Origin of the sequence: Tsukamurella pseudospumae (assembly GCF_001575195.1) — a bacterium.
GTDB lineage: Bacteria > Actinomycetota > Actinomycetes > Mycobacteriales > Mycobacteriaceae > Tsukamurella > Tsukamurella pseudospumae.
In genome coordinates, this window is record NZ_LSRF01000056.1 from 223,249 (window position 1) to 280,384 (window position 57,136).

The following is a 57,136-nucleotide window of genomic DNA, read 5'->3' on the forward strand; positions in this document are numbered from 1 at the left end:
AGCCCCGAGCACCTGCGGGAGCCGATCCTCGTGCTCATGGAACTCGACAACGGTGTGCTCGTGGACGTCGAGATGAACGTCTCGATCCAGTTCGGCTACCAGGTGGAGACCGAGGCCGTGTTCGAGCAGGGCGTGGCCCGCATCGGCGAGCCGGCGGGCCTGCAGATGTGGCAGCAGGGTCGGTTCTCGGTGGCCGACCACGCGGACTTCACCACCCGCTTCCGGGACGCGTACGACCGCCAGGTGCAGGCCTGGGTCGACGCTGCGCGGCGGGGAACGATCGCCGGGCCGTCGGCGTTCGACGGTTACAAGGTTGCCGTGTGCTGCGCCGCGGGCGTCCGGGCCCTGGAGACGACCGGCCCGGTGCCGGTGGAACTCCCCGAGATGCCGGCGTTCTACGCCGAGCGCGCGTAGGGGGCTGCCATGGTCCGGATCGCCCTCGACCCCACGCCGTACCACTCCACGCATGAGCACGAGGACTTCTTCGACGCGGCCGCGAAGGCCGGCTACGAGTGGATCCAACTGACCCCGCACGCCGACTTCATCCCGTTCTTCGCGCACCCGCGGGTGGATCGGGCGCAACTGGCACGGGTGCGTAAGCGCGCCGCGGACGCGGGCGTCGGGATCACCTCGCTGCTTCCCGTGCAGCGCATCTCGTGGCCCGACGAGCCGCAGCGGCAGACGGCGGTGAGAAACTTCCGGCGCATCATCGCGGTCGCCGCCGAGCTCGAGGTCTCGGTGATCAACACCGAGTTCAGTGGCAGGCCGGAGCGGGCGGAGGAGTCCGAGGCCGCGTTCTACCGGTCGATGGAGGAGCTCGTTCCGGTCCTCGAGCGCGAGGGGATCGTGCTCAACATCGACCCGCACCCCGACGACTTCGTCGAGGACGGGCTGGAGGCGTGGCGCATCATCCGTGGGCTCGACAGCCCCGCGGTGGGCTTCGTCTACGTCGCGAGCCACACCTTCCACTACGGCGACCGCGCTGCATCGCTGATCCCGCAGCTGGGGGGCCGGCTCGGCGCCGTGTACGCCGCCGACACCTTCGACCACCACCGGTCGCACGGCCTCCGCTACATCACCAATCCGCCGGGCAACGCGGTGCGGGTGCACCAGCACCTCACGATCGGCGACGGTGACGTGGACTGGGACGAGCTCTTCGCGCAGCTCGGCGCCTCCGGCTTCCTCGCGCGCGAGGAATCGATCATCTGCTCCAACGTCTTCGCCGAGGACGAGCGCGCCGACGAGGTGTCGGCGTTCCAGCTCGCGCGGATCCGGGAGCTGATCGCGGCGCACTCGTGAGCGGGCGCGCCGGGCGCGGCGACTACCCTGGACGCCGTGACTGAGTCTTCCGCCGCACCGTCGAACACCCCCGCGCCCGGAGCGGTGCGCGTGCGCTTCTGCCCGTCGCCCACCGGCACACCGCACGTGGGCATGGTGCGCACCGCGTTGTTCAACTTCGCCCACGCGCGACACACGGGCGGCACGTTCGTCTTCCGCATCGAGGACACCGACGCCGCGCGCGACAGCGAGGAGAGCTACGCCGCGATCCTCGAGTCGTTGCGCTGGCTCGGCCTGGACTGGGACGAGGGTCCCGAGGTGGGCGGGCCGTACGGGCCGTACCGTCAGTCGGAGCGCAAGGACCTGCACCTCGACGTCGTGCGGCGCCTCGTCGAGGGCGGGTACGCCTACGAGGCCTTCTCGACCCCCGAGGAGGTGGAGGCGCGGCACGTCGCCGCCGGCCGGAACCCGAAGCTGGGCTACGACAACTTCGACCGCGATCTGACGGCGGAGCAGAAGGCGGCGTACGCGGCCGAGGGACGCAGCCCCGTCGTGCGCCTGCGCATGCCGGATCACGACTTCACCTGGAACGACATGGTGCGCGGTGAGACCACGTTCGCCGCCGGCAGCGTCCCCGACTTCGCGCTGACCCGTGCCAACGGCGACCCGCTCTACACCCTGGTCAATCCCGTCGACGACGCGATGATGAAGATCACGCACGTGCTGCGCGGGGAGGACCTGCTCAGCTCCACGCCGCGGCAGATCGCGCTGTACGAGGCGCTGGCGGCAATCGGCGTCGCGGAGCGCACCCCCGAGTTCGGGCACCTGCCCTTCGTGATGGGGGAGGGGAACAAGAAGCTCTCCAAGCGCGACCCCGAGTCCAACCTCTTCCACCACCGCGACCGCGGCTTCCTCCCCGAGGGCCTGCTCAACTACCTCGCGCTGCTCGGCTGGGGCATCTCGCCGGACAACGACGTCTTCAGCCTCGACGAGATGATCGCCGCGTTCGACGTGCACCGGGTGAACTCCAACCCGGCCCGGTTCGATCAGAAGAAGGCCGATGCGATCAACGCCGAGCACATCCGGCTGCTCACGCCGGACGACTTCGAGGCCCGCCTGCGGGCCTTCCTCGTCGAGCGGGGCCACGTCGACGGTGCGCGCCTCGGCTCGGAGTTCGCCACTGCCGCGGAGCTCGTCCAGACCCGCATCGTCGTGCTCTCGGACGCGTGGGACCTGCTGAAGTTCCTCTACGTCGACGAGGCGGGGTTCGTCGTGGATCCCGCCGCCGCGGCGAAGAACATCAAGGCCGACGCCGGGCAGGTGCTGGACGCCGCCTCGGAGGCGCTCGCCGGCGTCGGGGACTGGACCACCGAGTCGATCGAGAACGCCCTCAAGACCCGGCTGATCGACGAACTGGAGCTCAAGCCCCGCAAGGCCTACGCACCGATCCGCGTCGGCGTGACGGGCTCTCACATCAGCCCGCCGCTGTTCGAGTCGCTGGAGCTGCTCGGGCGGGAGCGGACCCTCGGTCGCCTGGCCTCGGCGCGCACCCTCGTGCCGGCCGACGGTGCCGCGCCCCAGTAGGGGATGACCTGGCGATTTGGCGTTCCCTGTGCGGCTGGGTAAGCTTGATCGCGGCTCAAAACGAGGTCGGAGTCGGCCTCGAGAAGAGTCAATGGCCTATGGTGTAATTGGCAACACGGCTGATTCTGGTTCAGTTGTTCTAGGTTCGAGTCCTGGTAGGCCAGCGTGACAACGCCCCCGCGCGAGTGGGGGCGTGTCCTAGCCCCCGTCGTCTAGCGGCCTAGGACGCCGCCCTCTCACGGCGGTAGCGTGGGTTCGAATCCCATCGGGGGTACGTTTCGGTGCAGGTGCTGTGTTACCTTCATCGAACTGCTGCGGCGCCTCGGCGCGGCAGCACCAGTTCTGGCCCCCGTCGTCTAGCGGCCTAGGACGCCGCCCTCTCACGGCGGTAGCGTGGGTTCGAATCCCATCGGGGGTACGTAGGACGAAGGCCCGGATCTCACGATCCGGGCCTTCGTCGTTTTCCGGGCCGTCCCCGTCGTCGGCGCGCGGTGCGCCCCGGCCCGGCGCCTGGTCCCGATCGCCCGGCGTCACGCGGTGCCGACGACGGTCAGCCGGGTCGGGGGCGCGACGACCGGCTCAGCGGCGGGCGGTGCGGCGGCCTCGGCGGTGAGGCCCGACGGCGTGAACGCAGCGGCCAGCCCGATGCCCAGCAGGGCGACGACGAGGCCCGAGACCGACGCCCAGACCGCATCGGTGCCGATCCCGTAGCCCTGCAGCAGGGCCTGTAGGGTCCCGGTCAGGACGTACACGGCGTTCCGCCAGCCGGCCTCTCCGTTGACGACGGCGATCACCAGCGTGACGATCGCGAGGACGAGGGAGGTCCACGCCGCGGCGTGGCTCGTGGAGATGATCCCGCCCGCGGCGAGAATCGTGATGAGCGGGCCGGCGACGGTGTACACGGCTCGCCGGGCCGACTCGGGGATCCGGCGCCGGAAGATCCGGCTTCTGATGTCGTTCATGTTGTCCACCTGGTGTTCTGGAGGGGTTCGGAGGACCGCGGGTCGGTGACCGGCGGTGTCAGGCGATCGCCGCGGCGTCCGCCGCGCCGACGACGGTGGTGCCGGTCGGGGACCAGTACATCCGCCCGTGCTGGAAGTCCTGGTGCACGCTCCCGTCGGCGGCCGCCGCCTGCGCGGAGACGGGCCAGCCGAGTGGTCCCTTCTCGTACCCGTCGCGGGCCCACCGGTCGCCGATCCGGCCGGTGACGAAGAAGCCCTCCGCGGCGTCGGTGCGGCGGTACAGCACGCCCCGTTCGAAGGCCTCGACCTGGCCGTCCGGGAGGTTCGTGTGGTCGACCACCGGGTAGCCGAGCGGCCCGGCCTCCCGCTCGTAGGCGGTGTAGGACTCGAGCAGTCGCGTGGGGATCGGGTGGGCACCGGTGGCCGCGGTCCAGTAGACGCGGCCGTGGTCGTACATCGCGAACCGGCCGCGGCCGTCGGGGCAGGCGATGATCGCGGGATCGGTCCGCTCGCCGATCCACCCGTCGGCCCGGGACGCGGCCCCCGCGATCGCCGACTCGGCCTGAGACTCGGCCGGATCGCCCTGGACGCGAGGCGCTCCCACGGGCGCGGTGCCGGTCGTGAACTCCGCCACGGCGGCTGCGAAGAAGTCCCACGGGAAGCCGTCGCCCACGTCGGTGTGCGAGCCGATGCCGAGCGCCCGCGTCACGTAGCAGTGATCGCTGATGCCGTCCGCGACGCGGTAGGGCGGTGTGATCACGTCGGTCGCGAAGCCGTACTTGCGTGCGTCGGCGACCGCGAGCCAGGCGGCGATGCGGATGTCGTCGCCGCGGTCGAGCCAGTCGGAACGGGTCCACCCGGCGCTGCTCCCGGCGAAGCACAGATTGATCGTGTACGGGTTCGCGCTGAGCACGCTCCACGAGGCGAAGTCGGTGTCCACCAGATCGCAGACGACGCCGTCGCGCACCGTGTAGTGGTAGCTGGCGCTGTGCGTCGCGTCGTTGCAGTAGGCGGCGAGTCGTTCCGCGGTGCTCGTGCCCTCCTCGGTGTGCAGGAGGAAGTTGCGGATGCGGGCGCCTTTGCGGCCGGACCGGGAGTCGCCCATGCGGTCGAGTTCGGTGTAGGTGGGTGCGGTGGTCATGGCGGATCCGTTCTGCGGGGAGGGGGACGGTGCGGAGGCGGCGGCCACGGAGATGGTAGGGGCGAGGCGGTCGTAGATCGCCTGCGCCTCGGTGATGCGCCGGTCGTAGCGGTCCGGGAAGGCCGACCGTTGCACCTGCTGGGCGTACCAGCCGGGGGAGTGCGCGGGCGAGTCGTAGGGCAGCGCGCGCAGGGCCCGGTAGAACAGCCTCGAGCTCAGCGTGGGGTTCATGCGCTCCCGCGCGCTGGATCCCCACCACGGCGCCCGCTGCTGCAGCGGGCCGACGCTGTTGGCGTCCGACCCCACGGCGTCGTGGGGTTCGGCGAGCGACTCCGGGTCCGCGGGGTTGGCGTAGACGGTGAGGTTCGATTCGACCAGTCCGGTCGCGAGGCAGATGACGATGCCGCGTTCCGAGACACCGGAGCGGAGACCCTCCACGATGAACGCGGCGGCGACCTGGTCGGGCGTGTAGGCGCTCATACCGGCATCACCGACTGCTTCCAACTGCACACGCGGGCCAGCAGATCGATCCCGGAGACGGGCCGGTTCGCGCTGTCGCGCCACATGGGCAGGCCGTACGCGGTGGTGTGCGCTCCGCTCGCGAAGCCGGCGAGGTCCGCCGGCCAGGACCACCAGCCCGGCTCGAACCAGTGCCCGACGTTCGCGAGATCGGAGACCACGTCCTCGATCCCGTCGTCCACCAGCTGTGCGATGAGCGCGTTCGGGTCGGTCAGCGTGAAGGCCATCACCGGCCCCGCGAAGGCGTGCAGGGGTGAGACCGCAGGGCAGGAGGTCATCACGTCGCCGGGACTGGCGATCTCGATGAGCGGCACCGGTGAACGCTGGTCATGGGGGACCGTGCCGGTGCCGCTCGTCGAGTAGATGCCGCTGCGGTCCGTTGCGATCGGCATGCCGTAGGACACGCCGCCGCGCCGACTGGGATCGGCGATGGTGCCGACCATGAGGCACCCTCGGGTGTCGGGGCTCGTCTTCAGCCACCGGATCACGCCGACGGCCCCGAGCGAGTAGCCCAGCACGATGTCCCGGTCCCCGGGGTGGAGGGCCGCGATCCGGGTGCGGAGCCAGTTCACGATCTGGGTCGCGCTGTTGTCGCCCGACGGTGCCAGCGGGTCCCGGGCGGCGTTGTCCAGGCTGATCGAGGCGCTGTGCACGACCTGCTCCACGGTCACGTCCCGCAGCCGGCCGACGACGTTGTCGAGCATGTTCCCCGCGTACGGTTCGCCGGTGCCGCGGGCGCAGAAGACGAAATCGGACATGGAACGCTCCTTCGAGGTGGGAGGTCGCCGAGCCGGTGGTGTTCGCCGGGCGGATACGGTGACTCGAGGAGAAGTCTCATCGTCGCCGTCCCCGGGATCACGAGTAGCGCGCTACCCGATTCCGCGCTGCGGGCGGCGTGCACGGCACGTGCCGGCACCGTGCGATGACGAAGATCGAGTTTCCGACCCTTAGTACGCGAATGAACTTCTCCGCCAGGAAATCCGGACGCCTCTCGACGGAGCCTTCGAGGCCCGTTCGGTACTAGAATGTGAGTTCATGCGGGAGCGGTTCCGGATCGTCGAGCGTGGGCGTGAGTTCGGGGACGTGCGCGCCGCGCTCGAAGCGGATTCGGCGGGCTGCGGAGTGATCCTGACGGGCGCCGCCGGGGTCGGGAAGACGACGCTGGCGCGGTCGGTCGCCGCCGAATCGCATCTGCGGGTGCGGTGGGTCGCCGGGACGGAGTCCGCGCGGAGCATCCCCCTCGGGGTGTTCGCCCACCTCGTCGGCCCGGCCACCGCGACCGATCCCGTCACCTACCTGTCCGCGGCCCGCGAATCGCTGCTGGCGGACGGGCACATGGTGGTCGGCATCGACGACGCGCATCTGCTGGACGAGCTGTCCGCGACCCTGCTGCACCAGCTCGCTATCGATCGCGCGGTCCACCTCATCGCGACCGTGCGCAGCGGGGAATCGGTGCCGGACGCCATCACGAGCCTGTGGAAGGACGGGCACGTCGTCCGGATCACGCTCGAGCCCTTCACCCTCGAGCAGAGCGTCGAGTTGGTCGAGGCCGCCGTCGGCGGCCGGTTGGAGGGTCTCTCCGCGCGCCTGATGTGGGAGGCGTCCGGCGGGAACGCCCTGTACCTCAAACACCTCGTGCAGGGCGCCCTCGAATCCGGCGCGCTGCGGGAGGTCGACGGGGTCTGGCAGATGCGCGGGCGGGCGGCGATCACCTCGGAGCTGGCGTCGCTGCTCGAGGGGCGGGTCGACCATCTCGACGACGACGTCCTCCACGTCCTCAAACTGCTGACGCTGTGCGAGCCGATCGACCTCGACGTGCTGGCCGACCTCGGCGGCGACGACGCCGTGGAGAAGGCGGAGGCGGAGGGGCTGATCCGGATCGGCCGGGAGGGCCGCACGCTGTCCGTGCACTACGCGCATCCGTTGTTCTCGGAGGTGATCCGCCGCCGCCTCGGGTTCGCCTCCTCCCGGCGTCTCCGCGGTCACCTGGTCAAGGCCCTCGGGGACCGTGCGATCACGTCGGCGTCGGACCGGATCCGCCTGGCGGAGCTGGCACTCGACAGCGACGAGGACCTCGACGCCGGCCTGTTGTGCGACGCCGCCCGCGACGCGTTGATGCTGGGAGACGTCCCGATGGGGGAGCGGTTCGCGCGAGCGGCGCTGGACGGCGGTGCCGGTCTGCCTGCGGCCTGCCTGCTCGCCCGCGCGCTGATGTGGCGGGGCGAGGCGGTCGAATCCGATCGCGTACTCCGGGCCTTCGACCCCGACAGGCTGGACCAGGTCCAACTCGTGCTCTGGGGAGCGCAGCGGATCGGGAACCTGTTCTGGGCCGTGGGCGACGTGCCCGCGGCGGATCGGGTCCTCGGCCTCCTTCGCGAGCGCATCGACACGCCGATGCTCGCGCTGATCGTGGACGGGATCGGAGCGGCGTGCGCGGCCTTCGCGGACGATCTGCCGCGCGCCCTCGAGTTGTCCGATCGGGTGATGGGGTCGCCCGACGCCACGCCATGGGCGGTCGAATGGGCCGTCTTCGCAGGAGGATTCGCGCGCGCCCTGTCCGGGCGCGGTGACGAGGTCGCCACCCTCGCGGCTCGCGGCCGCGAGGCCGAGAGGCACACCGACGGCGTGCTCCGCTTCCCCGCCGGGTACGGCGAGATCCTCGCGCTCACCCTCACGGGCGCCTTCGAGCGGGCGAACGAGGCCGCGCAGCGGTACGTCGAGTTCCGTTCCGCGGGCCAATTCCTGGCGTGGGCGCTCGCCGGCATCCACGTCAGCGCGGTCGAACTCGCCCGGGGTGGCTTCGCCGGGGTGGTGCAGCAGTCCGAGCAGACGCTCGCGACGGTACGTGACCGGCCGGACGTGTCCTGGGTGTTCCCGGCGCGTTTCCAGCTGGCGCAGGCCCGTGCCGCGCTCGGGGACGCCGCTGCGGCCGCGGCCGCGATGGCCGACGCCCGCAGTCACTTCGGCGACAACGTAGCGGTGTTCGACCACCAGCTCGCGATCGCCCGGGCGTGGCAGCAGGCCGCGGCGGGCACCGTCTCCCTCGCGATCGCGACGTGCCGCGAGGCCGCGACGCGGGCGGCCGCCCACGGTCAGTTCGCCATCGAGGCCGAGGCGCTGCACACCGTGACCCGGCTCGGGGACGCGGAGCCCGACATCGCCGAACGGCTCGAGCAGCTGGCCGATCGGATCGACGGTGTCCTCATCCCGGTGTACGCCCGCTGCGCCCGCGCGATGACGCAGCGGGACGGTGCCGAGCTCGATGCCTGCGCCGCCGAGTTCGAGCGGATCGGCGTCCTACCCTCCGCGGCGGACGCCGCGGCCGCGGCCGCGGGGGCGCACGACCGGGCGGGGGAGCGCGGCGCAGTGCACGCCTCGGCGGCGACGGCGGACCGTCTGGCCGCGGCCTGCGGCGGCCTACGGACCCCCGCACTCGCGGAGGCGTCGCACCCGCTGCCGCTGACCTCCCGGGAGCGGGAGATCGCCAACCTGATCGCCGCGGGCCTCTCGAACAAGCAGATCGCGGACCGCCTGTTCCTGTCCGTACGGACGGTGGAGGGCCACATCTACCGCGCGTGCGCGAAGGTCGATGCGACTGATCGCGCGGGCCTCGCCGACGCCCTCACCGGCGCCCGCCGCAGTCCGGGCCGACTCGAGTAGCGCGGTACTCGTGACCTCGCCGCGAGCCCTTCGTACGGTCGGACCATGAACACCGCCCGAGGCCCGAGGACGCTCGTGATCTGTTGCGACGGCACGTGGCAGCGGTCCGACAGCCGGTACGTGTCCAACGTGGAGAAGATCGCCCGCTCGGTCGCGCCCGTCGGGCACGACGGTGCACCGCAGATCGTCTTCTACCAACGCGGAGTCGGGTCCGCGGGGAGCCGGATGGAGCGGCTGCTGGCGGGGGCCGTCGGCATCGGACTCGATGACAACATCCTCGACTGCTACTACTTCCTGGCACTCAACTACGCGCCGGGCGACCGGATCTCGGTGTTCGGATTCAGCAGGGGCGCCTACACCGCTCGTAGCCTGGTCGGGATGATCGACTACGCCGGGCTCCTGCGCCCGGACGGCCTGGCGAAGGACCGCCTGCCCGCGGCGATGGCGCTCTACCGCAGCCGACCCGCGCCGAACACCGCCGCGCCGCCCGGACATCGGGCCGCCCTCGACGAGCAGCGCGGGTACTGCCACGATCCCGGCACCGTCGTGATCGACACGCTCGGCGTGTTCGACACGGTCGGCGCGCTCGGTGTCCCGGGTATCGGCCGGGCGAAGTACCGGTTCCACAACGTCGACCTCACCCCGAAGGTGTGCCGTGCGCGGCAGGCGCTGGCGCTCGCCGAGCGGCGGCGGATCTTCACGCCCTGTCTGTGGGGCGGGGAGCACAGGGACATCCGGCAGGTGTGGTTCGACGGGGTCCACCTCGACGTGGGCGGGGGCTACGAGAACAGCTACTACTCCGATCGTGCCCTGTTCTGGATGATCGGCGAGGCGGCGCAGCGGGGGCGGCTGCGCGAGTCGGTGCGGCCGGGGCTCCCGATCCGGCCGGAGGACTACGACGACTACCCCGGCCTCCGGTTCGACTGGTCCCGGCTCGAGCCGGGGATCTGCAGCACCGGCCCGGTCGAACACGACTCTCTGGGGCCCGGATACCGGATCATCAACGCGCTTGCGATCATCCGCGGCGTGTGGTCGCGGCGGCGTCCCGGGACCGAGCCGGTCTTCGTGGGCGGATGGCGGACCATGGCCCCGACCGTCGATGCGAGATCGGGCCGCGCGTACGACGTGCGGATCGAGCGGGGAGCGGCGCAGCGGGCGATCAACCCGAACGAGCGGCGTTGGGTCGACCAGGTGCGCCGGATACTGCGACTCCCCGGTGATGCGCGGGGCACCGTCGACCCTCCCGTTCTGGAGAATCTCTACGCGACCGCACCGGACTTCGCGGAGCTCAGCACTGCCCGACGGAGCTGACGGGGTGCCGCGCTCGTCAGAGTTGATCGATCACGTCGAAGTCGCAGCCCTCGGCCTGCGCCAGGTACATGGTCTGCCGGGTGTGGCCGTTACGGAGCCCCATGGTGCCCCGGGCACCGTCGTAGCGCACGCGCTCGACACCGGCCATGATGTCGCGCACGTCGGTGCTGCGCGCGGTGGTGAGCAGCGACTCCAAGAGCAGCATGCCCTCGAAGCAGGACTCGCCCATCGACGTGGGCGTGATCGCGTCCGGTCCGAACCGCCCGAAGTAGTGCGCGCCGAACTCCATCGACTCGGAGGTCACCACCGAGTCGAAGTATCCGGCGGAGGCGAACAGGTCACCCGTGGCCTCGGCGCCCGAGGCCATGAGCATGTGTTCGTCCATCAGCGGCGAGTACCGGATGAAGGCGCCGTCGAGCCCGGCGGCGGCGAAGGCCCGATTGAACTCGACCGCGTCCTGGCCCAGCAGCAGCATCAGTACCCCGTCGGCCCCGGAACGCGCGATGTCCGAGATCACCGTGGAGAAGTCGTCGGTGCCGACCGGTACGAACGCGGCGCCGACGATGTCATGGCCCAGTCCGCGCGCGAACCGCGCGCACGCCTTCGCGCTGTCGCGCGCCCACAGGTAGTCGCTGCCCACGATCCACCATCGGCCGACCCCGCGCTCGCGCCGCAGCCACTCGAGCGCCGGCCGGATCTGCGCCTCCGGGGTCTCACCGGTGAGGAAGACGCCCGCCGTCGACTCCCCGCCCTCGTAGAGCGCCGTGTAGACGTACGGGACCCGCAGATCCAGGCGCGCCGAGAGGGCCCGCCGTACGTCGGAGGTGTGCCAGCCGACGATCGCGTCGATCTCGCCCGCGGCCAGAAGGGTTTCGACCTCACGCGTGACATTGTCGACGCCCGTCGCGGAATCGATCGGGCGCACCGTCAGCTCGCGGCCCAGAATCCCGCCCCGGGTGTTGATGTCGTCCGCGGCGAGAGTGGTGCAGCTCAGGCACGACGGGCCGAACAGACCCGCGGGGCCACGCCGAGGGTAGAGCAGCCCCACGGTGTATTCGCTCATCACTGACGTCCGCTCATCGCACGTGCCGGCACCATGGACCGGGCGGTCGAACGCCAGCGTACGCCGAGCCGCTCCCCGCATGCGTCGATTCGCGGTACAGTACTGCCGTATTGCAATGGCACTGTGGACGTTCCGGAGGTGGACATGAGCGGGCGGATGGAGCTCACCGAGGCGCCGGGCCGCACCGCCTTCGAGGCGGTGTGCGACGCCGACGATCTCGTCATGAACGTTCTCACGCCCGCACTCGCCGAGCACGATCTCACCGTCGAGCACTTCCGTGCCCTGCGCCTGCTCGCAGCGGTCGAGGGCGCCACCGTCGGGGAGCTGGCGGCCCGCACGGGCACCACCCCGTCGTCCACCACCCGGCTGGTCGACCGCCTCGTCGAACGCAACCTGGCGTACCGTCGCCCGGCCCCGGGTGACCGTCGCAGCGTTCTTCTGTCGATCTCGGACACCGGCCGTGACGTGTGGGAAGCCCTCGTCGCCCGCCTCTCCTGACTCTTCTCGACAAAGTTTTTCGCCGATTCCGCTGACACGCGCCGCACGGCGCGCGAATACTACCGATCAGAGATAGTGCCGAATCGGTAATAAATCGGGAGTCGCGATGACCACAATCGGATTGCTCTTCGTCGGAGCCGTGCTGTTCGTCAACGGGGCCTGGTTCCTCGGGGCGATCTCCGCCCGCGAGGCGGGCGTGTTCAACCTCTTCGTCGGCGCGATGCAGGTCGTCCTCCCGACGCTGGCCGTCGTCGCCGCCGACGGTGACCTCCACGGGATCTTCGGGGCGGGGTCGAGCTACCTGTTCGGCTTCACCTACCTGTTCGTCGGCATCAACAACCTCATGGGCAACGACGGCCGCGGCCTCGGGTGGTACTCGATCTTCGTGGCCGCCATGGCGATCGTGTTCGGCTGCTTCTCCTTCGCCGCGGACCCCGTGTTCGGGGTGATCTGGTTCGTGTGGGCGCTCATGTGGCTGATGTTCTTCCTCATCCTGGCGTGCGGCGTCGCCGCCCTGTCGCCGTTCACCGGGTGGCTGATCCTCATCGGCTCGCACCTGACGTGCACCGTGCCCGCGCTCCTGATGTGGCGCGGGAACTGGCCGACCAGCGGCACCGCAGCGATGTGGGCGACCGTCATCGCCGTGGCGCTCCTCGTGGTGAGTGCCGTGGGAGCGAAGGTTCTGCCGAAGCTGCCGATGCCGTCCCCCGAATCCGCGTAACCCCATCCACCGCACTGCAATCCCACCGCACAGGTAAGAAACGAAAGGCATTCTCATGCGTCACGGAGACATCTCCTCGAGCCCGGACACCGTCGGCGTCGCCGTCGTCAACTACAAGATGCCCCGCCTGCACACCCGGGAGGAGGTCCTCGAGAACTGCCACAAGATCGCCGAGATGGTCGTCGGCATGAAGTCCGGCCTGCCGGGCATGGATCTCGTGATCTTCCCCGAGTACTCGACGCAGGGGGTCATGTACGACCCCGACGAGATGTACGCCACCGCCGCGGCCGTTCCCGGTGAGGAGACGAAGATCTTCTCCGACGCCTGCCGCAAGGCCGGCACCTGGGGCGTCTTCTCGATCACCGGCGAGCAGCACGAGGACCACCCGAACAAGCCGCCCTACAACACCCTCATCCTCATCAACGATCAGGGCGAGATCGTGCAGAAGTACCGCAAGATCATCCCGTGGGCCCCGATCGAGGGCTGGTACCCCGGCAGCTCGACCTATGTCGTGGACGGCCCGAAGGGGCTCAAGGTGTCGCTCATCGTGTGCGACGACGGCAACTACCCCGAGATCTGGCGCGACTGCGCGATGAAGGGTGCCGAGCTCATCGTCCGCTGCCAGGGCTACATGTATCCCGCGAAGGAGCAGCAGGTGCTGATGGCCAAGGCCATGGCCTGGGCGAACAACTGCTATGTGGCGGTGGCGAACGCCGCCGGGTTCGACGGTGTCTACTCGTATTTCGGCCACTCGTCGATCATCGGGTTCGACGGCCGCACGCTCGGCGAGACGGGGGAGGAGGAGTACGGCATCCAGTACGCGCAGCTCTCGGTCTCGACGATCCGGGACGCGCGCAAGCACGACCAGTCGCAGAATCACCTGTTCAAGATCCTGCACCGCGGTTACACGGGCATCCACGCCGCCGGCGAGGGGGACAAGGGTGTCGCGGAGTGCCCCTTCGACTTCTACAAGCTGTGGGTCACCGACGCCGAGGCCGCCCGCGAGCAGGTCGAGTCCTTCACGCGCGACACGATCGGCGTGGCCGAGTGCCCCGTCGGCACCATCCCCACCGAGAAGACGCACGAGGCGTAACCGTGCCCTTCATCACCGATCGCCTGGCCGCCGAGGGAGTCGACATCGGCGGCCGGGCGTCCGGCTCCTCCGAGTCCCGTCCCACCGACGCCGAGTTCGCGAAGGCGGCGGTGGGGCGGGTCGATGCGGCGCGGATCCTGGCGCAGCTGCGCGCCAACGTCTTCGGACAGGACCACGCGATCGAGTCGATCTTCAAGACCCTCTCCGTCGTGCAGGCCGGCCTCACCGATAAGACGCGCCCCCTGGCGAGTCATCTGCTCGTCGGCCCGACGGGTACCGGCAAGACGGAGATCGTTCGGCAACTCGCCTCCGCGCTGCGGACCGGCCCGGACGACTTCTGTCAGGTGGACATGTCCGCGATGGCGCAGGAGCACTACGCGGCGTCCTTCGCCGGTGCGCCACCGGGCTATTCGGGCTCCAAGGAGGGCCTGAGCGTCTTCGACAGGGATCGCATCGAGGGCACCGTCTCCATGCCGGGGATCGTCCTGTTCGACGAGGTCGAGAAGGCGCACACGACGGTCCTGCGGGCACTGCTGCACGTTCTCGACCGCGGGCAGCTGACGCTCGCGAACGGCCAGCAGCGCTACGACTTCCGCAACTGCCTGGTGTTCATGACCTCCAACCTCGGCAGCCGCGAGCTGCGGGCCGAGCAGGAGCGCCCGTGGCACCGCGCCGGGCGCTCGGTGACGCGGGTCCTCCCCGCGGCGGCGTCCGAGCGTGTGGACCGGATCCTCGAGGGGCGCCTGGACCGCATCTCCGAGCAGTCGATCGCGCGCTTCTTCGACCCCGAGTTCCTCAACCGGATCGACGAGGTCACGCTCTTCGAGGAGCTCTCCGGTGACACCGCGCTGGCCGTCGCACGGCACGAACTGGACATGTTCGCCGAGCGGGCGCGCAAGCGCGGCGTGGACCTGAGCATCGACGCCGCGGTCGCGAAGCACCTGGTGGACACCGGTTTCGATCCGGTCTACGGCGCGCGGTCCGTGCGCCGCGCCATCCGGCACGACGCCTGGCCCGTGGTCGCCGAGGCCGTCATCGCCCACCGCGCCGCCCGGATGGCGGACACGTCGAGCAGGGTCGGCGCGGTCCTCGAGGTCGACGGTGCCGCCGTCCGCTGCCGGGTGATCGTGGCCGCATAGCGGCAATCGGATCCGGCCCGGTCGGGTCGGGCCCCGTCAGATCCGGCGCTGCAGCGCCTCGGCAGCCTGGAGCAGATCCGCCGCCCAGCGCGCGCCGGGGCGCCGCCCCATGCGATCGATCGGGCCGGACACCGAGATCGCCGCGACCACCTCGCCGCGGGGATTGCGCACGGGCGCGGAGACGCTGGCGACGCCGCTCTCGCGCTCGCCGGCGCTCTGTGCCCACCCCCGCTTGCGGATGTCCGCAAGCGTGCGCTCGCTGAAGGACGATTCGCTGCGCGGATCGCCCCAGGCGGCCAACACCTTCGCGCCGGACCCCGCCGTCATCGGCAGCCGCGAGCCCACGGGTACCGTGTCCCGCAGGCCGGAGGGCGGCTCGGCGGCCGCGATGCACACGCGGTGATCGCCTTCGCGGCGGTAGAGCTGCACCGATTCCCCAGTGATCTCCCGCAGGCGGGGCAGGACCATGGCGGCGGTGTCGATCAAGGCGTCGGCGGTGCTGGCCGCGAGCTCGCGCAGCGCGGATCCGGGGCGCCACAGGCCGTCGCCGTCCCGGGTGAGCAATCCGTGCAGCTCGAGCCCCACGGCCAGACGGTGCGCCGTGGCCCGCGGCAGGCCGGTGCGGCCGCACAGGTCGGCCAGCGTCGCGGGCTCCGCGGCGGCGGCGCGCAGCACGGCGACCGACTTGTCCAGCACGCCGATGCCGCTCACCGGGGTGAGACTTTCGGGGGCGTCGGTCGGTGCGGTATCGTGTCCCATAGTTCGATACTAGGCTCTCGCATGGTGGGATTCAACGCGCAGCCCGCGCTCACCGTCGGGGCCCGATCATGGAGCAGGTGGGAATCATGCAGCCGCGGACAATGGCAGAGAAGGTCTGGGACCAGCACGTCGTCGTCAAGGGGGAGGGTGAGGGCGCTTCGCGCGAGCCCGATCTCATCTACATCGACCTGCACCTCGTGCACGAGGTGACCAGCCCCCAGGCCTTCGACGGTCTGCGGCTGGCCGGTCGCCCGGTGCGCCGTCCCGACCTGACCATCGCGACCGAGGACCACAACGTGCCCACGGACACGCTGGTCCAGCCGATCGCCGACGAGGTCTCGCGCACGCAGGTCGAGACGCTGCGCCGCAACTGCGCCGAGTTCGGTGTGCGCCTGCACTCGATGGGCGACGGCGAGCAGGGCATCGTCCACGTCATGGGCCCGCAGCTGGGCCTGACCCAGCCCGGGATGACGGTGGTGTGCGGCGACAGCCACACCTCCACGCACGGTGCCTTCGGTGCGATCGCCATGGGTATCGGCACCTCCGAGGTCGAGCACGTGCTCGCCACGCAGACCCTGCCGCTCAAGCCCTTCAAGACGATGGCGATCAACGTCACCGGTGAGCTGCAGCCGGGCGTCACCTCGAAGGACCTGATCCTGGCCATCATCGCCAAGATCGGCACCGGCGGTGGTCAGGGCTACGTCCTGGAGTACCGCGGGAGCGCGATCGAGAAGCTGTCGATGGAAGCGCGGATGACCATCTGCAACATGTCGATCGAGGCGGGCGCCCGGGCCGGCCTGATCGCCCCCGACCGGATCACCTACGACTACCTCGAGGGCCGCCAGCACGCACCGAAGGGTGCCGACTGGGACGCCGCGATCGAGGCGTGGGACGCCCTGCGCACGGACGAGGGAGCGACCTTCGACGCCGAGGTCGACATCGACGGCAGCGCCCTGACCCCGTTCGTCACCTGGGGCACCAATCCGGGGCAGGGTGCGCCCCTGAGCGCCTCGGTCCCCGATCCGGAGTCCTTCGGCTCGGACGGTGAGAAGGAGACGGCGGCGAAGGCCCTGCAGTACATGGGTCTCGAGGCCGGCACGCCACTGCGCGACATCGCGGTCGACGCGGTCTTCGTCGGGTCGTGCACCAACGGCCGGATCGAGGACCTGCGCGCCGTCGCCGAGATCCTTCGCGGGCGCAAGGTCGCCGACGGTGTCCGAATGCTGGTGGTACCGGGCTCCATGCGGGTGCGCGCGCAGGCCGAGGAGGAGGGGCTGGGGCAGGTCTTCCTCGACGCCGGCGCGGAGTGGCGCCAGGCGGGCTGCTCGATGTGCCTCGGCATGAACCCCGATCAGCTCGCTGCCGGCGAGCGGTCGGCGTCCACGTCGAACCGGAACTTCGAGGGACGCCAGGGCAAGGGCAGCCGCACGCACCTGGTCTCTCCGGCCGTCGCGGCGGCGACCGCCGTCCGCGGCACCCTGTCCGCCCCGGCCGATCTGGCCCCCGTCGCCGGCGCCAACGCCCGCCCGTAGTCGAAGGAGAGTAGAAGATGGAAGCCATCGTCACCCATACCGGCATCGGTGTCCCGCTGCGCCGCACCAATGTCGACACCGACCAGATCATTCCCGCGGTCTACCTCAAGCGCGTGACCCGGACCGGATTCGAGGACGGCCTGTTCTCGGCGTGGCGCACCGATCCGAACTTCATCCTCAACACCCCGCCGTACGACCACGGCTCGGTCCTGGTGGCGGGCCCGGACTTCGGCACGGGCAGCTCGCGCGAGCACGCGGTCTGGGCGCTGATGGATTACGGCTTCCGGGTCGTCATCTCGTCGCGGTTCGCAGACATCTTCCGGGGGAATTCGGGCAAAGCCGGTCTCGTGGCCGCGCTCGTGGAGCAGGAGAACGTCGAGCTGCTCTGGAAGGCCCTCGAGAACGACCCGGGGCTCGAGATCACCGTCGACCTCGAGGACCGGACGGTCTCCGCCGGAGACTTGGTAGTTCCCTTCACGATCGATGACCCGGTCCGGCACCGCCTGATGGCCGGTCTGGACGACATCGGCATCACCTTGCAGCAGGCTGACGCGATCTCGGATTTCGAAAGCCGCAGGCCTGCATACAAACCCGTCACGATCTAGCTTCTCGAGAGGCCGGCGGCGGCACCGGATCGAACCGGTGCCGCCGCTTGTCTTTCCGACACACCCGCCATCAAATATGGCGTGGCTCTTGGATGAAATGCAATTGTGCGTTTACGGTGTCCCTAGTTGGCTCAGCGGTGAGCCACCGACCGCAGAGGGAAGTTGTTCATGAACAAGGCAGAACTGATCGAAGAGCTCACCGAGAAGCTGGGCACCGACCGCCGCGCCGCCGGCGCAGCCGTCGAGGCGATCGTCGACACGATCGTCCGTGCCGTGCACGCGGGTGAGTCCGTCACCATCACCGGGTTCGGCGTCTTCGAGCAGCGCAAGCGCGCCGCCCGTGTCGCCCGCAACCCGCGCACCGGCGAGACCGTCAAGGTCAAGCCCACCTCGGTCCCCGCCTTCCGCCCGGGCGCGCAGTTCAAGGCCGTGATCTCGGGTTCGGCCAAGCTGCCGTCCTCGGGCCCCGCCGTACGTCGCAGCTCCGCGACCGCGACGAAGGCCGCGCCCGCGAAGAAGGCCGCCGCGAAGAAGGCGGCCGCCAAGGCCACCGCGACCAAGGCCGCCGCGAAGAAGGCTCCTGCGAAGGTCGCCGCGACGAAGGCCGCCGCGAAGAAGGCTCCTGCCAAGGCCACCAAGGCGACCGCCGCGAAGAAGACGGCGGCGAAGGCCCCCGCCAAGAAGGCTCCGGCCAAGACCACCGCCGCGAAGAAGACCGCGGCGAAGGCCCCCGCCAAGAAGGCTCCGGCCAAGACCACCGCCGCGAAGAAGACCGCGGCGAAGGCCCCCGCCAAGAAGGCTCCGGCCAAGAAGGCCCCGGCCAAGAAGGCCGCGAAGAAGTAGCCCACGACTGCTCGACGGCGCCGGCCCGCAGTGTTCACCACTGCGGGCCGGCGCCGTAGATCTGTCGGTACGCCCGCGCGAAGTCCCTTCTGCCGACGAGGCGCCACACCACGCGCGCCGGCAGCGGCAACTGCGTCATGAGCAGGTCCCGCTGCTCAGGGGTCGCCGTGTGGAGCATGAATCCCAGGAACACGAGGCGCCGTTCCTTCGGGATCGATGCGTTACCCCGGTCGGCCAACGCCCGCCACTCGTCGACGCTCATCACCTCTCGCACGATCGGCAGGACGTGCCGCTCCTCGTCCGACAGGTGCTCGGCGAGGGAATCATTCAGGTCGCTCAGTGTGGCAGCCAGTGTCCCGCCGTCCGTGCGCCGACCGGACGCCGCGAACGCGGCCCCCTCCCGGTGGCAGCCCGCCACCAGGTCGGCGATGCGGCTGTGCTGTTCCTCCATCCTCAGGACGAGGGCCCGATCCTGCGGGGCCCTGCTCGCCAGCACCGGCCACATCAGTTCGTCCTCACCGACGTGGTGGTGATGCAGGCCGGTGAGGAGTTCGGAGAGCCAGCCGGCCAGGTCGGCGGCGCGCGATCGATCGCCGTCCGGCACAGCGGTTACGAGGTCGGGCAGGGCTGCGAGGTGGGTGCGGAAGAGGGTGTGGACGATGACCATCTCCTCGGTCTGCGGGCGGTTCGCCGTCGTCGTCATGGGAACTCCTTCTCGGTCGGTGCGGTTCCGTGCCGACGATCGCCCCCGTGGCTTGTAGAGCACTTGGAAGCCGCACCCGACCGCGGCCCGCGGCACCTACACTGAGCACCGTTATGGTGCAGATCCGGGTACTGGGGCCGCTGGAGGCCTGTGATGGGCGGGGTCGGGTCGAGCTCGGCGGCCCCAAGCAGCGCGCCGTGCTCGCCCTCCTGTTGATCGCCCGCGGCCGGGTGGTGTCGGTCGACAGGCTCATCGACGATCTGTGGCACGGGGAGCCCCCGCGCCGCGCGCTGGCAGCGCTGCAGGCCTACGTCTCCAACCTCCGGCGGCAGCTCGAGCCCGAGCGGGCGCCGCGGGCGCAAGCGCAGATCCTCGTGAGTCGAGCGCCCGGATACGCGGTCCGACTCGACACCGCACAGGTGGACGCGTGGCGGTTCGAATCCGTGCTGGAGGAATCCGGATCGACTGCGGAGCCGGCCGCGGTGCGCCGCCTCCTCGATGACGCTCTCGCGCTGTGGAGAGGTCCGGCGTACGCCGAATTCGCGGCTTCGTCCTGGGCCACCGTCGAGATCGGACGGCTCCAGGAACTGCACGCCGACGCCCGGGTACGGCAGGCCGAAGCCGTCCTGCGGTGCGGTGACGCGACCGGCGCCGTGCTGCTCGCCGACTCCCTCCGACGCGATCACCCGCTCCGGGAGGACGCGTGGCGGATCCTCGCCCACGCGCTGTACGTCGCCGGGAGACAGGGGGAGTCGCTCGGCGCGCTGCGCGAGGCGCGCGCCGTGCTCGCGGACGAGCTCGGCCTGGATCCGGGACCGGCGCTCGCGGCCCTGGAGGCGGACATCCTCGCCCAGCGGATCCCCGTCGACGTGATCCGGCGACCGCTCCCCACGTCGGCGAACCCGGCCGGCTCCGTCGCCGCGGCGACGGACGGAGCCCCCACCGTCGCGGTGGACGCCGCCGCACCCCCGCACGACGGATTGCTGGGGCGGACGGCGGAGGTCACCGCGATCGTCGACGCGGCCGAGACCGTCCGTACCGCACGCGAACCCGGGCTGTGTCTGGTCACCGGGGAGGCGGGCGACGGGAAGTCCGCCCTCCTGGGGCGTGTCGCGCGCGTCCTCCGGGCCGGGGGATGGGAGGTGGTCACCGGCCGTTGCCCCGAGGCCGAAGGCGCTCCTCCGGCGTGGGCGTGGAGTCAGGTGCTCGGAGCCCTGGGGGAACGCGGCGAGGAGGGACGGTGTCGTGCGCTCGTGGATCGGCTCGCGGGGGCGGTGTCGACGGAGCGGGCGGGCGCGGAACACTCCGCCGAGATGTCCCGGTTCCTCCTCCACCAGGACGTCGTCGAGACCCTGTCCGCAGCCGCGACGAGGGGACCCGTAGCGATCCTCCTCGACGACCTGCACCGCGCGGAGTCCGAGACGCTGAACCTCCTGATCGAGGTCGCGGAGGCGGTCCCCGTCCTGGTCGTCGGCGCGTACCGACCCGCCGAGGTCGGCCGGCACCTCGAGATCGCGCTCGGGGCCCTCGCCGTCCGGCACCCGCTCCGACTCCGGCTGCCCGGCCTCGCCCTCGAGGACGCCACCTCGCTCGTCGCCGAGTTCGCGCACCAGGCACCGTCGCCCGACACGATGCGACGGCTGCTCGAGCGGACGGGGGGAAATCCCTTCCATCTCAAGGAGAGCGCGCGCCTGCTGCGCAGCGAGGGCGAGCTCGTCGCGCTCTCGGCGGTGCCCGCCGGTGTGCGGGACGTGCTGCGCCGGCGCCTGTCGCGCCTGCCGGACGTCGCGGTGTCCGTTCTTCGCCTGGCGGCCCTCGTCGGTCGCACGGCGGATCTCGACGTGCTCGTCCTCGCGGCGGAGGTGGAGGAGGAGGTCGTCTTCGACGGTCTCGACGCCGGCCGGCTCGCGGGCCTCCTGGAGGTGGACGGGACCACGGTGAGCTTCACCCACGTTCTGGTGCGGGACACTCTCATCGGAGACCTACCGCGTCTGCGCAGGATGCGGTGGCACCGTCGGATCGCCCGGGCGTGGGAGGAGGTCGACCCCGCGGCGGTGGCGGCCATCGCCCATCACCACGGTGCCGCTCTCGGCGCCGACAACGCCGCCGAGGCACTGCGATACGCCCTCGTCGCCGCCGACCTCGCGGACGCGAGGTTCGCCTACGACGTCGCCGCGGAGAACCTGCGGGCCGCGGAGCGCGCGTGCATCCGGATCCCGGGGTACGCCGCCCGGGACCGGATCGCCCATCTGTGCCGGCTCAGCCGGACGCTGCTCGCGGACGGGCGACTCGAGGAGGCCCGCGAGACCAGGCTGCGGGCGGTGCGGCTCGCGCAGCGCTCCGACGCGGAGATGATCGACGCCGCGATCACCGCGTGGGACCTGCCGACGCCCTTGATCACCCGACGGTACGGCTCCGTCGACACGGAGATCGTCGATGCGGTGCGCGAGCGGCTCGAGCAGACCGATCCGCCCCCGGACGTTCGATGTCGCCTGCTCGTCGTCCTGATCGAGGAGGTGTACGGCGAGCGGGACGAGGTCGCGGCCGATGCGGCGAGGGAGGTGCTCGAACTGTCCGCGACGGTGGGCGATCCGCTCGTGCGCGGGCTGGCGCTCGTCGCCTACCTGACACTGCCGCGCCCCCTCACGCCGCCGGCGGAACGGGCGGAACTGGCGGACGAGCTGATCGGTCTCGGGGAGTCCGCGAATCGCGAGGTGTTCGGTCTCATCGGACATTTCACACACGTCCAATCCGCCGGCGCCGAAGGGGCATTGGACGAGGCGCGGGCTCACCTCGCGGAGATGGACCGGCTGGTGGGCATGTTCCGGTGGGGGCAGGCGATCGCTTCCAACCTGTTGATCCACGCGATGCTCGCGCACGCGGGTGGGCGCTTCGCCGAGGCGGCGGAACAGTACCGCGGGGCGGGCGACGTGTTCGCTCGTCAGCGGATCGCGGACGGAGCGGGGATGATCGCGCTCGCACAGTTCAGCGTCCGGCTCTCACTGGGGGACGTCGCGGAGTTCGCGGAGGTCCTCGGAGCGATCGATTCGTCCGCGGGGGACGTCCTGTGCGATCCGGTCGCGTTGGCGCTGCTGTCGGCGGGTCGGCGTTCCGACGCGGAGCGGGTGCGGCGCGCGGTCCGCCCGGTGCGGCGGGACTTCTTCCACTCCCTGCTGCTGACCACGCGGGGCATCGCGGTGGCGGCGATCGGAGGCCACGACGAGGTCGTCGACGTCTACGACGAACTCCTGCGCTACAGCGGCGAACTCGGCGGCGCCGACACGGGGTGCTACGTGGTCGGGCCCGTCGACACGGTCCTCGGCGATCTCGCTGCGCGACTCGGCGGACCGGCGCGTGCGGCCGACCACTACCGCGCGGCGGCGCGGCTGGCGGAGCGCTGCGGGAACGAGGTGTGGGCGCGGGCCGCGCGGGACAGGCTCCAAGAGTTCTCCTAGTGGGCCGGCGCACCGTCGGCACATGACCTCGACGAACCTCGTACACCGTCTCTCAGCCGTGCTCATCTCACTGGGGACGGCGTTCTCCGTGGCGGCGTGCAGCCTCAGTATCTCGGCCGACGACGCCACGCCCGCCCACCCTTCCGCGTCGCCGGCCTCCTCGGTCCCCGGTGCCGAAACGACGATCGCCGACTACCTCCGGGACGCCGGCATCACCGAGACGCCCGTGCACGTCGGCGATGCGTCGGCGCCGACGATCCAGTTGCCGACCCTGCCGGACTGGGTGGACGCGACGGAACAGGCCGGTGAGAACACCTATGCCGCTGTGAAGTACACGGGCGTGGCCGCCACGGATTACACGCCGAACGTGGTGGTCCTGCTCTCGCGGCTCACGGGACGCGCGATCGATCACGACGCGCTCCTCGCCGTCGCGCCCGGGGAGGTGCGCAACCTTGCGGGATACGCACCCCACGGTTCGCCGCGGACCGAGTCGTTGGCGGGACACCGCGCGTACAAGATCGCTGCGACCTACTACCTGGACGGCATGCCCGCCGTCGTCGGACAATCGACGGTCGTGATCGCCGGGCGCGACGCGACCTACATCGCGCAGATCAGTGTGACGGGGGCGCGGTCGCAGGAGCCGGTCGTCGAGGCCACTTCCCGGACGATCGACCGGGACCTACGTATTCGCGTGTAGCGGTAGCGGACTGTCGACGTGGTCCATGGTCAGCAGGCGGCCGCCCGACGTGGTGAGCACCCAGACGCTCGCCTTGCGGTTGCGGGCAGGCGGCAACCGGACGTCGTCGGCTCCCGCCCACCACGCAGTGAGCTCCGGGATCACCCCGCCCTGACTGCACACGACCGGCACGGTGCCCGATTCTTCACCGGTCCGCGCGATCTCGCGGATCCGACGGTGCGCGGCCGCTGGGTCGCGCGCGTAGGCGGTCTCCGACATCGTCGGCTCCAGGACGAGCGGGAGGCCGGTCTCGGCCGCCAGGGGCTCCAGGGTCTGCGTGCACCGCACCGGGGGAGCGGACAGCAGCCTGCCGGGCCCGAAGGCGCCCAGCAGGTCCACGAGCGCCTCGGCCTGGGCGCGGCCGTTCCGGTCGAGCGGGCGCGCGAGGTCGTCGCCCTGGTAACCCTGTTTCCGTCCCGCCTTGGCGTGCCGGACGATCAGCATCGTCGCCGTCGACTCGGGCTGCTTGCCGAAGGCGCGCAGGATCCGTTTGTCCATCGGGTACGTCAGCAGTGCGGTGCCGGCCTCCACCGGGAGCCAGCGCAATTCGTCGGTCTCCTCGTTCGGTGCGAACACGCCGGAACCGGCGAGCGCCGACCAGTAGGACACGCGCTTGCGCGCCGTCGCTCCGCCCGGGCCGTGCCGGCCGCGCCGCGGCACGTCGTAGGACACCTGGCCGATCCTGCGGACGAAACGCGCCGAGAAGCCCGTCTCCTCCACCACCTCGCGGAGTCCGCCCACGACGGCGTTCTCGTCGGGTTCGACGTGCCCCTTGGGGAGCGACCAGTCGTCGTAGCGGGGCCGGTGCACCACGGCGACCTCGGCACCGTCGGGACCGTGCCGCCACAGCACGCCCCCGGCGGCGCGGACGACGGCGCCGTCACCCTTCGCGGTCACCGCTGGCTCGCGCGGTGCGCGCGCATGAGTTCCCGTTGATGGTCGCGCACGGTCTCACCCGAGACGGGGGAGGCGTTCCAGTTGCCGTCCGCGTCGAGCACCCAGCACCGGGTGGCCGGGTCGAGCGCGGACTCGAACATCTCGGCCAGCTGCCGCGTGAGCCGGGGATCCTTGACCTGCGCCATCACCTCGACGCGCCGATCGAGGTTGCGGTGCATCATGTCCGCGCTGCCGATCCAATACTCGTCCGCACCGCGGAAGTGCAGGATCCGGGAGTGCTCGAGGAACTGGCCGAGGATCGACCGGACGGTGATGTTCTCGCTGACCCCCGGCATGCCCGGCCGCAGGGCGCAGATGCCGCGGACCACCACCTCGACGGGCACCCCGGCCTGCCCGGCCCGGTACAACGCGTCGATGATCTGCTCGTCGACGACCGCGTTCGCCTTGAGCTGCACGCCCGAGGGCTTCCCGGCACGGTGCAGCTCGATCTCCCGGTCGATCCGATCGACGATGCCCGACCGGATGCCGTGCGGCGCGACCATGAGATTGCGGTACTCCTCCTTGCGGGAGTAGCCGGTGAGCCGGTTGAACAGGTCCGTCAGATCCGCGCCCAGATCGGGATCGGCGGTGAACAGGCCGACGTCCTCGTACAGCCGCGCCGTCTTCGGGTTGTAGTTGCCGGTGCCGATGTGGCAGTAGCGGCGGATGGTCGAGCCCTCGCGCCGGACCACCAGGCAGGTCTTGCAGTGGGTCTTGAGACCGACGAGGCCGTACACCACGTGCACCCCGGCGCGCTCGAGCTTCCTGGCCCACTTGATGTTTGCCTGCTCGTCGAAGCGCGCCTTGATCTCGACCAGCGCCACGACCTGCTTTCCGGCCTCCGCCGCGTCGATCAGTGCCTCGACGATCGGCGAGTCGCCGGAGGTGCGGTAGAGCGTCTGCTTGATCGCCAGCACCTGGGGATCGGCCGCCGCCTGCTCGATGAACCGCTGCACGCTCGTGGAGAACGAGTCGTACGGGTGATGCACCAGGACATCGCCCTCACGCAGGGTGGAGAAGACGCTCTTAGGCGTCTCGCGCTCGCCGAAGGCCGGGTGCGTCACCGGGACGAAGGGCTTCTCCTTGAGGTCCGGCCGGTCCACGCCGTACAGCTCGAAGAGACAATTCAGGTCGAGGAGCCCGGGAACCGTGATCACGTCCGCGGGATCGACGTCCATCTCTCGCAGCAGCAGCTCGAGCATGTGCTCGGACATGTCCTCGGCCACCTCGAGTCGGACCGGCGAGCCGAACCGGCGCCGCGCCAGTTCCCGCTCGAGCGCCTGCAACAGGTCCTCGTCGCGGTCCTCCTCGACCTCGAAGTCGGCGTTACGGGTGATCCGGAAGACATGGTGCTCGGCCACCGTCATCCCCGGGAACAGGACATCGAGGTGGGCGGAAATGAGGTCCTCCATGGGGAGCACCGCGTAGTCCATCTGCTCCGACCGCACCGGGACCAGTCGATCCACGTTGTCGGGAACCTTGACCCGGGCGAAATGCTCGCCGCCGGTGGCGGTGTCGTGCACCGCGACCGCCAGGTTCAGGGACAGGCCCGAGATGTACGGGAACGGGTGCGCAGGGTCGACCGCCAGCGGGGTGAGCACGGGGAAGACCTGGTTGTGGAAGTACGCGGTGAGCCGCTCGCGTTCGTCCGCCGACAGCTCCGACCAGCTCAGCACCGAGATACCCCGCGCCGCCAGCTCGGGGCGCACGGCGTCACTGAACACCAGCGCGTGCTTGTGCGAGAGCTCCTGCGTGCGACGCGAGATCATCCGGAGCTGCTCGCGCGGCGAGAGCCCGTCCGCCGACCGGACGGACAGTCCCATTTGGTCGCGTCGCTTGAGCCCGGCTACGCGGACCATGAAGAACTCGTCCAGGTTCGACGCGAAGATCGCCAGGAACTTGGCGCGCTCGAGAAGGGGGAGTGACGAATCCTCCGCCATGGCCAGCACGCGGGCGTTGAAGTCGAGCCAGCTCAATTCACGGTTGAGGTACCGATCCTCGGGGAGGTCGCTGGTCACCTCCGCCGGAGCGGCGGGCGGCGCCGTCGGGATCGCCGTGATCCGGCCCGGGAGGGGCGTGGAGTTCTCGGCGGCGACGGCCCCCGGAGCGGCAGTCGATTCGGAGGCGGGTGCGGAGGGCTCGGTGGTCACCGCTCCATTCTGGCGCATGGACCGCACGAGTTCGACGCGATGTCCGGATCGGCCGCGGCGAGGGCCGCCGCGGTGTGCTCGCCCACCACGAGCGCACCGGCGAGATCCTCCGGGGTGTCCACGTCGGTGCGTAGACCGGGCCAGGGCCCGGCGTGCGCGACGGCGCCCCCGGCCCGGTGCGCCGCAGCCGAACCGACGCCGAACGCCGGGCGCAGCGGCGTGCCCGCCGGCGCGTACAGCGCGGCGGTGCCGGTTCCCGCACGGTCCGGCACGAACGCGCGACGGCCGTTCGCGGCGGCGAGGAAGGCGCCCAGCTCGCCGGCGGTGATGCCGGGAAGGTCCGCCTGCAGCGCGATAACGGCTACGGCACCGTCGTACTGCGCGACGGCGGCCTCCGCCCCCGCGGCGAGGGCCGCGTTGAGACCGCCGGGCCGCGGCTCGTCGACGGGGATCGCGCCGGCCTCCGCGGCGACCGCGCGGACCACGGGATCCGGCGACACGACGTGGACGGCGGCCACCGCGGGCACGGCGAGCGCCGCGGCCAGCGTGTCGCGGAGCATCGCCAGGACGAGCCCGGGGACCGCCTCCCGCAGTCCGGCGCCGGGCGCGGCGAACCGGGACTTCGCGGCGTCGAGTGACTTCACGGCGGTCACCACCACCACGGCGGGGGGCGCGTCGGCGCCGCGCAGTGCGGTCATGACGACCAATCTAGGCGTGCGGAACCGGCGGTGCCGCGCATGGTCGGGCGATACGCTCTCCTGCGATGCCCATGTCCGTCGGCGTGGGTGCGAGCGCGATGCGAGGAGTTGGGGTGCGATGGTCGACGTTGCGGTGATGGGGGCGGGCTCGTTCGGCACGGCGATGGCGAAGGTGTTCGCGGAGGCCACGCGGCCGGAACCGCACCGGGTCACGATGTGGTGCCGCCGGCAGGAGGTCGCCGACCAGATCAACAGCACGCGCATCAACGCGCAGTACCTGCCCGAGGGCGTCCTGCCCGAGAACCTCTCCGCCACGCACGATCCCGCGGAGGCGATGCGCGGCGCGGGGCTCGTGGTGCTGGCGGTGCCGTCGCAGACGCTGCGCGCGAACCTGCAGGACTGGGGCCACCTGATTCCGCCCGACGTCACCGTGGTCAACCTGGCGAAGGGCATCGAGATCGGCACGCTCGACCGGATGAGCGAGGTGGTCGTCGACGCCGCCGGCATCGACCGCGACCGCCTGGCCGTGCTGACGGGGCCGAACTTCGCCAAGGAGATCGCGAAGGGGCAGCCCACGCTCGCCGTCGTCGCCTCCGACAACGCCGAACGCGCCTCCCGCACGCAGTACCTGGCGCGGACGGACTACTTCCGGCCCTACACCAGCGACGACGTCGTGGGCTGCGAGATCGGCGGCGCCACGAAGAACGTGATCGCGCTGGTCTGTGGCATCGCCTCTGGCATCAACCTCGGCGAGAACTCCCGGGCTGCGATCATCACGCGCGGCCTCGCGGAGACGCTGCGCCTGGGCACGGCGCTCGGGGCGCAGCCGCTGACGCTGGCCGGCCTGGCGGGCGTCGGTGACCTGGTGGCCACCTGCAGCTCGCCGCAGTCCCGCAACTTCAGCTTCGGAGCGCGACTGGGCCAGGGCATGACCGTCGAGCAGGCGCAGGCCGCCGCGCACGGGCAGGTGGCCGAGGGGGCCAAGTCGTGCATCTCCATCGCCGACCTGGCTCGCCGCGTGGGTGTGGAGATGCCGCTCACCGAGGCCGTGCGCGCCGTCTGCTACGACGGGGTCCCCGTCTCCCGGGCGATGGACGACCTCCTCAACCGCGACGTCGGGGGCGAGTGGCGTCCCAAGGGCGACGAGTAGCCGCGACCTCCGGGGCGATCGAGCGGGCCGGTGACCGCGTGGCCCTCGGCGCGGCCGCCACGTAAGGTGGGCGACCGTGACGGAGCGAATCAGGGTGGCAGTGGTGTTCGGCGGGCGCAGCAGTGAGCACGCGGTCTCATGCGTGTCGGCGGGCAGCATCCTCGCGCACCTCGATCCCGAGCGCTACGAGGTGATCCCCGTCGGGATCACCCGGGGCGGCGCGTGGGTGCTCTCCGACGGCGACGCGCAGGCCCTGAAGTTCTCCGACCGGTCCCTGCCGAGCGTCCCCGAGGGGCCGACCGATCTCGCCTTCCTGCCCGGCGCCGAGCTGGCGTCCTTGAACGGTGCCGGGGCGGACTCGGTTGCTTCCGTGTTCGGCGCCGTCGACGTCGTCTTCCCCGTTCTGCACGGCCCGTACGGCGAGGACGGCACCCTGCAGGGGCTGTTGGAGATGGTCGGTGTGCCCTACGTGGGCGCCGGCGTCCTCGCCTCCGCGGCCGGCATGGACAAGGAGTTCGCGAAGAAGCTGCTCGCGGCGGACGGACTGCCGGTCGGCGACTTCCACGTGCTCCGCCAGCGCGAGACCGAGGTCCCCTCGGACGTGCTGCACCGCCTGGGGCTGCCGCTCTTCGTCAAGCCCGCACGGGGCGGGTCGTCGATCGGCATCACCCGGGTCACCGATCTCACCGAGCTGCCCGCCGCGATCGCCGAGGCCCGGAAGTGGGACCCGAAGGTGATCATCGAGGCCGCCGTGATCGGCCGCGAGGTGGAGATCGGCGTTCTCGAACGGCCGGACGGAGGCGTCGCCGCGTCCGCCATCGCGGAGATCGAGATGGCCGCCGACGCCGAGCACTCGTTCTACGACTTCGAGACCAAGTACCTCGACGACCGCGCGCAGTACACGGTGCCCGCGAACCTCACCGAAGAGCAGTCGGCGGTGATCCGCGACCTCGCAGTGCGCGCCTTCCACGCCTTCGACTGCCAGGGCCTGTCCCGCGTGGACTTCTTCCAGACCGCCGACGGCCCGGTCATCAACGAGGTCAACACCATGCCGGGCTTCACCTCGACGTCGATGTACCCGCGCATGTGGGCCGAGTCGGGAGTGGACTACGCCGAGCTGTTGACGCTGCTCATCGACACGGCGCTGGCGCGCGGCACCGGCCTGCGCTGAGGCTCACCGGCCGGTACGTCCCGAGGTCACTTCCCGAGATCCAGTGATGCCTGCTGCAGGTGCGCGCGGATCGCGTCCGAGGTGGCCTGCACGGCCGAGGTCCCGGCACCGTCGGGCACCCAGAGCGTGACGTACGGGCGGTGATCGACAGCGGTCCAGTAGGCGCCGCCATCGGGGGCGGGCGCGCCCGCGGGGACCGCCTGCAGCCACTGCACACCGTTGATGATCTGCAGTTTCGCCGTCGCGCTCAGCTCCGCGGGCCGGTCGGTGCCGCAGCGCAGCTCGACGGCACCGGCCTTGTCCTTGGTCCAGCGCGCGAATCCCGCGGGATCCGCGGTGTCGGTGCGCCGGAAGCCGTCGACATCGGCCGGGAGCGCGCCGAGCAGCGCCGCGCACCCCGCGTCGCCCGACGACGGTGCCGCGATCGACTTCAGGTGACCGGCCTCCGCCGCGTCGCGGGCGTCTCCCTGCTTCTGCTGCACCAGGATCAGGAACGCGATGAAGCAGGCCAGCACCGCCACCGGTAGGGCCACGGCGGTGGCGAGGAAGGCCGGGCTCCTGCGCGTGCGTGGGGCCTTGTCCCGCGGGGCCTCGGTGGTCGTGTCGTCTGCATCGCTCACGTCCGATACCGTAGCCGCGATGATGTTTCAGGAGCCGGCGAGCCCTGCGCAGTCCCCTGCGCGCACCGCCGCGGAACTGGGGGAGGACGGCGTGATCGCGCTGGCCGTGGCCGGTGTGCGGCCCGATCCCCGCGTGCTGGTCGGGCCGGGTGACGACGCCGCCGTCGTGGCCGCCGCCGACGGGCGCACCGTGATCTCGTCCGACGCGATCGTCGAGGGCCGGCACTTCCGGTTCGACCTGACGACTCCGGAGCACGTGGGGCGGCGCGCGATGGCGCAGAACGCTGCCGACATCGCGGCGATGGGCGCGGTGTGCACCGCGTTCACCGTCACGCTGGGGTGCCCGCCCGAGACCGGCGCGGACGTCATCGCGGGCATCGCGCGCGGCACCACCCGCGGCGCGGCGGACGCCGGTGGCGCCGTCGCCGGGGGAGACGTGGTGCGCACCGATCAGGTGCTGCTCGCCGTGACCGTGCTCGGCGATCTGCAGGGCCGTGCGCCGGTGTTGCTCTCGGGCGCCCGCTCGGGCGATGTGGTCGCGGTGTGCGGCACGCTCGGGCACTCCGCGGCGGGGCTGGCGGTGCTCCTCGCGGGCGTCGGCGGCCACGAGGGCCTCGTGGAGATCTACCGCTGCCCAGTGCCGCCGCTCGCCGCCGGGCCGCGGGCCGCCGCGGCCGGGGCGACCGCCCTCACCGACGTCTCCGACGGCCTGCTCCGCGACGCGCGCGCTCTCGCCAAGGCCTCGGGCGTCACCATCGCGCTCGACGGTGCGCGCCTCGACCCGGATGCCGAGCTGGTCGCCTGCGCGGCGGCACTCGGCGCCGACGCGCATCGGTGGGTGCGCACCGGTGGCGAGGACCACGCCCTACTCGCAACCTTCCCCCTGGGGACGGCCCTGCCGGACGGCTGGCGCGCGATCGGCACCGTGCTCGCACCCGGGCCGCTGCCCGCGGGCACCGTCACCGTCGACGGCGATGCGGGACCCGCCGCGGGCGGCTGGAACACCTTCACCGAGAGCGACGAGGAGGACGGACGATGACGGCGCGACCCCTGACGGACACCGTCGAGGCCGGATGGGCACAGGCCCTGGCCCCGGTCACGGACGAGATCACCGCGATGGGCGAGTTCCTGCGGGCCGAGAACGCGGAGGGGCGGGGCTACCTGCCCGCCGGCGCGAACGTGCTGCGCGCCTTCCGGCAGCCCTTCGACGACGTCCGGGTGCTCATCGTCGGCCAGGATCCGTACCCCACCCCGGGGCACGCGGTCGGGTTGTCCTTCTCGGTGGATCCGTCGGTGCGGCCGATCCCGCGGAGCCTGCAGAACATCTACAAGGAGTACTGCGAGGACCTCGATCTGCCGATACCCGCGAACGGCGACCTCTCGCCGTGGTCGCGGCAGGGCGTGCTGCTGCTGAACCGCGTGCTGACGGTGCGCCCGGGCGAGGCCGCCTCGCACCGCGGCAAGGGCTGGGAGAAGGTCACCGAGTGCGCGATCGACGCGCTGGTCGCGCGGGACGCGCCGCTGGTCGCGATCCTGTGGGGCCGCGACGCGGCGTCGCTCGGGCCGCGGCTCGGGGACGCACCACGGATCGAGTCCGTGCATCCGTCGCCGCTGTCCGCCTCGCGGGGTTTCTTCGGCTCGCGCCCCTTCTCGCGGGCGAACGAGGCGCTGGCCGGGCTGGGCGCGGAGCCGATCGACTGGCGGCTGCCGCACCTCGCCGCGGCGCTCTGATCCGGGGCACCGGGCACCGGGCCGCGGACGCCTGGATACGAGACGCGGCGGATACGCCGAAGGCCCGCCACCTCGGAGGTGACGGGCCTTGGCGGAAAGCGCTACTCGCGTACTACCCGCGAACGACCTTGCCGGCCTTGATGCACGAGGTGCACACGTTCAGGCGACGGGTCTGGCCGGGCGCGACCTGGGCGCGCACGGTCTGGATGTTCGGGTTCCACCGGCGGTTGGTACGCCGATGCGAGTGCGAGACCGACTTACCGAAGCCGGGGCCCTTGTCGCAGACGTCGCAGACGGCAGCCATAGTCGTGTACTCCTCGCAATAGTTGAAAACCTGTGCTTCGCCCCGCCGGCCCTGAACATGTGGAACACACGCCCGGACGCGAGGCAACCCTGCAAGCATAGCCGAGGGCGCCGACGGAGCCAAACCGCTCTGCGGGCCCGTACCTGTCGGGCCCGACCACTAGGCTTGCGGTCGTGACGGGACCGATGGTGGCGGACGGGCGCGTGGTGGTCGCCTGGCTCCAGCGCGCGGTCCTCGGCCTGGAACGCGCCGTGGACGAGATCAACGCGCTGAACGTGTTCCCCGTGGCGGACGCCGATACGGGGACGAACATGCTGGTCACGCTCCGTGCCGCGGCGCGCGCGGCGGAGGAGGCGGACCGCACGGAGGGGCCGCACGCCGTGGCCCGGGCAACCGTGGCCGGGGCGGTCGCCGGAGCCCGCGGCAACTCGGGCGTCATCGTTTCCCAGATCATGCGCGGCCTGGCGGGGGAGCTCGGTCCGGACGCGGACCTCACGGCGGAGGGGCTCGCGACCGGGCTGCGCAAGGGCACCGACCTCGTGACGACGGCCGTCGCCGACCCGATCGAGGGCACCATCCTCTCCGTCCTGCGGGCGGGGGCCGACGGTGCCGGGGCCGCGCTGGCGGGCGGGGCGGACCTGCCCGCGTGCGCGCGGGGCGCCGCGGACGCCGCGTTCGACGCGCTGCTGCGCACCCGCGACCAGCTGGCCGACAACGCCGCCGCGGGGGTCGTAGACGCCGGCGGCCGAGGACTGCTCGTGCTCCTCGACGCGCTCGTCCAGGTGACCGCCGGCACGGCGCCCGAGCGGCCGCGGTTCACCCGGCGGATCGCGCCGCACGTGCAGGTGCACGTCGGTGAGAGCGACGGGCACGCGCATCACCACGGCGAGGACCCGCCGCGCGGTCCCCACGCCGACTACGAGGTGATGTACCTGCTTCCCGACGCGACCGAGGCGGCAGCGGCGCGCCTGCGCGGCGAACTGCAGACCTTCGGCGACTCCGTCGTCGTGGTGGCCGCCGCCGATCCCGATCCGGTGGCCACCTGGTCGGTGCATACGCACACTACGGAGCCGGGGCGGGCGATCCAGGCCGGCCTGGCCCACGGCAAGCTCCGCAGCATCGCGGTGAACGTGCTGCAGGAGACGGGGCACACCGAGACCCCCCTGCAGGCGCTGCTCGACGCGCCCCGGGCCATCGTCGCCCTCGTCTCCGGCGACGGTGCCGCGGAGCTGTTCGCGGGCGCGGGTGCCGAGGTGATCCGCTGCGATCAGGGCATGACCCACGCCGAGTTGCTCGCCGCGCTGCACCGCTTCGAGGGCCGCGAGGTGCTGCTCATGCCCAACGGAGCCCTGCCGACCCCCGAGCTGCTGGCGGTCGCCGCCCGCTCCCGGGAGTCGGGCGTGCTCGTCACGCTGCTGCCCACCTCGTCGATGGTGCAGGCGATCGCGGCGCTCGCGGTGCACGAACCCTCGGGACACGCCGCCGACGACACCTACTCCATGGCGGAGGCGGCGGCCGGGGCGCGCTGCGGCTCCGTCGTCGCGGTCACCGAGGACGCCCTGACGATCCTCGGCCCCTGCGGCCCCGGCGACTACCTGGGAATGGTCGGCGGCGAGGTGGTGGTGCTCGAGGAGGATCAGTACTCCGCCGGAGAGGCGCTCGCGGAGCTGCTGCTCGCCACGGGCGGCGACATGGTCACGGTGCTCCTCGGCGACGCGGGCGACGGCGACTTCCCCGATCGGGTGAGCGCGGCGCTGCGCCCGGACCGGCCCGAGGTCGAGGTCGTGGGCTACCGCGGCGGGCAGACCGCCAGCGTGATGGAGATCGGTGTCGAATGACCGCTGCACGCGACCTCACGCTGCAGACGCCGCTGGCGCAGGCGCTCGATCCTGAGATCGCCGAGCTGGTCACCACGGAGCTCGGGTTGGACACCGTCGGGGACCTGCTGCGACACTTCCCGTTCCGGTACGAGGGCGGGGCCGTCGAGGACGACGGTACGCGCCGCTCCGAGCCCCGGATCGGCGACGACGTGGTGGTCATCGGGACCGTCACGGCCATCACGCCGCCGCGGGCGCACCACCGTGGCAAGAAGATGTTCAAGGTGCAGGTGGTCAACAAGGTCCGCGCCTACGACGTGACCTTCTTCAACTACCTGCCCAAGCCGATCCAGCCCGACCGCCAGCTGTTGCTGATCGGCAGGCTCGGCGAGTTCAACGGCAAGCTGCAGCTGACGCACCCCGAGTGGCTCGTGCTGCCGGACACGACGATCACCTCGGCGGAGGCCCTGGCCGCGAACGAGGCGGGCTCGACCAAGGCCGGTTCGAAGCGGCTCAAGTTCGCGGACCTCAGTCTGCTGATGCAGCCGACCGTCCCGATCTACCACGGCACCAAGAACATGCCCACCTGGCTGATCCTCTCGCTCGTCGACGCTGTGCTGAAAAGACTCGCACCCGTGCCGGAGTCGCTGCCCACCTCGTTCCTCGCCCTGCACGGCCTGATGAGCCTGGACGAAGCGGTGCGCGCGGCGCACAAGCCCGACGGTCGAGCACAGTCGGAGGAGGCCAAGCGCCGGCTCGCGTTCGACGAGGCCGTCGCCATCGAGACCGCCCTGGCGCGTCGGGCGCACGACGTGGGCACCGTCGCCGCCCCACCGCTGCACGCGCCCGACGGTTCGCTGCAGGCCGGTCTGCGCGAGCGACTCCCGTTCTCCCTCACCGCCGGCCAGGAGGAGGTGCTCGCCGAGATCCTCGCGGACCTGGCGCGCGATCACCCGATGACCCGGCTCCTCCAGGGTGAGGTGGGCTCGGGCAAGACGCTCGTGGCGCTGCTGGCGATGCTCGCCGCGGTCGACGCGGGGCACCAGGCGGTGCTGCTGGCCCCGACCGAGGTCCTCGCGACGCAGCACCTGCTCTCGATCTCGAAGATGCTGGGCGACCTCGCGGAGGCGGGGCAGCTGGGCGCGGCCGATGCCGCCACCACGGTGACGCTGCTGACGGGGTCCATGACGGTCAAGCAGCGGCGGGCGGCCTTGTTGCGCATCGTGACCGGCGAGGCGGGGATCGTCATCGGGACCCACGCGCTCCTGGAGGACACGGTCGAGTTCTTCCGGCTCGGCCTGGTCGTGGTCGACGAGCAGCACCGATTCGGCGTGGAGCAGCGGGACCGGCTGCGGCGCAAGGGCACCGGTACCTCCGATGAGGACACGCCCGACGAGACGATGCCGCACCTGCTGGTGATGACGGCCACGCCGATCCCGCGCACCGTCGCCCTGGCCCAGTTCGGCGACATGGCGACCTCCGTGCTGCGCGAGCTGCCGCGCGGGCGGCAGCCGATCCAGACCTCGGTGGTCCCGGCGGACCGGGAGGCATGGGTCGCCCGGGCGTGGGCACGCGTCGACGAGGAGGTCCGTGCGGGGCGTCAGGTCTACGTGGTGTGCCCCCGCATCGGCGACGACGCGACGGGGGAGCAGGCCAAAGCGTCGTTCACGGACGAGGACTACGACTTCGAGGGAACCACTGCCGCCCCGAAGGATTCGACGCGCGGGGCGGCCCGCGACGCGCAGCCCGACGACAGTGAGAAGCCGAAGACCGTCTCGGCGCTCGAGATGCACGACGAGTTGGCCGCCGGGCCGCTCGGCGAGCACCGGATCGCGCTGCTGCACGGCCGGTTGCCCGCGGAGGAGAAGGCCGAGATCATGGCCGCCTTCGCCGCCGGCGAGATCGACATCCTGGTGGCCACCACCGTGATCGAGGTGGGTGTCGACGTGGCGAACGCGACCACGATGGTGGTTCGCGATGCGGACCGGTTCGGCATCAGCCAGCTGCACCAGCTGCGCGGCCGCGTCGGACGAGGCGGCCTGCCCGGGCTGTGCCTGCTCATCACGGCGAGCGGATCCGAGCGCACGCTGGGGCGGCTGAACGCGGTGGCGGACACCGTCGACGGCTTCGCCCTCGCCCAGCTCGACCTGGAGTACCGCGGCTTCGGCGACATCCTCGGCGTGGACCAGTCCGGGCTCGCCCGGCGCCTGAGCTTCCTGGACCTCGCGACCGACGGGGACGTGCTCGCCGCGGCGCGGGACCTCGCCTACGAGATCGTGGGCGAGGACCCGGAACTGGAGAGCCACCCCGCGCTGCGGGCGATGAACGAGGTCGTCCTCGGCGGCGAGCGCGGCGACTACCTCGACAAGGCCTGAGGCGCACGAGCAACCGGCGACAGGTGTTCGGTGGTCACGGATGCGGCGCCGTGGGCATGGCACGCAGGTACCGGTCGGTCTGTTCGAACGCCGAACCGTAGCGCTGCGGGTCCGCGGTGTTGTCGATCGCAGCCCAGCGGGCGGCGATCCCGGCGGCGGTGCGCTCGTTCTCGGGGACGAACACCGGCGCCGACTCGACCATGCGGGAGACGGCGAAGACGCCGCCGCCCGCCCCGAGGATCACGCCGTTCGGCGCCTCCTCGGACACCAGGAAGAGGACACCGGGGGAGATGGACTCCGGGGTGACCAATGCCGCCTTGTCCGGTTCGATGAGCCCCTCGGTCATCTGCGTGGCCGCGGTGGGGGCGAGGGCGTTGACCCGGATCCCCTTGGGGGCGCCCTCGATCGCGAGCACGTTCATGAGCCCGACGAGCGCGGACTTGGCCGCGCCGTAGTTCGCCTGGCCGAAGTTGCCGTAGATGCCGGACACGGAGGTGGTCATCACGATGCGGCCGTAACCGGCATCCACCATGTGCGGCCAGACGGCGTGCGTGCAGTGGACGGAGCCCATGAGGTGCACGTCCAGCACTGTTCGGAAGTCGGCGAGGTCGGACTTGCCGAAGCTGCGGTCGCGCAGGATCCCGGCGTTGTTGACCAGGATGTCGATCCGGCCCCAGCGCTCGACGGTGGCGGCCGTCATCGCCCGGACGGCGGCCTCGTCGGTGATGTCGGTCGTGTCCGCGACGGCTGTGGCGCCCCTGGCGGTGATCGCCTCGGCGACGGCGCGGGCACCGTCACCGATGTCGTTGACCACCACCCGCGCTCCCGCGCGGGCAAGGGCCTCCGCGTGGGCGCGGCCGAGGCCGCCGCCGGCACCGGTGACGATCGCCACCCTGCCTTCGAAGTCGATCATGTGAGTCGTTCCTCTCGTCGAGTCGCCCGGGCGAGGCCCGCGGGCCGGGTGGTGAGGGCCGTCACGACCACCGCGCCGAGCAGGGCGGGGATCGCGAACGCGGTGACCTGCCAGGCGTACCCGGCTCCCAGCCCGATGATCCAGGCGCCGTAGGTGGGCCCGGCGATGGCTCCCAGTCGGCCGACGCCGAGGGCGAGGCCGACGCCCGCCGACCGGCAGGAGGCGGGGTAGTGCGCGGCGACGTAGGCGTTGAGCAGGATCTGCGTGCCGGTGGTTCCCGCGCCGGCCACCAGGACCAGCGCGTAGGCGATCGAGGTGGGCGGTTGGACGGCCAGGATCAGCAGTGCCGCACCGGCACCCACGAAGAACACCGAGGTCACCCGTCCGATGCCGAACCGGTCGGCGAGGGCGCCGCCGGCCAGCGTGCCCACGAGCGCGCCGACGTTGAGGATCAGCAGGAAGGACAGGGCCTTGGCCAGGCCGTAACCCGCGTTCTGCATGAGCTTCGGCAACCAGGCAGCGACCCCGAACACCAGCAGCAGGCACAGCGCCATCGCGACCCAGAAGCCGACCGTCGCGCGCACCCCGCCCAGTCGGAAGACCGCGGAGACGTTCGCCATGGGGCCGGTGCTGTGGCCGTTCGCGGACTCACCCGACTCGCGCGGGAAGGCGCGCCAGAGGAGCGGGAGGAGCACCAGCGCGGGGATCGCGCCGGCCCAGAACATGGCCCGGAAACCGAACGCGGGCACCAACCACAGCGAGAGGGCGCCCGCGAGGATCCCACCCACGCAGGTCCCCGCGAACCCGACGGTGACCATCCGGTTGCGGAGCGCGGGCGGTGTGAACTCCACGATCGCCGCGGCGGCGGTGGGCATGAGCATGCCCGCGCCGAGGCCGATGAGGAACCGGCCCGCCGCGAACAGCGCGTACTCCGGGGCGAGGGCGCAGACCACCATCGCCGCCGTGAACACGGTCACCGCTCCGAGCAGGGTGTTCCGGCGCCCGATACGGTCGCCGACGAACGCCGCGGCCAGGGCGCCGACGAGCATGCCGAGCGGTGCGATCGAGCCGAGCCAGCCGACCTGATCGACGGTCAGACCCCACGCCCGGTACTTCAGCAGCGACGGGACGACCAGCCCGAACATGAGAATGTCGTAGCCCTCGAGGACCAGCGCGAACAGGCACAGGGCCGTGACGATCCGGGTCCTCATGCGCCGAACCGTTCCGCCAGCCAGCCGCCGATCTCCGCCGCCGCGAGGCTCGCGCCGGTGGGTGCGCCCGCACGGATCGGTCCGCCGAAGTGGGTGCCCGCGACGCGGCGGTGCTCCTTGTCGGAGCTGCCGAGCGCGGCGACCATCGCCGTCGCGTCGGCCGGGAAGCAAGCGGCGTCGCCGGTCAGCTCGACGAACAGCGTCGGGGCGTGCACCCCCGGCGCGCAGCGCAGGAAGTCGGCGTTGGTGGTGTTCGCGGACCACGTGGACATCCACGCGTCCGGGGTCACCAGGCGCCCGAAGCCGACGAGCCCGTAGTTCGTGAGGTCGGGGCGGCGGCCGAACAACGATCCGTAGGGCCGCTCGTTCGAGTCGAGCGACAGGTCGACGAAGCGCAGGTCCGCGTCGGTGCGGTAGACGGTGAGCACCCGGGGCGCGAGCGATGCCCGACGGTCCGCGGGGTCCTGCGAGGCCTTGAACCGGGCGCGGGCATCGTCGGCGAGGACGACGCGCGTCCGCGCCTCGGCGTCGATCCGCGCGATGCGCTCGGCCTGCGCCGCTCGGTAGCTGCTGACGAACTCGGGCGAGTAGGAGGACGATTCGCCCGGCGTCGCGAAACCGTTGGCCGGGGAGTACGGATCGAGCTCCGGCACCACGGACAGCGGATCGGACTCGTCCGCGACGGACGGATCGATCAGGCGCTGCAGCAGCGCGCCCTGCCCCGGGTGGGGCGCCATGAAGACGGCGGCGTCGGGCACGGGCATGTCCGCCGCCGACAGGTCGACGGGCCGTCCCGACGGTGCCCGGCGCAGCCGCTGCTCGGGCGCGAGCCCCGCCTGCTGGTGGTAGAACGCGTACAGGGTGCCGCCGCCGGAGTGGCCGAGCGTCGCCAGGTTCTCGAAGCCCCGCTCGCGCAGGAAGACCTGGCCGGCGGCGGCGTCGAGAAGGGCCTGCTCGTGGATCAGGCTCAGGTCGTTGTTCGTCGACCGGGTGCCCTGGGTCCAGACCGCGAAGCCGCGGGCCAGCAGCTCGGGCACCAGCACGTGGTGGCTGAGGTCCTGCCGGGGGTGCATCAGGGAGACGACGGTGTTCGCCCCGGGGAGGGTGCGCAGGAGGCCGTGGACCTTGGCCCCGTCGGCCGTGGCGAGCTCGTGTGCCGTGGTGATGGTGCCGGCGGGGATCTCCGCCGATTCGATGTAGCGGCCGGCACCGAGCCGCGCGTCGGCGGCGGGCGTGCTCACCGCTGCTCCAGGCGCATGGCGTCCTTGTCCCACTGCGTGATCCGCGCGTCGAGCAGGCCCGCCACGCTGCTGTACCAGACGGCGTGACGGCAGCCGGTGGCCCGGCGATCGATGACGATCGGCCCGGGGGCACTGACCTTGAAGTAGGGACCGACCCGTTCGACCGTGACGGTATCGGCCGTGGCCGCGACCTCCACCACGGGGCGGTTCTCGGGGACGTCGAGGACGAGGACGGAGATCATCGCGCCGTCACCTCCTGCGTGGCCGCGGCGACGGGCTGCTCGGACTGCCACCTCTCGGCGCGCTCGACGATCAGCTCGGCCTTGCGGACGAGCAGGGCGTCCATGGACGGGTTCGGGCCGGAGACGACGTCCACGAGGGCGTCGATGGTGATGGTGGCGTCGAGATCCTCCTGCGGCGTCACGGGACGCATCGCGCGGGTGATCTCGATCATGTAGCCGTTGGGATCGTGGGTGTAGATCGACTCGATGGTCTCGTGCTGGATCTGCATCTCGACGGGCCAGTCGCTGGCGTCGAGGCGGCGGCGGTACTCCATCAGGTGCTCCTCGCTCTCCACGTGGATGGCGAGGTGGCGGCTGCGGATGAACCAGATCGGCACGTCCTCGGCGAACTTCGAGTACGCATCGCCCTGCGGCCCACCGTCGAACTCCTCGAGCCCGAAGTAGTAGAAGAAGGCGAGCCGGTCCTCGTTGCCGATGTCGAAGAAGAAGTGGATGAAGTCGGGGTGCTGGTCCGGGCCCCAGCCCGCGGCACAGATCGAGTGCACGACGGGGAAGCCGAGCGTGTCGCGGTAGAAGCGGACGGTGCCGGCGGGGTCGAAGGTCGGGTAGGCGACGTGATCGACGCCCTGGACCAGGTGCTGTGAATCGGACATGCTGTCCTCCTTGTCGATTTCGGGTGTTCGGATGGATCCGGCGGTCAGGCCGGGGTGGAGTCGACGTCGGCGCGCAGCAGACTGCCCGCGCCCTCGATGACGGCGGTCAGGCCGAGGCTGCGCAGCACGCTGTAGGCGCCCGCGGTGGCGGCGGACAGCACGGGGATGCCGAACTCGTCCTCGGCGGGCTGCACGAGGTCGAGCGAGGGCATCTGCACGCAGCAGCTGAGCACCAGGGCGTCGGCGCCGCTGAGATCCAGGGATCGCGCGGCCTTCATGACGCGATCGCCCGGGATGCAGCCGACCTCGTTGTTGTCGGCGACCTCGAGGGCCCGCCAGTCGACGACCTCGATGCCCTCGGCCTCGATGTACTCGACGACCTGCTGGGCGAGCGGCAACATGTACGGCATCACCAGCGCGACCCGCTTGGCGTCCAGGGCGCGCAGCCCCTCGACCAGGGCGCCGGCGCTCGAGCGGATGCGGGCCTGCGAACCGCCCGCCGCCAGCTGCTCGGCGACCGCGGATTCGACCCGCTGATGCTCGCCCGGCCCGCCGACCATGATCGCGACGAGGCAGGCGTACATGATGACCTCGGGCGAGGCGTCCGCGATCTCCATGACACAGCGTTCGCGCTGGGCGTTCATCGCGGCGAGGCCCTCGGGCGAGACCGTGTGCATCCGCATGCGGGTCGAGTGGAACGAGAAGTCCGAGATCGGGTGCCGGCCGAGGATCCTCGGCAGTTCGGTCTCGACGGTGACGTTGCTGCTCGGTACGACGAGTCCGATCCGATGGGTGCTCATGGAGGTCCTTCCAGGGTCGATAATTATCTTGCGACTACGACGAGTATTCGACGTTGACGTCGGAGAGTCAAGGCGCGGTGAGATTTTTCAGTGATTTCCGCCACCCTCTTGACTTTCTCTGCGTGAGCGTCAAATAATCGTCGTGACAGTCAATGAAGTGATCCCGGTCACTGCGGGAGCCCGGCCGAAGGAGAGTCAGTACTCATGGCATATGTAATCGGTGTGGACGTCGGTGGAACGTTCACGGACGCCGTCCTCGACGACGGCAACGGCATGGTCGTGGCGGGCAAGGCGCCGTCGACTCCTCCCGACTACTCGGGCGGCGTCATGGACGTGCTCGAGACGCTCGCGGAGCAGCTGGGTCAGTCGGTCGAGGAGATGCTCGCCAACACGCACCACATCGCGCACGGCACCACCTCGTCGCTCAACGCACTGGTGATGAACAAGGTGCCGGACATCGGCTTCATCACCACCAAGGGTCACCGCGACTCGATCTACATCATGAACGTCGAGGGCCGCTACCTCGGGCGTGCGCCCGAGGAGCTGCAGGACCCGATCGGGCAGAGCAAGTCCCACGGCCTCGTCCGCAAGCGCCACGCGATGGAGGTCACCGAACGCGTCGACCGCGACGGCCGGGTCGTCGTCCCGCTCAACGAGGACGAGGTCCGCGAGGCCGTCCGCACCCTCGTGGCCGACGGCATCACCGCGATCGCCGTCTCCCTGCTCTGGTCCTTCCGCAACGACGCGCACGAGAAGCGCATCCGCGAGATCGCCCACGAGGTCGACCCGACCCTGTTCGTCGCGATCTCCAGCGAGGTCTCGCCGCGCATCCGCGAGTTCGCCCGCAACGCGACCACCATCATGAGCACGCAGATCGGCCCCGGTCTGCGGGACTACCTGGGCGAGCTGGAGGGCAAGCTGCGCGAGAAGAAGCTCGCCGGCCCGCTCCTGGTCATGCAGAGCAACGGCGGCGCGGTCGCCGCCGCCGAGGCCCCGGGCAATGCGATCTCGACGGTCGGCTCGGTCCTCACCGGAGGTGTCGTCGGCGCGGTCTCGCTCGGCCAGCAGCTCGGCCACCGCAACATCATCGCGACGGACGCCGGCGGCACCACCTTCCTGGCCGGCCTCGTCGTCGACGGCGAGCCGGTCCGGTCGTCGAACACGATCATCAACCACCACCCGATCAACGTGCCCACCCTCGAGGTGCACGCGATCGGCTCGGGCGGCGGCGCGATCGCGTGGATCGACGCCGGCGGCAACCTGCAGATCGGCCCGCACAGCGCCCAGGCCGTGCCCGGCCCCGCGTGCTACGGCGCCGGTGGCACCGAACCCACCAACACCGACGCGAACCTCGTTCTCGGCATCATCCCCGAGCGCGGTCTGCTCGGCGGTCGCCGCGCACTGGACGTGAGCCTCGCCCGCGAGGCCATCCGCGTCCGCATCGCCGAGCCGCTGGGCCTGTCGATCGAGGACGCGGCCGCCGCGATCTACGAGGTGCAGAACGCCCAGACCGGCGACCTGCTGCGTAAGACCGTGGTCGAGGCCGGCCACGACCCCCGCGACTTCATCGTCTACGCCTTCGGCGGTTCCGGCCCCGCGCACTGCGGCCTCTACGCGCAGGAGATCGGTGCCACCGATGTGGTGGTCCCGCTCGGCCAGGTGGCCTCCGCGTTCTCGGCGTACGGCCTGGCCTCGTCGGACATCGTGCTCGCCAAGGAGATGTCGGACCCCGCGGCACTCCCGCTGGACCCGCAGCGCGTCCAGCAGAATTTCGAGCAGCTCGAGGAGCAGGTGCGGGCGATGCTCGACCGCCAGGGCCTGAACTTCTCCTCGATCGAGATCGAGCGCGAGATCGACATGCGCTACTCGATGCAGCTCGCCGAGGTCGCGACCCCGATCCCCGGCGGCGATCTCACCGCCCAGGACCTGGCCGAGGCCTCCGACAGATTCGAGGCCAAGTACGCCGACCTCTACGGCGCCGGTTCCGGCTTCCGCGAGGCGGGCATCCAGGCGATCACCTACCGCGTGCGCGGCACGGGCGTCCTGCCCTTCTCGCCCACCCTGCCGCCGATGGAGCGGGCCGCTTCGGCCGACGCGTCCGAGGCGCTGACCGGAACCCGCAAGGTCTGCCTCGGCGCGACCCGCGGTTACGTGGACACCGACATCTACGACTACACCAAGCTCCGCGCCGGCCACGTGCTCCGCGGTCCCGCGGTGATCGAGGTGCCGACCACCACCGTCGTCGTTCCGCACGACACCACCGGAACCATCGATGAGCTCGGCAACCTGCACATCGCCGTGGACCGGCCCGCCGCCATCGTCACCGACCCCGCCGACGCCCTCGTGCGCGCCTGATTCCCCAAGGAGAACCACCATGACCGCACCGATCCCCGGCTCGGAGATCTTCTCCAGCCGCCCCCTCGACCCCGAGGCCCTCGGCCGCGCCGTCGGCGCGCACGTCGAGCTGCACACCGTCACCCAGGAGCAGATCGACGCCGTCGACCCGCTCACCTACGAGGTCATCCGCCACCGCCTGTGGTCGGTCACCGACGAGATGGGTGAGGCGCTCAAGCGCATGTCGGGCTCGCCGATCGTCACCGACGCCAACGACTTCGACTTCGCCGTGAGCGACGAGGTCGGCCAGGAGGTCCAGGTGGGCCTCTACAACACCATGCTGGTCGGCGCCGTCGACCTCGCGATCTACTGGACCCTGCAGCACCGCGCCGACAACCCCGGCATCGCCGACGGCGACATGTTCCTCTGCAACGACCCGTGGGTCGGTGGCGGCCTGCACCAGAGCGACGTGATCGTCTACCAGCCGGTCTTCCACGAGGGCAAGCTCTTCGCGTGGACCAGCGCCATCTGCCACGAGCCCGACCTCGGTGGCTCGGGCCTCGGCTCGTTCGACCCGTCCGCCAAGGACGTCTTCTCCGAGTCGCTGCCGACGCCGCCCATCAAGGTCGTCCGCGATCATCAGCTGCAGCGCGACGTGGCCGACGCCTGGACCCGGCGCTCGCGCGTCCCGATGCTCGTGGGCCTGGACCTGCGCGCCAAGATCGGCGCGAACACCGTCGGCCGCAACCGCCTCCTCGCGGTGATCGAGCAGTACGGCGCCGACACCGTCAAGGCCGTCATGAAGCGCATGATGAACGACGCCGAGTCCCGCCTGCGCACCAAGCTCGAGGGGCTGCCCAACGGCACCTGGAAGGCCACCGGCTACCAGGACCAGGCGTCCGCGGGCGACCGTGGGCTGCACAAGATCACGGTCGCGATGACCAAGGCCGATGACAAGCTGGTCTTCGACTTCACCGGCACGGATCCGCAGACCGGCGTCATCAACTGCACCTACGCGGGCATGCGCGGTGGCGTGATGCTGGCCCTGCTGCCGATCCTCGCGGGCGACATCCCGTGGTCCGCCGGCGGTCTCATGCGCTGCTTCGACCTGGTCTCGGAGGCGGGCACGATCAACAACGCGACCTTCCCGGCCGCCGTCAGTCGCGGCCCGATCGGCCCCGCGTGGCTCACCGGCAACCTCATCGCCGAGTGCCTGGCCCAGATGCTGGACCAGAACATCGAGCTGGGTAAGAACGTGCAGGCCTCGTGCTGCGGGACGTGGGACACCGCGGTCGTGGCCGGCCTCGACGAGCGCGGCGAGCAGCCGGTGCCCTTCCTCAACATCATGATGGAGCCGATGGCCGGCGGCTACGGTGCGCGTCCGGTCGCCGACGGCATGGACACGGGTGGCCTGTTCTGCATCCCGATGGGCCGCATCCCCGATACGGAGATGACCGAGTTCCTGTACCCGCTGCTGACCCTGTGGCGCCGCGAGGAGCCCGACTCCGGCGGCCCCGGCCGCATGCGCGGCGGCGTCAGCGCCTCCCTCGCGGTCACTCCGTACGGCTCGAGCGTCCCGATGGGGCTCGTCTTCGCCTCCGCCGGAAAGGCCGTGGCGCAGAACGGCGGCCTCGCGGGCGGTCTGCCCGGCAACACCGGCCTGGAGATCCTGGCGCGCGACTCGCGCATCCAGGAGTTGCTCACCGCGGGCGAGCTGCCCGGCGGGCTGGCGGACCTGGGCGGTACCCAGGAGACCGGCGCCTGCTACGCCGAGAGCTACCTCGCCCCGGGCGAGGTGCTGTACATGCACTGGCAGGGCGGCGGCGGTTACGGCGACCCGCTGCGCCGCGAGCCGGCGTCGGTGGCGCGGGACGTGGTGAACGGCAAGGTCACTGACGACGGTGCCCGGGTCAACTACGGCGTCGTCGTCACCGACGGCGAGGTTGACGAGGCCGCCACCGCCACGCTGCGCGCCTCCATGCTCGACGAGCGGCGCGACCGCTCCGAGGTGCCGGAGTCGCAGGACGCCACCGTCGACCTGCGGGCCGCGCGCCGCATCGACGACAACCTGGCCGAGGTCGCCATCGGTGACGCCCGCGTCATCGCGTGCGCCCACTGCGGTCGCCTGCTCGGCGACACCAAGTCCGGCAAGCTGTCGCTGGCCCGCTACGAGGGACCGTCGAGCGCCGCCGGGCCGCAGGTGACCTCCGATCCGTCGGAGTACGTCGACACCGAGGTCGTCTTCCGCCAACAGTGCTGCCCCGGATGCTGGTCGGCCGTCTACTCGGGCATCGTCCCGGCGGACCACCCCGACCACGTGGGCGAGCTGACCGAGCTGCTGCTCGCCGCGCCGACCCGCTGATCACGACCCACGAGACGAGGTGAATCGATGACACCGCACGACTGGGACGGCCGGCTCGTCCGGTACCCCGCCGAGCGGGCCGCCCGCTACCGCGCGAGCGGAGCGTGGAGCGAACAGCCCACCACCGCCCGCCTGCACGAATCCGCACTCGCGCACGCGGACCGGATCGCACTCGTCACCGACGAGGCGACCTACACCTACCGCGAGCTCGACGAGCGGACCGATCGCATCGCGGCCGGCCTGGCCGCGCTGGGACTGCGACCGCGCGATCCGGTGATCTTCCAGGTGAACAACCGGGGCGCGACGATCCTGGCCTGGTACGGCGTGCTCAAGGCGGGGCTCATCCCCGTCGCGACCCTCTCGCAGCACCGACGGCACGAGATCGGTCACATCAGCGAGAAGGTCGGTGCGGTCGCACATCTCGTCGAGACGGGGCTGTCGTTCGATCTCGTGGGCTTCGCCCGCGAGATCGGCGACGGCCACCCCACGCTCCGCCACATCCTCACGATCGGAGCGCCGGAGGGGCAGCCCGGCACGGTGCGGATCGAGGACCTCGGTACTCGGATCGACGCCGTCGAGGCGCGCGCCCTGGTCGAGTCCATCGAGGCGGGGATCGCGCCGGAGGACGTCGCCGTCTTCCAGCTCTCGGGTGGGACCACCGGTGTGCCCAAGGTGATCCCGCGGATCCACGCCGAGTACTGGAACAACGGCCGGTACTACGCCGGGACCTTCGGGTGGACCGAGGAGAGCCGGATCGCGCACCTGATCCCGGTGATCCACAACGCGGGGATCTCGTGCGCCCTGCACGCCGCCCACTCGGTCGGCGCGACGCTCGTGCTCGGCACTCCCGACGCGGTCGCGTCGTTCCCTCTGCTCGAACGCAGCGGCGTCACCGACGTCCTCATCGGGCACGGGCACTACCAGCCCGCCGGTTCCACGGCCTTCGACCCGGTCCTGAAGACGGTGCGCCGCACCGTCCTCTCCGGGGCGAAGGTCCCGCCGGACCTGTTCGCCAAGCTCGACGACGGTGACCGGCACTGGGCGGGACAGATGTTCGGCATGTCGGAGGGAATGTTCATCGTGACGCCGCTCGACGCGCCGGAGGCGGCGCGCCGGGCCACCGTCGGCCTGCCCATCGCGCCGGACGACGAGATCGCGATCCTCGACCCCAACAGTGAGGAGCCCGTCGCCACCGGCGAGGTCGGCGAACTCTGCTGCCGTGGCCCGTACACCATCCCCGGCTACTTCGGCGCGCCCGAGCACAACGCCACCGCGTTCACCGCGGACGGCTTCTACCGGACCGGCGATCTCGCGGCGCTGCACGAGTTCGACGGCCGGCGGTACGTGGCCATCGAGGGCCGGATCAAGGACCTCATCAACCGCGGCGGCGAGAAGGTCAACGCCGAGGAGGTCGAACTCCTGCTGCTGCGGCACGAGGGGATCGCCGCCGCAGCGGTCGTCGCGATGCCCGACGAGCGACTGGGCGAGAAGGCCTGCGCCTTCGTCGTCGCCGCATCCGGCGCCGAGCTGACGATGGCCGAGGTCCAGGAGCACATGGACGGCCTCGGCGTCGCGAAGTACAAGTGGCCCGAACGGCTGGTCTGGGTGTCCGCGCTGCCGCAGACCAATGTCGGCAAGGTCAACAAGAAGGTCATGCGCGCGGACATCATCGAGCGGCTGGAATCCGAGGCGCGAGAAGGAGAACGGACATGAAACTCACCACCATCGCGGTCCTCGGGGGCGGCCCCGGCGGCCTCTACGCCGCCCGGCTGCTGAAACTGAGCCACCCGGATGCCGAGGTCACGGTCTACGAGCAAGGGGAGGCCGACAAGACCTTCGGCTTCGGCGTCGGACTCGCCTCGCGGACCCAGCGCAACCTGCGGGAGGCCGACGAGGCCTCGCTCACCGCGATCGTCGACGCCGCGCACCCGCACGAGATGTCGATGCGGGTGGGCGACGACGCGGTCCGGCTCGCGCACGGCGAGCTGCTGGGCATCGGGCGGGCCACCCTCCTGACGGTGCTGCAGCGATTCGCCCAGGAGGCGGGGGTCGTCATGAGGTTCGGCGAACGGCGATCCGCCGCGGACCTCGACGCCGACCTGATCGTCGCGGCGGACGGCATCTCCAGCGCCACGCGCTCGGAGCACGAGGCCGAGTTCGGCCCGTCCGTCGTCTTCGGTGACGGGCTGTACCTCTGGGCCGGCACCGACTACCAGCTGCCCGCCGCGGTGTTCACCCCCGTGACCACCGAGTACGGCACCTTCGTGGCGCACGCCTACCCGTACGCCGAGGATCGCAGCACCTTCCTCATCGAGACCGACGAGGAGACCTGGAAGCGTGCGGGATTCGACGTGACCACCGAGCAGACGCCGAACACCGAGAACGACGAGGTCTCCCTGACGTTCCTCGAGGAGGCCTTCCGCGAGTCGCTCGACGGGCACCACCTCATCGGCAACCGCACCAAGTGGACGCGGTTCCGGACGGTGCGCTGCGCGAACTGGCACGCCGGGAACATCGTCCTGCTCGGGGACTCCGCCCACACCGCGCACTACTCCATCGGCTCGGGTACCAAGCTGGCGATGGAGGACGCGATCGCCCTGGACAGGGCGCTGCTCGCCGCGGACGACCTCGAATCGGCCCTGACCGCCTACGAAGAGGAGCGCCGGCCCGCAGTGCACTACCTGCAGACGATCGCGGAGCGGTCGATGGCCTGGTGGGACGACTTCCCGGAGCGGACGTCGATTCCGGTGGCGCAGTTGCTCATCGCGTACGTGACGCGTGCGGGCAAGGTCTCGCTGGAGCGGTTCGCTGCGACCGCACCGCAGGTGGTCCCGGCGGGGCTCGCGGCGTACGCCGGGGTCACCGTCGACGAGGTCCCCGGGCCCGCGGAGGTGACGGAATGGGTCCTCGCTCAGCCCCTGTCGGCGCGGAGCCTGCCCACCCGCACGGCCCCGGCGGAGCTCCGCGACGCGCCCGGCACCGTCGAGATCAGCACGCAGGTCCGGCCCTGGAGCGCCGAGGCGACGGCCCTCGTCGAAGGGCTGAGCGCCGCCGAGACCTACTGGCTGGTGGGCGCGGACGACCGCGAGGCGGTCCTGGACCGGCTCGACCTGGCGGAGCGGATCCGGCGTTCGACCCCTGCGGTCGTGGTGGCGGAGGTCCCCGCCGCGCTGCGTGACGTCGCGGCGGCCGCGCTGGTCAGCGAGCGTGTCGACCTCGTTGCGATCGGCAGCTGAGGTCTAGGGTTGGGTCCCATGGCCACGGAGAAGGCAGCAGCGCCCGCGCCTGAGGTGAATGCGGAGCCCGCGCCGGCGAAGCGGCGCGGGCGGCCCAGCGTGCGGCGGGAGCTGGTCGAGCGGGAGATCAAGGAGAACGCCGCGCGGCTCTTCGCCGAGCGCGGCGTCGCCGGGACCACGCTGCAGGACATCGCCGACGCGACCGGGCTGACCCGGCAGGCGGTGTACCACTACGTCGCCAACAAGGACGAGCTGTTCGCCCAGCTCGTCAGCGAGGTGGCTGCGGAGCCCGCGCAGCTGCTCCGCGAGATCAACGCGATCGAGGAGCTCGACCCGGCGACGAAGCTGAACAGGATGGCGGAGTCGATCGCGCTCAACCAGATGGCCTCGCCCGATCGGTTCCGGCTTCTCATCCGTTCGGAGGCCGACCTGCCGGAGAGCCTCGCGGACGGCTACCGCACCAGCCGTCGCCAGGTTCTGCGGGAGTTGACCGCCGTGATCGACGCAGGCGTATCGGCGGGTGCGTTCCGGGACGTCGACGCCCGTACCGCCGCCCTCGGTGTCATCGGCATGCTCAACTGGATCGCCTGGTGGTACCGCGACGGCGACGACCGCGCCGCGATCGCCGCGCAGCTCGCCGAGATGGCGGTGCGGTCGCTGCGCAGCGCGGAGGCGCCCCGCGAGGGCGAGGCCGGTCCGCTCGGTGCGATCGAGGACCTGCGCCGGAACCTCGACCGGCTCGAGCGCATGGTGCGTTCCGCGGACGGATGACGCGAGTTCAGCGGTGCGCGACGATCGAGGTGAGCTGCCGGCCCCAGAAGTCGATGACGTGCTCGCGCCGCTCGGCATCGTCGGAGAGCAGGTCGGCGAGGCCGAGCCCGCGGGCCAGGTCGAGCGTCGCCTGTACCGCCCGGCGGGCCTCGTCGTCGTCGCGGTCGACCTCGAGCAGGCGCATCGCGAGGGAGAAGACCTCGCGGGAGTGCCGGTTCTCGAAGGGCAGCATGCGCTCTCGCAAGGCCTCGTCGCTGGCGGCCGCGGTCCACACGTGCAGCGCCGCCTTGAACAGGTCGTCGGTGTAGTACTCGACGATCAGGCGCGCCACGGCGTACGGCCGTTCGGGGCCCTCCGGCACCGCCGCGCCCGCCGCCGCGACGTGCGCGAGGCGCTGCTCGCCCATGTACTCGAGCGCGGCGCTGATCAGGTCCTCCCGGGTGGGGAAGTGGTGCTGCGCCGCGCCGCGCGACACGCCCGCCTGGCGGGCGACGCTGCCGACAGTGGTCGCGACCCAGCCGCGGGTGGCCAGGGACGCGATCGTGGTCTCCAACAACCGCTGCCGGGTCTCCCGGCTGCGGGACTGCTGGGGCGCCCGGATGGGCGGACGGAGGGGTGCCATTGCCGACCAGTCTATTCCGACGGTGCCGGTTCGGCCCAGCTCGGCGCGCGCTTCTGCAGGAACGCGGTGATCCCCTCGACCGACTCGGTCGATCCGAACAGCCGCGCGGACTGCTCGCCGAGCGCGTCGGCCCGCTCGTCGAACGAGCGGAGGACGTCGTGCCACAGGATCTGCTTCGTCTCCCGCAGGCCCTGCGGGCTGCACAGCTGCAGCTCGGCCAGCTGCTCCGCGACGGCCGCCGCGGGATCGTCGACGGCGGCGGTGATCAGGCCGTACCCGGCGGCGTGCGCACCGTCGAACTTCCGGCCCGTGAGCAGGAGGGTCGACGCGACGCGGGAGGGCAGGTGCGGCAGCAGTACCAGCGAGACCATCGCCGGCGCGACGCCGATCCGCGTCTCGGTCACCGCGAACGACGCCGCCGGGCCGGCGAAGACGAAGTCGCACGAGCCGATGAGGCCGAAACCGCCGGCGCGCACGTGGCCGTCGACCTGGGCGATCACCGGCTTCGGGCACTCGATGATGCCGCGCATGGCGCCGATCATCGCGAGGGTGCGCGACTTCGGGTCCGAGCCGGCCCCGTTCGCCGCGGCCTCCTTGAGATCCGCACCGGCGCAGAAGGTCGTGCCGGTGTGGGTGAGCACCACCGCGCGGGCGGCGTCGTCGGCTGCCGCGCGTTCCAGCCCCGCGCTGAGGTCGGCGAGCAGGCGCTGCGAGATCGCGTTGCGGTTGTGCGGGCTGTCGATCGTGAGATAGGCCGCGCCGCCGCGGGTCTCGTACCGCACCAGGGGATCGCCGGAGGGCTCCGTCATCGCCCGACTCCTAATAGCTCTTGGGCAGGCCGAGCGAATGCTCGGAGATGAAGTTGAGCACCATCTCCCGGCTCACCGGCGCGATGCGGAACAGCCGCGACGCCACCAGCATCTGCGCCAGCCCGTACTCGGTGGTCAGGCCGTTGCCGCCGAGCGAGTGGATCGCGCGGTCGACGGCCTTCGCGCCGGCCTCGCCGCCCGCGAACTTGGCCATGTTCGCGGCCTCCGCCGCGGCGAACTCCTCGCCGGCGTCGTAGAGCGTCGCGGCCTTCTGCAGCATGAGCTTCGCGAGCTCCGTCTCGACCTTGAGCTCCGCCAGCGGGTGGGCGATCGCCTGATGGGCGCCGATCGGGACCTTGAACACGGTGCGCTGCTTGGCGTAGTCCACCGCGCGGCCGATCGCGTAGCGGGCCGAGCCCACCGAGCCGGCGGCGGCCATGATCCGCTCCGGGTTCAGCCCCGCGAAGAGCTGGGCGATGGCCGCGTCGGGCTCGCCGACGAGCGCGTCGGCAGGCAGCCGCACGTCGTCGAAGAACAGCGTCCACTGCGACTCCGGCAGGCCCACCTCCATCGGGATCTTCGTCTTCTGCAGACCGGGGGAGTCGGTGGGCATGAGGAACAGCGCGGGGCGCAGCTTGCCGGTCTTGGCGTCCTCGCTGCGCGAGACCACGAGGATCACGTCGGCCAGCTCGATGCCGGAGATGAAGGTCTTCTGGCCCGAGATGATCCAGTCGTCGCCGTCCCGCCGGGCGGTGGTCGTGATCCGGTGACTGTTGCTGCCCGCGTCCGGCTCGGTGATCGCGAAGGCGGCGATCGTCTCGCCGGAGGCGATGCCCGGCAGCCAGCGCTGCTTCTGCTCCTCGGTGCCGAACCGGGAGATGATGGTGCCGTTGATCGCCGGGGACACGACGAGCATGAGTAGCGACGAGCCGACTGCGGCCAGCTCCTCGCCGACGATGCCCAGTTCGTACATGCCGGCACCGCCGCCGCCGTACTGCTCGGCGATGTTCACGCCGATCAGGCCGAGATCGCCCGCGGCCTTCCACAGTTCAGTGGGTCCCTCGCCAGCGGCGATCTTCTCGCGCATGTACTCGGGGCCGAACTGCTTGCCCAGGTCCGAGACCGTCTTGCGGAGCGCCTGGCGCTCCTCGGACTCGATGACGTCCATGGAAATGCTCATGTGGTGCTACTCCGAATCTTCCAGCACGGCGACGACGGCGCCGGCATCGATGTTCTGGCCCACCTCGACCGGGATCGAGGCGATGACTCCGTCGGTGGGGGCGGAGATCGCGTGCTCCATCTTCATGGCCTCCATCCACAGCACCGGCTGTCCGGCGGTGACGGAATCGCCCTCCTGCGCGCCGATCCGGGTGACGACTCCCGGCATCGGGGCGAGCAGGGAGCCCGCCGCGGCGGCGGCATCCGCGGAGGGCAGCCGATTCACGAGCGTCAGTGTCGCCGCCCCGCGGGCGGTCTCCACCTCGACGACGGTGCGGTCGCCGGGGTACGGCGTGACGGTGACGGTGCGCCGCAGTCCGTCCCGCTCGACGGCGACGCGCGCGCTCACACCGTCGTCGGTGACGGTCGCGACCTGCCCACTGTCCGCGGCGAATTCCTGTTCGTCGGCGGTGCGGAACTCGGGCGCCAGGGTGCGCGAGCCGATGTTGCGCCAGCCGGGCGCGACGTGCGGTAGCGGGCTCGCGGCCGCCTCCCGTCGGTCCAGGACAGCGCCCGCCGCGCTCGCGGCCTCTGCCAGCTCCGCCTCGTCCAGCAGGGGCGCCGCGAGGCGCTCGAGCCGGTCGCCGGTGAGGAAGTCGGTGGCGAAGTCACCGGCCTTGAAGTCCGCGTCCGCGAGGATCCGGACCAGCAGGTCGCGGTTGGTGGTCAGGCCGTGGATCGTCGCCTTCCGCAGCGCCGCCTCGGTGATGGCGAGCGCCTGCGCGCGGGTCGGGGCGTAGCCGATCACCTTGGCGAGCATCGGGTCGTAGAAGACCTCGACGACGCTCCCCGTGGGCGCGAGCGCGCTGTCCAGGCGGATGCCGGGCCGGTCCGGGCCGGCGAACTCGCTGATCGTGCCGGGCACCTCGAAGCGGTGCACGACGCCCGCGGCGGGGCGCCAGTCGTTCGCGGGGTCCTCGGCGTACAGGCGCGCCTCGATCGCCCACCCGCGGGGCGCGGGCGGCTCAGCGGACGGCAGCGGCAGGCCCGCTGCGACGTCGAACTGCAGGCCCACGAGGTCGAGGCCGGTGGTGGCCTCGGTGACCGGATGCTCCACCTGCAGGCGGGTGTTCACCTCGAGGAAGAAGAACTCGCCGGCGTCGGTGGCGAGGAACTCGACGGTGCCCGCGCCCGTGTAGCCGATGGCCTTCGCCGCGTTGGCGGCCGCGTCGTACAGGGCGGTCCGCATGGCCGGGTGCCGCTCCACGAGGGGCGACGGTGCCTCCTCGAGCACCTTCTGGTGGCGGCGCTGGATCGAGCACTCGCGCTCGCCCACGGCCCACACCGTGCCCTGGGAGTCGGCCATCACCTGGACCTCGATGTGGCGGCCGCGCTCGAGGTAGCGCTCGCAGAAGACGGTGCCGTCGCCGAAGGCGGACTTCGCCTCCCGCTCCGCGGCCGCGAGGTTCTCCTCGAGCTCGCTGCGGGTGCGGACGACGCGCATGCCGCGCCCGCCGCCGCCCGCGGACGCCTTGACGAGGACGGGGAAGTCGCTGTCGGTCACCTGGTCCGGGGTGAGGTTCGTGAGCATGGGCACGCCCGCCTCGGCGAGCCGGGCCTTCGCCGCGACCTTGGAGCCCATCGCGGTGATCGCCTCGGGCGACGGGCCGATCCAGACGATGCCCGCGGCCTGCACTGCAGCCGCGAAGTCGGCGTTCTCGGAGAGGAAGCCGTAGCCGGGGTGGATGGCCTGCGCGCCGGTGGCCTTCGCCGCGGCGATGATCTTCTCGCCCTGCAGGTAGGTATCGGCGGGGGACTCGCCGGGTAGGCGCACGGCCTCGTCGGCCTCGGCGACGTGCGGCGCGCTCGCATCCGGGTCGGAGTAGACCGCCACGGCGCGCAGTCCGCGGGCGTGGGCCGCGGCGATCACGCGGCGGGCGATCTCGCCGCGGTTGGCGACGAGGACGGAATCGAAAGTGCTGTCAGTCATCTCTTCACTCACATCCGGAAGACGCCGAAGGCGTCGGTGCCGTTGACGGGGCCGTTGTGGATGGCGGAGAGGGCCATCCCGAGCACGGTGCGGGTGTCGCGCGGGTCGATGATGCCGTCGTCGTAGAGCATCCCGGACATGAAGGCCGGCAGGGACTCCTTGTCGATCTGCGTCTCGATGGCGGTACGCATGCCGTCGACGAAGGCGGGGTCCATGGCCTGGCCGCGGGACGCGGCGGAGGCCGCGGCGACCTCGGTGACCACGTCCGCGAGCTGCTTGGCGCCCATGACCGCGGAACGCGCACTCGGCCAGGAGAACAGGAAGCGCGGGTTGAACGCGCGGCCGGCCATGCCGTAGTGCCCCGCGCCGTAGGAGGCGCCGGCGATCAGCGACAGGTGCGGCACCTCGGAGTTGGAGACCGCGTTGATCATCATCGAGCCGTGCTTGATCATGCCGCCGCGCTCGTACTCGGCGCCCACCATGTAGCCGGTGGTGTTGTGGATGAACAGCAGCGGCGTGTCGTACCGGTTCGCCAGCTGGATGAACTGCGTCGCCTTCTGCGCCTCCTCGGAGAACAGGACGCCGCGAGCATTGGCGAGGATGCCGATGGGGTAGCCGTGCAGGTTCGCCCAGCCCGTGGTGAGCGAGCCGCCGTAGAGCGGCTTGAACTCGTCGTAGTCGGAGTCGTCCACGATGTGGGCGATGATCTCGCGCGGGTCGAACGGGATCTTCAGGTCGTCCGGGACGATGTCGAGCAGGCCCTCGGCGTCGTAGCGCGGCGGCTTGACCAGACTCGACGGTGCCGTGCCCTGCTTGCGCCAGTTGAGCCGCTTGACGATGGAGCGGGCGATGCGGGCGGCGTCCAGTTCGTCGTTCGCCAGGTAGTCACCGAGGCCCGAGGTGCGCGAGTGCATTTCGGCGCCGCCGAGGGTCTCGTCGTCGGAGATCTCCCCGGTGGCCGCCTTCACCAGGGGAGGGCCGGCCAGGAAGACCTTGGAGCGCTCCTTGATCATCACGACGTGGTCGCTCATGCCGGGGATGTACGCGCCGCCCGCGGTGGAGTTGCCGTAGACCACGGAGATGGTGGGGATCCCCGCCTTGGACAGCTGCGTGAGATTGCGGAACATCGCGCCGCCGGGGACGAAGACCTCCTTCTGGGTGGGGAGGTCGGCGCCGCCGGACTCGACCAGCGAGACCACGGGAAGGCGGTTCTCGCGGGCGATGTCGTTGAGGCGCAGCGACTTGCGCAGGGTCCACGGGTTGGAGGTGCCGCCCTTGACGGTGGGGTCGTTGGCCACGACCATCACCTCGACGCCCTCGACCACGCCGATGCCCCCGACGAGGGAGGCGCCCACCTGGAAGTCGCTGCCCCACGCGGCGAGCGGCATGAGCTCGAGGAAGGGCGACGCGGGATCGAGCACGCTGTCGATCCGCTCGCGGGCGGTGAGCTTGCCCCGCTTGCGGTGTCGCTCGACGTACTTCTCGCCGCCGCCGGCGAGGGCCTTGTCGAACTCGGTCGTGAGGTCGGCGAGTTTGCCGAGCATCGTCTCGCGGTAGCCGGCCGCATCGGGCGACGGGGTGCTGCGGAGCACCGTCATGAGGGGAGTCCTTTGCCGTGGGAGGTGTCGGAGTGGGTGCCTGGGTGGTGGATCACTTGTAGCCGAGGCGGTTCGCGGCCAGCGTGGTGAGGATCTGCGTGGTGCCGCCGCCGATGCCGAGGATGCGGACGTCGCGGTAGTGCCGCGAGACCTCGTACTCGGCCATGTAGCCGTGGCCGCCGAACAGCTGCACGGCCTCGTTCGCGACCCACTCGGCCGTCTCGACGGCGGTGTTCTTCGCGAAACACGCCTGGGGAACCAGCTCGGCGGCAGCGGCGGCGCCGCGCATCGGATCAGTGGCGGACCCATCGATTCCCAGTGCGTCGGTGTAGAGATCGGCGACGTGCCGGCTGTAGACCCGGGCGACCTCGGTGCGCCTGCGCATTTCGGTGACGGTGTTCTGCACCGCCTGCCGCTTGATCAGCGGCTGCCCGAAGGTCTCGCGGGTGCGCACCCAGTCGAGGGTGAGGTCGAGGCAGCGCTGCGCGTGCGAATAGGCCTGCACCGCGAGGGCGAGCCGCTCGGTGACGAAGGCGGCGCCGATCATGAGGAAGCCGCTGTTCTCGGGGCCGATGAGGTTCTCGGCGGGCACGCGGACGTCGGTGAAGGACAGCTCAGCGGTGTCGGAGGCGAGCCAGCCCA

At 71.3% G+C, this 57,136-nt stretch carries 48 protein-coding genes and 3 tRNA genes (2 of these 51 running past the window's edge); 28 read left to right on the top strand and 23 right to left on the bottom strand.

Annotated features, from left to right (window positions below):
* The 6 genes from AXK60_RS15490 to AXK60_RS15515 form a co-directional block, all read left to right on the top strand.
* Positions 1-414, top strand: the 3' end of a protein-coding gene (locus AXK60_RS15490; RefSeq protein ID WP_068572284.1) for a Gfo/Idh/MocA family protein. It extends 609 nt beyond the left edge of the window; only the last 414 of its 1,023 coding nucleotides appear in the window; its start codon lies off the left edge, out of view; it ends in the stop codon at positions 412-414.
* 9 nt (positions 415-423) lie between these two features.
* Positions 424-1,299 carry a sugar phosphate isomerase/epimerase family protein gene (locus tag AXK60_RS15495; RefSeq protein WP_068572285.1) on the top strand — a complete coding sequence of 292 codons (876 nt, stop codon included), beginning with the start codon at positions 424-426 and terminating at the stop codon, positions 1,297-1,299.
* Between the two features lie 36 nt (positions 1,300-1,335).
* On the top strand, positions 1,336-2,862 hold the full coding sequence (gene gltX, locus AXK60_RS15500; protein ID WP_280512891.1) for a glutamate--tRNA ligase: 1,527 nt from the start codon (positions 1,336-1,338) through the stop codon (positions 2,860-2,862).
* 92 nt (positions 2,863-2,954) lie between these two features.
* Positions 2,955-3,026 (top strand) — tRNA-Gln (locus tag AXK60_RS15505).
* Between the two features lie 37 nt (positions 3,027-3,063).
* Positions 3,064-3,136 (top strand) — tRNA-Glu (locus AXK60_RS15510).
* Positions 3,137-3,207: 71 nt separating this feature from the next.
* Positions 3,208-3,280: transfer RNA gene (locus AXK60_RS15515), tRNA-Glu, on the top strand.
* A 112-nt stretch (positions 3,281-3,392) separates the two neighbouring features.
* On the opposite strand, the gene AXK60_RS15520 is transcribed toward AXK60_RS15515, so the two are convergent.
* From AXK60_RS15520 to AXK60_RS15530, 3 genes are read right to left on the bottom strand one after another with little or no spacing between them, the layout of a single operon-like run.
* On the bottom strand, positions 3,393-3,824 hold the full coding sequence (locus AXK60_RS15520; RefSeq protein WP_139057985.1) for a phage holin: 432 nt from the start codon (positions 3,822-3,824) through the stop codon (positions 3,393-3,395).
* A gap of 58 nt (positions 3,825-3,882) precedes the next feature.
* Positions 3,883-5,445, bottom strand: coding sequence for an N-acetylmuramoyl-L-alanine amidase (locus tag AXK60_RS15525; protein ID WP_068572288.1), 1,563 nt, complete (start codon positions 5,443-5,445; stop codon positions 3,883-3,885).
* The gene (locus AXK60_RS15530) at positions 5,442-6,242 is read right to left on the bottom strand and encodes a hypothetical protein (protein ID WP_068572290.1); all 801 of its coding nucleotides are present in this window, start codon (positions 6,240-6,242) and stop codon (positions 5,442-5,444) included. Before AXK60_RS15530 ends, AXK60_RS15525 begins: the two co-directional genes overlap by 4 nt.
* Before the next feature lie 277 nt (positions 6,243-6,519).
* On the opposite strand from AXK60_RS15530, the gene AXK60_RS15535 reads away from it, so the two are divergent.
* Complete coding sequence (locus AXK60_RS15535; RefSeq protein ID WP_068572292.1) at positions 6,520-9,144, top strand: helix-turn-helix transcriptional regulator; 2,625 nt, start codon at positions 6,520-6,522, stop codon at positions 9,142-9,144.
* Positions 9,145-9,189: 45 nt separating this feature from the next.
* A complete protein-coding gene (locus AXK60_RS15540; protein ID WP_068744539.1) occupies positions 9,190-10,455 on the top strand; it encodes a DUF2235 domain-containing protein in 1,266 nt (421 codons plus the stop codon).
* A gap of 16 nt (positions 10,456-10,471) precedes the next feature.
* Here the strand turns inward: AXK60_RS15540 and AXK60_RS15545 are convergent, their stop codons facing one another.
* A complete protein-coding gene (locus AXK60_RS15545) occupies positions 10,472-11,518 on the bottom strand; it encodes a substrate-binding domain-containing protein (RefSeq protein ID WP_068572301.1) in 1,047 nt (348 codons plus the stop codon).
* A 123-nt stretch (positions 11,519-11,641) separates the two neighbouring features.
* Between AXK60_RS15545 and AXK60_RS15550 the strand changes: the two genes are divergently transcribed.
* The 4 genes from AXK60_RS15550 (at position 11,642) to AXK60_RS15565 (ending at position 14,969) form a co-directional block, all read left to right on the top strand.
* A complete protein-coding gene (locus AXK60_RS15550; RefSeq protein WP_068572306.1) occupies positions 11,642-12,016 on the top strand; it encodes a MarR family transcriptional regulator in 375 nt (124 codons plus the stop codon).
* Positions 12,017-12,122: 106 nt separating this feature from the next.
* The gene (locus AXK60_RS15555) at positions 12,123-12,737 is read left to right on the top strand and encodes an AmiS/UreI family transporter (protein WP_068572308.1); all 615 of its coding nucleotides are present in this window, start codon (positions 12,123-12,125) and stop codon (positions 12,735-12,737) included.
* Between the two features lie 55 nt (positions 12,738-12,792).
* Positions 12,793-13,830 (top strand): aliphatic amidase, encoded by a 1,038-nt coding sequence (locus tag AXK60_RS15560; RefSeq protein WP_068572310.1) that lies wholly within the window; start codon positions 12,793-12,795, stop codon positions 13,828-13,830.
* Between the two features lie 2 nt (positions 13,831-13,832).
* Positions 13,833-14,969: an AAA family ATPase gene (locus AXK60_RS15565; RefSeq protein ID WP_068572311.1), complete on the top strand. Its 1,137-nt coding sequence runs from the start codon at positions 13,833-13,835 to the stop codon at positions 14,967-14,969.
* A 36-nt stretch (positions 14,970-15,005) separates the two neighbouring features.
* Here the strand turns inward: AXK60_RS15565 and AXK60_RS15570 are convergent, their stop codons facing one another.
* Positions 15,006-15,728, bottom strand: a complete 723-nt coding sequence (locus tag AXK60_RS15570; RefSeq protein WP_068572313.1) for an IclR family transcriptional regulator — start codon at positions 15,726-15,728, stop codon at positions 15,006-15,008.
* 86 nt (positions 15,729-15,814) lie between these two features.
* Here AXK60_RS15570 and leuC point away from each other — a divergent pair, with 86 nt between their 5' ends.
* From leuC to AXK60_RS15585, 3 genes are all read left to right on the top strand, one after another.
* Positions 15,815-17,260: a 3-isopropylmalate dehydratase large subunit gene (gene leuC, locus AXK60_RS15575; protein WP_139057987.1), complete on the top strand. Its 1,446-nt coding sequence runs from the start codon at positions 15,815-15,817 to the stop codon at positions 17,258-17,260.
* A 17-nt stretch (positions 17,261-17,277) separates the two neighbouring features.
* Positions 17,278-17,865 carry a 3-isopropylmalate dehydratase small subunit gene (gene leuD / locus AXK60_RS15580; RefSeq protein ID WP_068572317.1) on the top strand — a complete coding sequence of 196 codons (588 nt, stop codon included), beginning with the start codon at positions 17,278-17,280 and terminating at the stop codon, positions 17,863-17,865.
* A 168-nt stretch (positions 17,866-18,033) separates the two neighbouring features.
* A complete protein-coding gene (locus AXK60_RS15585) occupies positions 18,034-18,708 on the top strand; it encodes an HU family DNA-binding protein (protein WP_068572325.1) in 675 nt (224 codons plus the stop codon).
* 34 nt (positions 18,709-18,742) lie between these two features.
* On the opposite strand, the gene AXK60_RS15590 is transcribed toward AXK60_RS15585, so the two are convergent.
* A complete protein-coding gene (locus tag AXK60_RS15590) occupies positions 18,743-19,411 on the bottom strand; it encodes a hemerythrin domain-containing protein (protein WP_068572327.1) in 669 nt (222 codons plus the stop codon).
* A gap of 113 nt (positions 19,412-19,524) precedes the next feature.
* Between AXK60_RS15590 and AXK60_RS15595 the strand changes: the two genes are divergently transcribed.
* Together AXK60_RS15595 and AXK60_RS15600 are read left to right on the top strand one after the other, a co-directional pair.
* Positions 19,525-22,866, top strand: coding sequence for an ATP-binding protein (locus AXK60_RS15595; protein WP_068572329.1), 3,342 nt, complete (start codon positions 19,525-19,527; stop codon positions 22,864-22,866).
* A 22-nt stretch (positions 22,867-22,888) separates the two neighbouring features.
* On the top strand, positions 22,889-23,563 hold the full coding sequence (locus AXK60_RS15600; RefSeq protein ID WP_068572331.1) for an LpqN/LpqT family lipoprotein: 675 nt from the start codon (positions 22,889-22,891) through the stop codon (positions 23,561-23,563).
* Here the strand turns inward: AXK60_RS15600 and AXK60_RS15605 are convergent.
* From AXK60_RS15605 to cofC, 3 genes are read right to left on the bottom strand one after another with little or no spacing between them, the layout of a single operon-like run.
* The gene (locus tag AXK60_RS15605; protein WP_068572333.1) at positions 23,546-24,499 is read right to left on the bottom strand and encodes an NUDIX hydrolase; all 954 of its coding nucleotides are present in this window, start codon (positions 24,497-24,499) and stop codon (positions 23,546-23,548) included. The two genes, AXK60_RS15600 and AXK60_RS15605, sit on opposite strands and share 18 nt — an antisense overlap.
* Positions 24,496-26,706, bottom strand: coding sequence for an RNA degradosome polyphosphate kinase (locus AXK60_RS15610; RefSeq protein WP_082778061.1), 2,211 nt, complete (start codon positions 26,704-26,706; stop codon positions 24,496-24,498). Before AXK60_RS15610 ends, AXK60_RS15605 begins: the two co-directional genes overlap by 4 nt.
* Positions 26,685-27,386 carry a 2-phospho-L-lactate guanylyltransferase gene (cofC, locus tag AXK60_RS15615; protein ID WP_068572337.1) on the bottom strand — a complete coding sequence of 234 codons (702 nt, stop codon included), beginning with the start codon at positions 27,384-27,386 and terminating at the stop codon, positions 26,685-26,687. The genes AXK60_RS15610 and cofC overlap by 22 nt, the downstream gene beginning before the upstream one ends.
* A gap of 118 nt (positions 27,387-27,504) precedes the next feature.
* Between cofC and AXK60_RS15620 the strand changes: the two genes are divergently transcribed.
* Both AXK60_RS15620 and AXK60_RS15625 read left to right on the top strand, forming a co-directional pair.
* Positions 27,505-28,536, top strand: a complete 1,032-nt coding sequence (locus AXK60_RS15620) for an NAD(P)H-dependent glycerol-3-phosphate dehydrogenase (protein ID WP_068572338.1) — start codon at positions 27,505-27,507, stop codon at positions 28,534-28,536.
* 76 nt (positions 28,537-28,612) lie between these two features.
* Positions 28,613-29,707: a D-alanine--D-alanine ligase family protein gene (locus tag AXK60_RS15625; RefSeq protein WP_068572340.1), complete on the top strand. Its 1,095-nt coding sequence runs from the start codon at positions 28,613-28,615 to the stop codon at positions 29,705-29,707.
* Positions 29,708-29,733: 26 nt separating this feature from the next.
* Here the strand turns inward: AXK60_RS15625 and AXK60_RS15630 are convergent, their stop codons facing one another.
* On the bottom strand, positions 29,734-30,327 hold the full coding sequence (locus tag AXK60_RS15630) for a DUF3515 domain-containing protein (RefSeq protein WP_068572342.1): 594 nt from the start codon (positions 30,325-30,327) through the stop codon (positions 29,734-29,736).
* A gap of 19 nt (positions 30,328-30,346) precedes the next feature.
* On the opposite strand from AXK60_RS15630, the gene AXK60_RS15635 reads away from it, so the two are divergent.
* Together AXK60_RS15635 and AXK60_RS15640 are read left to right on the top strand one after the other, a co-directional pair.
* Entirely contained in the window at positions 30,347-31,366 is a 1,020-nt protein-coding gene (locus AXK60_RS15635; RefSeq protein WP_231855432.1) for a thiamine-phosphate kinase, read from the top strand.
* Positions 31,363-32,058, top strand: coding sequence for a uracil-DNA glycosylase (locus AXK60_RS15640; RefSeq protein ID WP_068572344.1), 696 nt, complete (start codon positions 31,363-31,365; stop codon positions 32,056-32,058). Before AXK60_RS15635 ends, AXK60_RS15640 begins: the two co-directional genes overlap by 4 nt.
* Positions 32,059-32,170: 112 nt before the next feature.
* On the opposite strand, the gene rpmB is transcribed toward AXK60_RS15640, so the two are convergent.
* Complete coding sequence (gene rpmB, locus AXK60_RS15645) at positions 32,171-32,362, bottom strand: 50S ribosomal protein L28 (protein ID WP_068521417.1); 192 nt, start codon at positions 32,360-32,362, stop codon at positions 32,171-32,173.
* 173 nt (positions 32,363-32,535) lie between these two features.
* Between rpmB and AXK60_RS15650 the strand changes: the two genes are divergently transcribed.
* Positions 32,536-34,200, top strand: coding sequence for a DAK2 domain-containing protein (locus AXK60_RS15650; RefSeq protein ID WP_139057988.1), 1,665 nt, complete (start codon positions 32,536-32,538; stop codon positions 34,198-34,200).
* Positions 34,197-36,554: an ATP-dependent DNA helicase RecG gene (locus AXK60_RS15655; protein WP_068572348.1), complete on the top strand. Its 2,358-nt coding sequence runs from the start codon at positions 34,197-34,199 to the stop codon at positions 36,552-36,554. The genes AXK60_RS15650 and AXK60_RS15655 overlap by 4 nt, the downstream gene beginning before the upstream one ends.
* 34 nt (positions 36,555-36,588) lie before the next feature.
* Here AXK60_RS15655 and AXK60_RS15660 read toward each other — a convergent pair whose 3' ends face one another.
* Genes AXK60_RS15660 through AXK60_RS15685 form a run of 6 tightly spaced genes read right to left on the bottom strand, consistent with a single transcriptional unit; the run spans position 36,589 to position 41,614 of the window.
* Positions 36,589-37,467 carry an SDR family NAD(P)-dependent oxidoreductase gene (locus tag AXK60_RS15660; RefSeq protein ID WP_068572350.1) on the bottom strand — a complete coding sequence of 293 codons (879 nt, stop codon included), beginning with the start codon at positions 37,465-37,467 and terminating at the stop codon, positions 36,589-36,591.
* Positions 37,464-38,678, bottom strand: coding sequence for an MFS transporter (locus AXK60_RS15665; protein ID WP_068572352.1), 1,215 nt, complete (start codon positions 38,676-38,678; stop codon positions 37,464-37,466). Before AXK60_RS15665 ends, AXK60_RS15660 begins: the two co-directional genes overlap by 4 nt.
* Complete coding sequence (locus tag AXK60_RS15670) at positions 38,675-39,919, bottom strand: alpha/beta hydrolase (protein WP_068572354.1); 1,245 nt, start codon at positions 39,917-39,919, stop codon at positions 38,675-38,677. The genes AXK60_RS15665 and AXK60_RS15670 overlap by 4 nt, the downstream gene beginning before the upstream one ends.
* Positions 39,916-40,161, bottom strand: a complete 246-nt coding sequence (locus tag AXK60_RS15675) for a hypothetical protein (RefSeq protein ID WP_068572356.1) — start codon at positions 40,159-40,161, stop codon at positions 39,916-39,918. The genes AXK60_RS15670 and AXK60_RS15675 overlap by 4 nt, the downstream gene beginning before the upstream one ends.
* Positions 40,158-40,814 carry a VOC family protein gene (locus AXK60_RS15680; protein ID WP_068572358.1) on the bottom strand — a complete coding sequence of 219 codons (657 nt, stop codon included), beginning with the start codon at positions 40,812-40,814 and terminating at the stop codon, positions 40,158-40,160. The genes AXK60_RS15675 and AXK60_RS15680 overlap by 4 nt, the downstream gene beginning before the upstream one ends.
* Before the next feature lie 44 nt (positions 40,815-40,858).
* Entirely contained in the window at positions 40,859-41,614 is a 756-nt protein-coding gene (locus AXK60_RS15685; RefSeq protein WP_068572360.1) for a maleate cis-trans isomerase family protein, read from the bottom strand.
* 204 nt (positions 41,615-41,818) lie between these two features.
* Here AXK60_RS15685 and AXK60_RS15690 point away from each other — a divergent pair, with 204 nt between their 5' ends.
* Genes AXK60_RS15690 through AXK60_RS15710 form a run of 5 tightly spaced genes read left to right on the top strand, consistent with a single transcriptional unit; the run spans position 41,819 to position 50,317 of the window.
* Positions 41,819-43,969: a hydantoinase/oxoprolinase family protein gene (locus AXK60_RS15690; protein WP_068572362.1), complete on the top strand. Its 2,151-nt coding sequence runs from the start codon at positions 41,819-41,821 to the stop codon at positions 43,967-43,969.
* 19 nt (positions 43,970-43,988) lie between these two features.
* The gene (locus AXK60_RS15695; RefSeq protein WP_068572365.1) at positions 43,989-46,310 is read left to right on the top strand and encodes a hydantoinase B/oxoprolinase family protein; all 2,322 of its coding nucleotides are present in this window, start codon (positions 43,989-43,991) and stop codon (positions 46,308-46,310) included.
* 27 nt (positions 46,311-46,337) lie between these two features.
* Positions 46,338-48,023 (top strand): (2,3-dihydroxybenzoyl)adenylate synthase, encoded by a 1,686-nt coding sequence (locus AXK60_RS15700; protein WP_068572367.1) that lies wholly within the window; start codon positions 46,338-46,340, stop codon positions 48,021-48,023.
* Positions 48,020-49,546, top strand: a complete 1,527-nt coding sequence (locus AXK60_RS15705; protein ID WP_068572369.1) for an FAD-dependent monooxygenase — start codon at positions 48,020-48,022, stop codon at positions 49,544-49,546. Before AXK60_RS15700 ends, AXK60_RS15705 begins: the two co-directional genes overlap by 4 nt.
* Positions 49,547-49,564: 18 nt before the next feature.
* On the top strand, positions 49,565-50,317 hold the full coding sequence (locus AXK60_RS15710; protein ID WP_068572371.1) for a TetR-type transcription factor C-terminal domain-containing protein: 753 nt from the start codon (positions 49,565-49,567) through the stop codon (positions 50,315-50,317).
* 7 nt (positions 50,318-50,324) lie between these two features.
* Here AXK60_RS15710 and AXK60_RS15715 read toward each other — a convergent pair whose 3' ends face one another.
* The 6 genes in view from AXK60_RS15715 to AXK60_RS15740 are tightly spaced (at most 52 nt apart) and all read right to left on the bottom strand, a layout consistent with a single transcriptional unit that may run on beyond the window.
* Entirely contained in the window at positions 50,325-50,939 is a 615-nt protein-coding gene (locus AXK60_RS15715; protein ID WP_175400039.1) for a TetR/AcrR family transcriptional regulator, read from the bottom strand.
* Positions 50,940-50,950: 11 nt separating this feature from the next.
* On the bottom strand, positions 50,951-51,748 hold the full coding sequence (locus tag AXK60_RS15720) for an enoyl-CoA hydratase family protein (protein ID WP_068572373.1): 798 nt from the start codon (positions 51,746-51,748) through the stop codon (positions 50,951-50,953).
* Positions 51,749-51,758: 10 nt separating this feature from the next.
* Positions 51,759-52,928: an acyl-CoA dehydrogenase family protein gene (locus tag AXK60_RS15725; protein ID WP_139057989.1), complete on the bottom strand. Its 1,170-nt coding sequence runs from the start codon at positions 52,926-52,928 to the stop codon at positions 51,759-51,761.
* A 6-nt stretch (positions 52,929-52,934) separates the two neighbouring features.
* Entirely contained in the window at positions 52,935-54,896 is a 1,962-nt protein-coding gene (locus AXK60_RS15730; protein ID WP_068572377.1) for an ATP-binding protein, read from the bottom strand.
* 8 nt (positions 54,897-54,904) lie between these two features.
* Positions 54,905-56,494 carry an acyl-CoA carboxylase subunit beta gene (locus AXK60_RS15735; RefSeq protein WP_068572379.1) on the bottom strand — a complete coding sequence of 530 codons (1,590 nt, stop codon included), beginning with the start codon at positions 56,492-56,494 and terminating at the stop codon, positions 54,905-54,907.
* Between the two features lie 52 nt (positions 56,495-56,546).
* A protein-coding gene (locus AXK60_RS15740) for an acyl-CoA dehydrogenase family protein (protein ID WP_068572381.1) crosses the window boundary here: on the bottom strand, positions 56,547-57,136 show its 3' end. The gene runs 607 nt beyond the window's last position; the window shows 590 of its 1,197 coding nt (coding positions 608-1,197); its start codon lies off the right edge, out of view; the stop codon is at positions 56,547-56,549.

Bases quoted from the DNA above. Each gene is read 5' to 3' on its own strand.
- AXK60_RS15495 (WP_068572285.1), top strand. From the start codon at position 424: ATGGTCCGGATCGCCCTCGACCCCACGCCGTACCACTCCACGCATGAG.
- AXK60_RS15520 (WP_139057985.1), bottom strand. From the start codon at position 3,824: ATGAACGACATCAGAAGCCGGATCTTCCGGCGCCGGATCCCCGAGTCG.
- AXK60_RS15525 (WP_068572288.1), bottom strand. From the start codon at position 5,445: ATGAGCGCCTACACGCCCGACCAGGTCGCCGCCGCGTTCATCGTGGAG.
- AXK60_RS15530 (WP_068572290.1), bottom strand. From the start codon at position 6,242: ATGTCCGATTTCGTCTTCTGCGCCCGCGGCACCGGCGAACCGTACGCG.
- AXK60_RS15535 (WP_068572292.1), top strand. From the start codon at position 6,520: ATGCGGGAGCGGTTCCGGATCGTCGAGCGTGGGCGTGAGTTCGGGGAC.
- AXK60_RS15540 (WP_068744539.1), top strand. From the start codon at position 9,190: ATGAACACCGCCCGAGGCCCGAGGACGCTCGTGATCTGTTGCGACGGC.
- AXK60_RS15545 (WP_068572301.1), bottom strand. From the start codon at position 11,518: ATGAGCGAATACACCGTGGGGCTGCTCTACCCTCGGCGTGGCCCCGCG.
- AXK60_RS15555 (WP_068572308.1), top strand. From the start codon at position 12,123: ATGACCACAATCGGATTGCTCTTCGTCGGAGCCGTGCTGTTCGTCAAC.
- AXK60_RS15560 (WP_068572310.1), top strand. From the start codon at position 12,793: ATGCGTCACGGAGACATCTCCTCGAGCCCGGACACCGTCGGCGTCGCC.
- AXK60_RS15570 (WP_068572313.1), bottom strand. From the start codon at position 15,728: ATGGGACACGATACCGCACCGACCGACGCCCCCGAAAGTCTCACCCCG.
- leuC (WP_139057987.1), top strand. From the start codon at position 15,815: ATGCAGCCGCGGACAATGGCAGAGAAGGTCTGGGACCAGCACGTCGTC.
- leuD (WP_068572317.1), top strand. From the start codon at position 17,278: ATGGAAGCCATCGTCACCCATACCGGCATCGGTGTCCCGCTGCGCCGC.
- AXK60_RS15585 (WP_068572325.1), top strand. From the start codon at position 18,034: ATGAACAAGGCAGAACTGATCGAAGAGCTCACCGAGAAGCTGGGCACC.
- AXK60_RS15590 (WP_068572327.1), bottom strand. From the start codon at position 19,411: ATGACGACGACGGCGAACCGCCCGCAGACCGAGGAGATGGTCATCGTC.
- AXK60_RS15595 (WP_068572329.1), top strand. From the start codon at position 19,525: ATGGTGCAGATCCGGGTACTGGGGCCGCTGGAGGCCTGTGATGGGCGG.
- AXK60_RS15600 (WP_068572331.1), top strand. From the start codon at position 22,889: ATGACCTCGACGAACCTCGTACACCGTCTCTCAGCCGTGCTCATCTCA.
- AXK60_RS15610 (WP_082778061.1), bottom strand. From the start codon at position 26,706: ATGCGCCAGAATGGAGCGGTGACCACCGAGCCCTCCGCACCCGCCTCC.
- cofC (WP_068572337.1), bottom strand. From the start codon at position 27,386: ATGACCGCACTGCGCGGCGCCGACGCGCCCCCCGCCGTGGTGGTGGTG.
- AXK60_RS15620 (WP_068572338.1), top strand. From the start codon at position 27,505: ATGGTCGACGTTGCGGTGATGGGGGCGGGCTCGTTCGGCACGGCGATG.
- AXK60_RS15635 (WP_231855432.1), top strand. From the start codon at position 30,347: ATGATGTTTCAGGAGCCGGCGAGCCCTGCGCAGTCCCCTGCGCGCACC.
- AXK60_RS15640 (WP_068572344.1), top strand. From the start codon at position 31,363: ATGACGGCGCGACCCCTGACGGACACCGTCGAGGCCGGATGGGCACAG.
- rpmB (WP_068521417.1), bottom strand. From the start codon at position 32,362: ATGGCTGCCGTCTGCGACGTCTGCGACAAGGGCCCCGGCTTCGGTAAG.
- AXK60_RS15655 (WP_068572348.1), top strand. From the start codon at position 34,197: ATGACCGCTGCACGCGACCTCACGCTGCAGACGCCGCTGGCGCAGGCG.
- AXK60_RS15660 (WP_068572350.1), bottom strand. From the start codon at position 37,467: ATGATCGACTTCGAAGGCAGGGTGGCGATCGTCACCGGTGCCGGCGGC.
- AXK60_RS15665 (WP_068572352.1), bottom strand. From the start codon at position 38,678: ATGAGGACCCGGATCGTCACGGCCCTGTGCCTGTTCGCGCTGGTCCTC.
- AXK60_RS15675 (WP_068572356.1), bottom strand. From the start codon at position 40,161: ATGATCTCCGTCCTCGTCCTCGACGTCCCCGAGAACCGCCCCGTGGTG.
- AXK60_RS15680 (WP_068572358.1), bottom strand. From the start codon at position 40,814: ATGTCCGATTCACAGCACCTGGTCCAGGGCGTCGATCACGTCGCCTAC.
- AXK60_RS15685 (WP_068572360.1), bottom strand. From the start codon at position 41,614: ATGAGCACCCATCGGATCGGACTCGTCGTACCGAGCAGCAACGTCACC.
- AXK60_RS15690 (WP_068572362.1), top strand. From the start codon at position 41,819: ATGGCATATGTAATCGGTGTGGACGTCGGTGGAACGTTCACGGACGCC.
- AXK60_RS15695 (WP_068572365.1), top strand. From the start codon at position 43,989: ATGACCGCACCGATCCCCGGCTCGGAGATCTTCTCCAGCCGCCCCCTC.
- AXK60_RS15700 (WP_068572367.1), top strand. From the start codon at position 46,338: ATGACACCGCACGACTGGGACGGCCGGCTCGTCCGGTACCCCGCCGAG.
- AXK60_RS15705 (WP_068572369.1), top strand. From the start codon at position 48,020: ATGAAACTCACCACCATCGCGGTCCTCGGGGGCGGCCCCGGCGGCCTC.
- AXK60_RS15710 (WP_068572371.1), top strand. From the start codon at position 49,565: ATGGCCACGGAGAAGGCAGCAGCGCCCGCGCCTGAGGTGAATGCGGAG.
- AXK60_RS15715 (WP_175400039.1), bottom strand. From the start codon at position 50,939: ATGGCACCCCTCCGTCCGCCCATCCGGGCGCCCCAGCAGTCCCGCAGC.
- AXK60_RS15720 (WP_068572373.1), bottom strand. From the start codon at position 51,748: ATGACGGAGCCCTCCGGCGATCCCCTGGTGCGGTACGAGACCCGCGGC.
- AXK60_RS15725 (WP_139057989.1), bottom strand. From the start codon at position 52,928: ATGAGCATTTCCATGGACGTCATCGAGTCCGAGGAGCGCCAGGCGCTC.
- AXK60_RS15730 (WP_068572377.1), bottom strand. From the start codon at position 54,896: ATGACTGACAGCACTTTCGATTCCGTCCTCGTCGCCAACCGCGGCGAG.
- AXK60_RS15735 (WP_068572379.1), bottom strand. From the start codon at position 56,494: ATGACGGTGCTCCGCAGCACCCCGTCGCCCGATGCGGCCGGCTACCGC.